General features: G+C 63.1%; 64 protein-coding genes, 2 tRNA genes and 1 pseudogene (1 of these 67 only partly in view). 16 read left to right on the forward strand and 51 right to left on the reverse strand.

The genetic code is table 11. The features are described 5' to 3' along the window. The 18 genes and pseudogenes from QM569_RS04045 to QM569_RS04130 form a co-directional block, all read right to left on the reverse strand. A partial coding sequence (locus QM569_RS04045; RefSeq protein WP_414985945.1) for a hypothetical protein occupies nt 1–300 on the reverse strand: 300 nt, incomplete at its 3' end. Between the two features lie 847 nt (nt 301–1,147). Continuing rightward, the gene (locus QM569_RS04050; RefSeq protein WP_414985946.1) at nt 1,148–1,525 is read right to left on the reverse strand and encodes a hypothetical protein; all 378 of its coding nucleotides are present in this window, start codon (nt 1,523–1,525) and stop codon (nt 1,148–1,150) included. 108 nt (nt 1,526–1,633) lie between these two features. Continuing rightward, a pseudogene (locus QM569_RS04055) lies at nt 1,634–1,954 on the reverse strand (ATP-binding cassette domain-containing protein); the annotation flags it as partial. Nucleotides 1,955–2,147: 193 nt separating this feature from the next. Next, nucleotides 2,148–2,444 (reverse strand): type II toxin-antitoxin system RelE/ParE family toxin, encoded by a 297-nt coding sequence (locus QM569_RS04060; protein ID WP_414985947.1) that lies wholly within the window; start codon nt 2,442–2,444, stop codon nt 2,148–2,150. After that, nucleotides 2,445–2,633, reverse strand: a complete 189-nt coding sequence (locus tag QM569_RS04065; RefSeq protein ID WP_414985948.1) for a stability determinant — start codon at nt 2,631–2,633, stop codon at nt 2,445–2,447. 180 nt (nt 2,634–2,813) lie between these two features. Then, nucleotides 2,814–3,404 carry a recombinase family protein gene (locus tag QM569_RS04070; RefSeq protein WP_414986005.1) on the reverse strand — a complete coding sequence of 197 codons (591 nt, stop codon included), beginning with the start codon at nt 3,402–3,404 and terminating at the stop codon, nt 2,814–2,816. 400 nt (nt 3,405–3,804) lie between these two features. Then, nucleotides 3,805–4,860, reverse strand: a complete 1,056-nt coding sequence (locus QM569_RS04075; RefSeq protein ID WP_414985949.1) for a zonular occludens toxin domain-containing protein — start codon at nt 4,858–4,860, stop codon at nt 3,805–3,807. Then, nucleotides 4,857–5,177, reverse strand: a complete 321-nt coding sequence (locus QM569_RS04080; RefSeq protein WP_414985950.1) for a DUF2523 family protein — start codon at nt 5,175–5,177, stop codon at nt 4,857–4,859. Before QM569_RS04080 ends, QM569_RS04075 begins: the two co-directional genes overlap by 4 nt. A gap of 57 nt (nt 5,178–5,234) precedes the next feature. Then, on the reverse strand, nt 5,235–6,599 hold the full coding sequence (locus tag QM569_RS04085) for a hypothetical protein (protein ID WP_414985951.1): 1,365 nt from the start codon (nt 6,597–6,599) through the stop codon (nt 5,235–5,237). A 5-nt stretch (nt 6,600–6,604) separates the two neighbouring features. Beyond that, nucleotides 6,605–6,805: a hypothetical protein gene (locus QM569_RS04090; RefSeq protein WP_414985952.1), complete on the reverse strand. Its 201-nt coding sequence runs from the start codon at nt 6,803–6,805 to the stop codon at nt 6,605–6,607. Nucleotides 6,806–6,807: 2 nt separating this feature from the next. Then, on the reverse strand, nt 6,808–7,014 hold the full coding sequence (locus QM569_RS04095) for a major capsid protein (protein ID WP_414985953.1): 207 nt from the start codon (nt 7,012–7,014) through the stop codon (nt 6,808–6,810). 81 nt (nt 7,015–7,095) lie between these two features. Then, entirely contained in the window at nt 7,096–7,635 is a 540-nt protein-coding gene (locus QM569_RS04100; protein WP_414985954.1) for a hypothetical protein, read from the reverse strand. Further along, a complete protein-coding gene (locus QM569_RS04105; RefSeq protein WP_414985955.1) occupies nt 7,632–7,844 on the reverse strand; it encodes a hypothetical protein in 213 nt (70 codons plus the stop codon). Before QM569_RS04105 ends, QM569_RS04100 begins: the two co-directional genes overlap by 4 nt. Nucleotides 7,845–7,846: 2 nt before the next feature. Further along, nucleotides 7,847–8,176 (reverse strand): hypothetical protein, encoded by a 330-nt coding sequence (locus QM569_RS04110; protein WP_414985956.1) that lies wholly within the window; start codon nt 8,174–8,176, stop codon nt 7,847–7,849. 21 nt (nt 8,177–8,197) lie between these two features. Beyond that, nucleotides 8,198–9,472 carry a replication initiation factor domain-containing protein gene (locus QM569_RS04115; RefSeq protein ID WP_414985957.1) on the reverse strand — a complete coding sequence of 425 codons (1,275 nt, stop codon included), beginning with the start codon at nt 9,470–9,472 and terminating at the stop codon, nt 8,198–8,200. Between the two features lie 526 nt (nt 9,473–9,998). Further along, nucleotides 9,999–10,214, reverse strand: a complete 216-nt coding sequence (locus QM569_RS04120) for a hypothetical protein (RefSeq protein ID WP_414985958.1) — start codon at nt 10,212–10,214, stop codon at nt 9,999–10,001. Continuing rightward, nucleotides 10,211–10,537: a hypothetical protein gene (locus QM569_RS04125; protein WP_414985959.1), complete on the reverse strand. Its 327-nt coding sequence runs from the start codon at nt 10,535–10,537 to the stop codon at nt 10,211–10,213. The genes QM569_RS04120 and QM569_RS04125 overlap by 4 nt, the downstream gene beginning before the upstream one ends. Nucleotides 10,538–10,539: 2 nt before the next feature. Further along, on the reverse strand, nt 10,540–10,830 hold the full coding sequence (locus QM569_RS04130) for a hypothetical protein (RefSeq protein ID WP_414985960.1): 291 nt from the start codon (nt 10,828–10,830) through the stop codon (nt 10,540–10,542). 483 nt (nt 10,831–11,313) lie between these two features. On the opposite strand from QM569_RS04130, the gene QM569_RS04135 reads away from it, so the two are divergent. Next, the gene (locus tag QM569_RS04135; protein WP_414985961.1) at nt 11,314–11,640 is read left to right on the forward strand and encodes a hypothetical protein; all 327 of its coding nucleotides are present in this window, start codon (nt 11,314–11,316) and stop codon (nt 11,638–11,640) included. On the opposite strand, the gene QM569_RS04140 is transcribed toward QM569_RS04135, so the two are convergent. The 6 genes from QM569_RS04140 to cysS all read right to left on the reverse strand — a co-directional run bounded on the left by QM569_RS04140 (nt 11,611) and on the right by cysS (nt 17,094). Then, nucleotides 11,611–11,703: transfer RNA gene (locus tag QM569_RS04140), tRNA-Ser, on the reverse strand. The two genes, QM569_RS04135 and QM569_RS04140, sit on opposite strands and share 30 nt — an antisense overlap. A gap of 40 nt (nt 11,704–11,743) precedes the next feature. Beyond that, nucleotides 11,744–13,012, reverse strand: coding sequence for an aspartate kinase (locus tag QM569_RS04145; RefSeq protein ID WP_414985962.1), 1,269 nt, complete (start codon nt 13,010–13,012; stop codon nt 11,744–11,746). Nucleotides 13,013–13,040: 28 nt separating this feature from the next. After that, nucleotides 13,041–13,994, reverse strand: a complete 954-nt coding sequence (gene tilS / locus QM569_RS04150) for a tRNA lysidine(34) synthetase TilS (RefSeq protein WP_414985963.1) — start codon at nt 13,992–13,994, stop codon at nt 13,041–13,043. Nucleotides 13,995–14,029: 35 nt separating this feature from the next. Continuing rightward, a complete protein-coding gene (locus tag QM569_RS04155; protein WP_414985964.1) occupies nt 14,030–15,007 on the reverse strand; it encodes an acetyl-CoA carboxylase carboxyltransferase subunit alpha in 978 nt (325 codons plus the stop codon). Between the two features lie 14 nt (nt 15,008–15,021). Continuing rightward, entirely contained in the window at nt 15,022–15,684 is a 663-nt protein-coding gene (locus QM569_RS04160; RefSeq protein ID WP_414985965.1) for a DNA-3-methyladenine glycosylase family protein, read from the reverse strand. A 33-nt stretch (nt 15,685–15,717) separates the two neighbouring features. After that, entirely contained in the window at nt 15,718–17,094 is a 1,377-nt protein-coding gene (gene cysS, locus QM569_RS04165; protein ID WP_414985966.1) for a cysteine--tRNA ligase, read from the reverse strand. Nucleotides 17,095–17,263: 169 nt separating this feature from the next. On the opposite strand from cysS, the gene QM569_RS04170 reads away from it, so the two are divergent. Genes QM569_RS04170 through QM569_RS04205 form a run of 8 tightly spaced genes read left to right on the forward strand, consistent with a single transcriptional unit; the run spans nt 17,264 to nt 23,742 of the window. Further along, nucleotides 17,264–18,322, forward strand: a complete 1,059-nt coding sequence (locus QM569_RS04170) for a tetratricopeptide repeat protein (RefSeq protein ID WP_414985967.1) — start codon at nt 17,264–17,266, stop codon at nt 18,320–18,322. Then, nucleotides 18,319–19,581, forward strand: coding sequence for a L,D-transpeptidase family protein (locus QM569_RS04175; RefSeq protein ID WP_414985968.1), 1,263 nt, complete (start codon nt 18,319–18,321; stop codon nt 19,579–19,581). Before QM569_RS04170 ends, QM569_RS04175 begins: the two co-directional genes overlap by 4 nt. Beyond that, a complete protein-coding gene (locus QM569_RS04180) occupies nt 19,578–20,156 on the forward strand; it encodes a peptidylprolyl isomerase (protein WP_414985969.1) in 579 nt (192 codons plus the stop codon). Before QM569_RS04175 ends, QM569_RS04180 begins: the two co-directional genes overlap by 4 nt. A 12-nt stretch (nt 20,157–20,168) precedes the next feature. After that, nucleotides 20,169–20,675 (forward strand): peptidylprolyl isomerase, encoded by a 507-nt coding sequence (locus tag QM569_RS04185; protein ID WP_414985970.1) that lies wholly within the window; start codon nt 20,169–20,171, stop codon nt 20,673–20,675. A 12-nt stretch (nt 20,676–20,687) separates the two neighbouring features. Then, nucleotides 20,688–21,467: a UDP-2,3-diacylglucosamine diphosphatase gene (locus tag QM569_RS04190; protein WP_414985971.1), complete on the forward strand. Its 780-nt coding sequence runs from the start codon at nt 20,688–20,690 to the stop codon at nt 21,465–21,467. A gap of 5 nt (nt 21,468–21,472) precedes the next feature. Then, nucleotides 21,473–22,291 (forward strand): zinc-dependent peptidase, encoded by an 819-nt coding sequence (locus QM569_RS04195; protein WP_414985972.1) that lies wholly within the window; start codon nt 21,473–21,475, stop codon nt 22,289–22,291. A 57-nt stretch (nt 22,292–22,348) separates the two neighbouring features. After that, complete coding sequence (locus tag QM569_RS04200; RefSeq protein WP_414985973.1) at nt 22,349–23,536, forward strand: PepSY-associated TM helix domain-containing protein; 1,188 nt, start codon at nt 22,349–22,351, stop codon at nt 23,534–23,536. Further along, complete coding sequence (locus QM569_RS04205; protein ID WP_414985974.1) at nt 23,533–23,742, forward strand: hypothetical protein; 210 nt, start codon at nt 23,533–23,535, stop codon at nt 23,740–23,742. The genes QM569_RS04200 and QM569_RS04205 overlap by 4 nt, the downstream gene beginning before the upstream one ends. An 89-nt stretch (nt 23,743–23,831) precedes the next feature. On the opposite strand, the gene QM569_RS04210 is transcribed toward QM569_RS04205, so the two are convergent. The 26 genes from QM569_RS04210 to rpsO all read right to left on the reverse strand — a co-directional run bounded on the left by QM569_RS04210 (nt 23,832) and on the right by rpsO (nt 48,252). Continuing rightward, nucleotides 23,832–24,827: a branched-chain amino acid ABC transporter permease gene (locus QM569_RS04210; RefSeq protein WP_414985975.1), complete on the reverse strand. Its 996-nt coding sequence runs from the start codon at nt 24,825–24,827 to the stop codon at nt 23,832–23,834. Between the two features lie 12 nt (nt 24,828–24,839). Further along, nucleotides 24,840–25,724 (reverse strand): branched-chain amino acid ABC transporter permease, encoded by an 885-nt coding sequence (locus QM569_RS04215; protein ID WP_414985976.1) that lies wholly within the window; start codon nt 25,722–25,724, stop codon nt 24,840–24,842. Nucleotides 25,725–25,829: 105 nt separating this feature from the next. Then, nucleotides 25,830–27,131 (reverse strand): ABC transporter substrate-binding protein, encoded by a 1,302-nt coding sequence (locus QM569_RS04220; RefSeq protein WP_414985977.1) that lies wholly within the window; start codon nt 27,129–27,131, stop codon nt 25,830–25,832. 63 nt (nt 27,132–27,194) lie between these two features. Then, entirely contained in the window at nt 27,195–27,905 is a 711-nt protein-coding gene (locus tag QM569_RS04225) for an ABC transporter ATP-binding protein (RefSeq protein ID WP_414985978.1), read from the reverse strand. Nucleotide 27,906: 1 nt separating this feature from the next. Then, the gene (locus QM569_RS04230; protein ID WP_414985979.1) at nt 27,907–28,677 is read right to left on the reverse strand and encodes an ABC transporter ATP-binding protein; all 771 of its coding nucleotides are present in this window, start codon (nt 28,675–28,677) and stop codon (nt 27,907–27,909) included. 240 nt (nt 28,678–28,917) lie between these two features. Continuing rightward, complete coding sequence (locus tag QM569_RS04235) at nt 28,918–29,376, reverse strand: DUF1178 family protein (protein ID WP_414985980.1); 459 nt, start codon at nt 29,374–29,376, stop codon at nt 28,918–28,920. Nucleotide 29,377: 1 nt separating this feature from the next. Further along, nucleotides 29,378–29,683, reverse strand: a complete 306-nt coding sequence (locus QM569_RS04240; protein ID WP_414985981.1) for a DUF2818 family protein — start codon at nt 29,681–29,683, stop codon at nt 29,378–29,380. 19 nt (nt 29,684–29,702) lie between these two features. Further along, nucleotides 29,703–31,196: an NADH-quinone oxidoreductase subunit NuoN gene (gene nuoN, locus QM569_RS04245; RefSeq protein ID WP_414985982.1), complete on the reverse strand. Its 1,494-nt coding sequence runs from the start codon at nt 31,194–31,196 to the stop codon at nt 29,703–29,705. Between the two features lie 13 nt (nt 31,197–31,209). Next, a complete protein-coding gene (locus QM569_RS04250) occupies nt 31,210–32,685 on the reverse strand; it encodes an NADH-quinone oxidoreductase subunit M (RefSeq protein ID WP_414985983.1) in 1,476 nt (491 codons plus the stop codon). 13 nt (nt 32,686–32,698) lie between these two features. Continuing rightward, complete coding sequence (nuoL, locus tag QM569_RS04255; RefSeq protein WP_414985984.1) at nt 32,699–34,735, reverse strand: NADH-quinone oxidoreductase subunit L; 2,037 nt, start codon at nt 34,733–34,735, stop codon at nt 32,699–32,701. Between the two features lie 31 nt (nt 34,736–34,766). Beyond that, nucleotides 34,767–35,075, reverse strand: coding sequence for an NADH-quinone oxidoreductase subunit NuoK (gene nuoK / locus QM569_RS04260; protein ID WP_005793248.1), 309 nt, complete (start codon nt 35,073–35,075; stop codon nt 34,767–34,769). After that, nucleotides 35,072–35,743, reverse strand: coding sequence for an NADH-quinone oxidoreductase subunit J (locus tag QM569_RS04265; protein ID WP_414985985.1), 672 nt, complete (start codon nt 35,741–35,743; stop codon nt 35,072–35,074). The genes nuoK and QM569_RS04265 overlap by 4 nt, the downstream gene beginning before the upstream one ends. Nucleotides 35,744–35,755: 12 nt before the next feature. Further along, nucleotides 35,756–36,268, reverse strand: coding sequence for an NADH-quinone oxidoreductase subunit NuoI (gene nuoI / locus QM569_RS04270; protein WP_414985986.1), 513 nt, complete (start codon nt 36,266–36,268; stop codon nt 35,756–35,758). Nucleotides 36,269–36,280: 12 nt separating this feature from the next. Then, nucleotides 36,281–37,357 (reverse strand): NADH-quinone oxidoreductase subunit NuoH, encoded by a 1,077-nt coding sequence (gene nuoH, locus QM569_RS04275; protein WP_414985987.1) that lies wholly within the window; start codon nt 37,355–37,357, stop codon nt 36,281–36,283. Further along, nucleotides 37,354–39,489: an NADH-quinone oxidoreductase subunit NuoG gene (gene nuoG / locus QM569_RS04280; RefSeq protein ID WP_414985988.1), complete on the reverse strand. Its 2,136-nt coding sequence runs from the start codon at nt 39,487–39,489 to the stop codon at nt 37,354–37,356. Before nuoG ends, nuoH begins: the two co-directional genes overlap by 4 nt. A 14-nt stretch (nt 39,490–39,503) precedes the next feature. Next, complete coding sequence (nuoF, locus tag QM569_RS04285; RefSeq protein WP_414985989.1) at nt 39,504–40,850, reverse strand: NADH-quinone oxidoreductase subunit NuoF; 1,347 nt, start codon at nt 40,848–40,850, stop codon at nt 39,504–39,506. Beyond that, nucleotides 40,850–41,344: an NADH-quinone oxidoreductase subunit NuoE gene (gene nuoE, locus QM569_RS04290; protein WP_414985990.1), complete on the reverse strand. Its 495-nt coding sequence runs from the start codon at nt 41,342–41,344 to the stop codon at nt 40,850–40,852. The genes nuoF and nuoE overlap by 1 nt, the downstream gene beginning before the upstream one ends. Then, nucleotides 41,341–42,594 (reverse strand): NADH-quinone oxidoreductase subunit D, encoded by a 1,254-nt coding sequence (locus tag QM569_RS04295; RefSeq protein ID WP_414985991.1) that lies wholly within the window; start codon nt 42,592–42,594, stop codon nt 41,341–41,343. The genes nuoE and QM569_RS04295 overlap by 4 nt, the downstream gene beginning before the upstream one ends. After that, entirely contained in the window at nt 42,594–43,202 is a 609-nt protein-coding gene (locus QM569_RS04300; protein WP_414986006.1) for an NADH-quinone oxidoreductase subunit C, read from the reverse strand. The genes QM569_RS04295 and QM569_RS04300 overlap by 1 nt, the downstream gene beginning before the upstream one ends. 13 nt (nt 43,203–43,215) lie before the next feature. After that, nucleotides 43,216–43,695: a NuoB/complex I 20 kDa subunit family protein gene (locus QM569_RS04305; RefSeq protein ID WP_414985992.1), complete on the reverse strand. Its 480-nt coding sequence runs from the start codon at nt 43,693–43,695 to the stop codon at nt 43,216–43,218. Nucleotides 43,696–43,729: 34 nt separating this feature from the next. Continuing rightward, on the reverse strand, nt 43,730–44,089 hold the full coding sequence (locus QM569_RS04310) for an NADH-quinone oxidoreductase subunit A (protein ID WP_414985993.1): 360 nt from the start codon (nt 44,087–44,089) through the stop codon (nt 43,730–43,732). 68 nt (nt 44,090–44,157) lie between these two features. Beyond that, nucleotides 44,158–44,242, reverse strand: a tRNA-Leu gene (locus tag QM569_RS04315). Between the two features lie 113 nt (nt 44,243–44,355). After that, nucleotides 44,356–44,718, reverse strand: a complete 363-nt coding sequence (secG, locus tag QM569_RS04320; RefSeq protein ID WP_414985994.1) for a preprotein translocase subunit SecG — start codon at nt 44,716–44,718, stop codon at nt 44,356–44,358. Nucleotides 44,719–44,769: 51 nt separating this feature from the next. Next, nucleotides 44,770–45,519 (reverse strand): triose-phosphate isomerase, encoded by a 750-nt coding sequence (gene tpiA / locus QM569_RS04325; protein WP_414985995.1) that lies wholly within the window; start codon nt 45,517–45,519, stop codon nt 44,770–44,772. 80 nt (nt 45,520–45,599) lie between these two features. Beyond that, nucleotides 45,600–47,789: a polyribonucleotide nucleotidyltransferase gene (gene pnp, locus QM569_RS04330; RefSeq protein WP_414985996.1), complete on the reverse strand. Its 2,190-nt coding sequence runs from the start codon at nt 47,787–47,789 to the stop codon at nt 45,600–45,602. A gap of 196 nt (nt 47,790–47,985) precedes the next feature. Beyond that, complete coding sequence (rpsO, locus tag QM569_RS04335) at nt 47,986–48,252, reverse strand: 30S ribosomal protein S15 (protein WP_291486243.1); 267 nt, start codon at nt 48,250–48,252, stop codon at nt 47,986–47,988. Between the two features lie 164 nt (nt 48,253–48,416). Between rpsO and QM569_RS04340 the strand changes: the two genes are divergently transcribed. Then, nucleotides 48,417–48,689: a hypothetical protein gene (locus tag QM569_RS04340; protein ID WP_414985997.1), complete on the forward strand. Its 273-nt coding sequence runs from the start codon at nt 48,417–48,419 to the stop codon at nt 48,687–48,689. A gap of 186 nt (nt 48,690–48,875) precedes the next feature. Here QM569_RS04340 and QM569_RS04345 read toward each other — a convergent pair whose 3' ends face one another. Then, the gene (locus QM569_RS04345) at nt 48,876–49,820 is read right to left on the reverse strand and encodes a helix-turn-helix domain-containing protein (protein WP_414985998.1); all 945 of its coding nucleotides are present in this window, start codon (nt 49,818–49,820) and stop codon (nt 48,876–48,878) included. 178 nt (nt 49,821–49,998) lie between these two features. Between QM569_RS04345 and QM569_RS04350 the strand changes: the two genes are divergently transcribed. The 6 genes in view from QM569_RS04350 to QM569_RS04375 are tightly spaced (at most 23 nt apart) and all read left to right on the forward strand, a layout consistent with a single transcriptional unit that may run on beyond the window. Continuing rightward, the gene (locus QM569_RS04350) at nt 49,999–51,195 is read left to right on the forward strand and encodes an amino acid ABC transporter substrate-binding protein (RefSeq protein WP_414985999.1); all 1,197 of its coding nucleotides are present in this window, start codon (nt 49,999–50,001) and stop codon (nt 51,193–51,195) included. A 4-nt stretch (nt 51,196–51,199) separates the two neighbouring features. Further along, entirely contained in the window at nt 51,200–52,078 is an 879-nt protein-coding gene (locus QM569_RS04355) for a branched-chain amino acid ABC transporter permease (protein ID WP_414986000.1), read from the forward strand. Then, nucleotides 52,075–52,995, forward strand: a complete 921-nt coding sequence (locus QM569_RS04360) for a branched-chain amino acid ABC transporter permease (RefSeq protein ID WP_414986001.1) — start codon at nt 52,075–52,077, stop codon at nt 52,993–52,995. Before QM569_RS04355 ends, QM569_RS04360 begins: the two co-directional genes overlap by 4 nt. Continuing rightward, complete coding sequence (locus QM569_RS04365; protein WP_414986002.1) at nt 52,988–53,731, forward strand: ABC transporter ATP-binding protein; 744 nt, start codon at nt 52,988–52,990, stop codon at nt 53,729–53,731. The genes QM569_RS04360 and QM569_RS04365 overlap by 8 nt, the downstream gene beginning before the upstream one ends. Beyond that, nucleotides 53,728–54,441: an ABC transporter ATP-binding protein gene (locus tag QM569_RS04370; RefSeq protein WP_414986003.1), complete on the forward strand. Its 714-nt coding sequence runs from the start codon at nt 53,728–53,730 to the stop codon at nt 54,439–54,441. Before QM569_RS04365 ends, QM569_RS04370 begins: the two co-directional genes overlap by 4 nt. A 23-nt stretch (nt 54,442–54,464) precedes the next feature. After that, nucleotides 54,465–54,600, forward strand: partial view of an aldehyde dehydrogenase gene (locus QM569_RS04375; protein WP_414986004.1) — the start only. It continues 1,316 nt past the right edge of the window; only the first 136 of its 1,452 coding nucleotides appear in the window; the start codon lies at nt 54,465–54,467; the stop codon falls past the right edge of the window.

The raw sequence follows: 54,600 nt of genomic DNA on the forward strand, positions 1-54,600 counted from the left end.
GAGAACGCCATCGCCGTCGTGGTCGAAATAGACGTTGCTGGCCAGGCCCACCGTCTCCAGGCCGTCGCCGTCCAGGTCCAGGATGAGGGGGTCGCGCGGCCAGGTCCAGGTTTTGGCGGAGAGGAAGGCAGTGTTGGACTCTGCGCTGATTTCTGCTCTTTTTTTATATAAATCATTGAGTGTGTAGGCAAATCCCCCTCCAGTTAAAACTACCGCCGCAACAGTCAGCGTTGGAATCGATATTCCAGCAATTGCAAATGCGCCAGCAACCAACGCAACAACATTGCCCGTCGCACTCATGATTTGACCTAGGTTCGCACCCGCCGGATCTGCGGCAACCGCAGTAAGGGTTAAAGCTACAGCATTTGCAACTATACCCACCCCGGGAATAAAACCAGTTGCGGCAGCTGTAACCTGAAATATGCCTGCGACTGTTTCTATTGCGCTCGATGCATTTATTGCTTGAATAGCATTATCAATTGAACCAACTGCAGCCCCCCTGTATATCGATAAAAATTACCAACCCATCGACTTTACTCATAGCTGAATCCTTTTGAATATCAATCCAACAATCAAAAGAAATGTAGACACCAAGAATACCCCATAATTACAAATTGCGCAAAGCCGCTACCGCCTCTTGCATCATGAAATATTTCATTTATAGAGAAACTCTTCTTTCTCACCAGCATGTATACAGACGGGACAATCATTCCAATGGATAGAATTAACCAATAAATCATTGGCATGACCGGATGTATATCATACAAAAAATCAAAAATAACTTTCATATTTATATACTACCATCCCCATTGCCAAAAACCTTGGGCATCGACCACAAAACCAACGATGACATCGATTTTGTCGATCATCTCAGCCTCCGAAAATAGTGCAAATATGAAGGCGCGCGGGTTGATATTTCAGGATCGCAGACCCACGTCTACCAGCTTTTGAACTAGAATTGCTCGCAATTACTATTCGTGTAGAGGATGTACTTGTGATAGATGCCTGCGCCGCCCACAAATGCCGCAGATTTATATCCAGCTTCAATACGCTCAGTCATTCTTATCTCCCTTGCGCTCAAATCGATTCCGCAGAAAGCGCCGCTTCTACAGCGCTAATAACACCTGTTTCATCTGCAATCTTAAAGTTAATGGTGACGGATTTTTTGATGATTACCCGCTCTCTCCCATACATTTTGCCGATCGAAAAAAAGACTCGCGCCTTTCAGCTTTGAGTGGTATCGCTGTACGTTTCGTATCGTTGCTTCATCGGCACGGGGGTTAGTGGATGGAGTCCAGGGGGATTTAAATTCTCCATCAGGCCAGAATTTTGTTCCCTCATACCGAGATTCGCTGATTTCATAGCCGCTGTTTCTTAACTCGCGCAATAGTTTGAAGGCTTCTTCTTTCGGCATGCCTGGCTGAAAATATTTTTTTGCTACAGCAGTGACCGCTGTGTCACGTCCGTTCTGCCCACCACCAGCTTTGTCGGCTTCAATCCAAGCCGTCTCCATTTCAGACAGCATTTTTCCGATCCACGTTTTGTCTTCCACTTTGCACCCCGCAAAAAAATACGGTTAATGCCATCAGTAACGATGACCAGAAATTGCTGCTTAACTTTACCGGCCAGAAATTCATACATCCTCCTTCACCAAGCTCATGTGCATGGCATGCTGCCCCATATTCACCACCTCATCCACCTGCAAGCCCTTCGGTACCTGGTGCGTGATGAAGATCATCGTCACCTTGCCCTGGAGCCGGTTGATGGTTTGCGCGAAATGCTCGGCTGTCTGCTGATCCAGATTGGAAATCGCCTCGTCGAAGATCAGCACCTTGGGGCGCTTGAGCAGAGCGCGGGCAATGGCTATGCGCTGCCGCTGCCCTCCGGATAGACCCGTTCCGCGCTCGCCGATCTCGGTCTGGTAGCCCTGCGGCAGTTTTTCGATGACTTCGTGGGATCGGTGAGCGAGCGATCAAGCGCAGTGCGCACACCAGCGTCTATGAGTTGGAGCAGGCTACCCGGCAATGCATTGACCGCCACAACGAGAACCCCAAGCCTTTCGTTTGGCACAAAAGCACCGCCTCCATCCTGACTTCTGTTGCTCGGGCTGCTGGGCAATTATTTGATGGAATTTTTGAGACACCACACTAGCGAATACCTTGGTTTTTTGGGAATTGCTGGCGCGCATGAACTACGTTCACGACTTCAATGCGGTCAGATGCCACCCTGTATAGAACGATGTAGTTGGGGTGTGCAACAACCTCTCGCAAACCGGGAATTCGTTCGCTGGCTCGAAAAAGGTAAGGGTGCTCTGCAACCGGCATGATTGCTTCTGCCAGCAAGTTCCTCATGCGACGGGCGGCGATGGGGTTTTCGCGTGCGACGTAGGCGACGATCTCGCGTAGATCATCGCGAGCCGAAGCCCGCCAAACAATGGGGAGCACTCAAACGCTCCGTTGCTCGGCTATTGCATCAATGAGCGCGTCCATCTCGGCCATCACTTCATCGTGAGGTATGGTGGGCCGAGGATCAGCCAAGCTGGTCGCGGCCTTGGCTTTCAGCCACGCCGTGTAGTTGGCTTCCTGCTCTGCGGTCTCGAATTCCGAGGCCAAGGGGGAGAAAACGGCGTTCATGTTCGCAGTTTAGTCCAGTGCAGAAGTTTTCACCATCCTCCGCGTAGGAGTGTCCAACGACGTTCTAGCCCGTCCAGTTCAACCGCAAACCGGATGGTAGAAATGATAAAAAAAGCCGCCGAGAGCTTTAAGCAGCTCTTGGCGGCAGTTCCAGATAACTGGCGGAAACGAATGATGGCGCTAGCAGCGCTGACGCCTCAGGTACTCAGCAGGTTTCGTAGCACGGTACACGGCACGCTTCGCGACGTGCGGCGAAACCCCGTATTTCAGGCCGAGACCCTGATACGTAATCCCACCGCGCAGGTACTCAGCCACAAGCGCCGCCTCATCCTCCCTTGACAAAGCACGCTCCCGACCGGGCACCCTGCCCCGCGCCCTAGCCGCCACCTGCCCGGCTATAGACCTTTCCCGAATCATCGACCGCTCAAGCTGCGCCACTGCGCCCAGTATCTGCACCACGAACACACCCATGCTATTCGTGGTGTCGAGAGGTTCCGTCACGCTTTTGATGGTGGCCCCGACGGCCTCAAGCTGGCGCAGGATTTCCAGCAGATCGAACAGACTCCGCGCGATGCGGTCAATCTTATAGACCACAAGCACATCGCCCCTTTGCAGGGATGCCAAACAGCGGGCCAGTTCGACCCGGCCACGCCGAGACGCGCCGCTGGCCTTTTCCTGAAACACCGCGCTACAACCAGCCTTGGCAAGCGCATCAAGCTGCAAAGCCGTGTCCTGATCCTGCGTAGAGACACGCGCATAACCGACCATCATCAACAACCCCGACCCCTGAACAAATAAACATGTATGGATGGATATACAGTCTTTTATCAAGATTTCAAGGCTGAAGTACCGTTCCCGGGAACGAAACTTGGAAATCAGAAGGCCCCGGCCCAAGTGCGGCCACGTAAAAAACGCCCTTAAAACCACCGTCAGCGCACAAAAAGCCCCACACGCTTAAGAACAACAAAGAGAACAACAAGCAAGGCCAACACCCCGACACGAATCCACACCGTCCGCCACTCCGCCGCCCGCTTTGCGCGCTGACGATCAGCCTCAGAAACACGGAAGGATGCACGCTCTACATAGCCCGTCTTCTTGCGCCACCAATCACGATACCAATCCCGATTCTCAACACCCATAAACACCCCGTCAAAGGGACAAATTCTAGCCATCACCAAGTGCGCCATGCTTGCCTGACATACACAAGACCCGGCCCGCTCTCAAGAGGAACAAGATTCAACGAAGACGGCTCCACCAGGGCAGGCGCAGGCGGTTCAGGAAAGGTGCCACCAGCAAGAACAGCAGCAGGCCGCGAAGTCATCGCACGGCACGCATTCACATCACGATCAAGAGCATTACCAGCACTGTCAAAACAAGAACAACGGTTCTTTGAAGCAACGCAACCAGCAAACACAGGTGCGGAACCAACCGAAGAACTCGCAGCCGACAAAGGAGCCGAAGCAACAGCCGCCGGAGCACGCGGCGCAGAATCCATGACAGGCTTCGCCTTTGTGTCGGCCTTCACCCGAGCCTCAGCAGCGGGTTTACCGCCCGCAGCACGCTCAGACAACCGAGCGTATACAGAAGGGCCGAGGTAGGACAGAGCCAAAAAACCCGCCAACAAGAACCAAAGAACCGCAGGCATGGAGCGCGGCTGCTTTGTATGCACTTCGGCACTTTTGTACAGCTTGAATACCTTGCGGTCATAACGCCATGGAACTTTCCTCATGGCATTTGAATAAAGCAGGTTTCGGCTTACGTGATCCCACTCATAAACCATCGCCATCTTGAAATTGCCTACGCGCCGCACATGAAGATGGCGACCAGCAAGAGAATGAATGTTTCTTTCAACGAGCGCCACATTCTGTGTGACCAGAATGAAATCAACGCCCATATGCCGATGCGTTTCCAACGCCTCAATATCTGGTGGAACCCTAGAACCATTCGCACGCGGCTTCCAAAAACGCTGCACTTCATCAAATACTATGAGAGCACCAGGTTTTGCCCACTTGTACCAATCCTGCAACCCCTGATTATCACCGCCATTAATCAGTTCATGGTCAACACACAGGCCAGGAATGTTTGTATAGACGGTTCGCGGCGCAACGATTTTCTCGCCAACATCATTCTCATATTCAATTGTAGTACCAATAACCGGCAGCAGTAACTTTTCAACGGTATAAAGGGTTTTGCCCGCTCCAGGCGTTCCCGTGATTATAGTAATCATCCCGGGTTCTTTCCCAGAATCTGAGTAGCGCTTTGAATTTGCCAGAGCATGATTTTAGTGGTTATTGCACCTAATATGATACCCAAGCCAACGCCACCACCCCCCAACAGAAACAGATTCAAAACATCAACCGGCAAAGAACCCACGTTCGATTGAATCATGGTTTTGACTTGCCCAACGGCAACCTCAAAACCCGTAATCGTGACGACAGAAAAGCCGAGGGATGTCAAAATTCTAGCCAAAAGCGGCTGCATCATCCCTAAAAGCCATGTTCCTATTTTCATTTTCTCAATCCCATCAATATTAATAATGCTCACTGACGTGTCGGGCGCGACTTGCTGCCCATGTTTGCCCCTCGCGCCCGCCCGCCAGTGTCAGACCTTGCCAGGAGCAATAATAAATAACGCCGCCATGGACGCCAATATCAAAATCACTGGCCGGACATACGAAACGACATATGAACACGTCGCTTGATAATCCCACACCTTCATGCTTTGACCGTGAACCGTTGAATAAAGATCAGCAGGGCATGAGCCACTGCCAAAAGTATCCTCAATCGAATAACTCACGTCGAATGTTGATTTTGGAATCTCACCGTCCGGCTCATCAAGATCAGCACAAGCCAAGCTATCAGGGTATTTTTCGCACTCGCTTTCCTCAGTCTTGGCATCATCCTCAGTTTCCGATTCCTCAACCGTGGTTTCAGTGTCGCCAGTCACATTATTCGTTATAACGGTATTTGTTATATTGGTGGTGTTGTAATTTACTTCATTATTGTTATATGTCACGTTATACGCAGCTTCGCTAGTAACTGTTTTAGTAGCTGGTTGCGTCGCCGAAGTAGTACCAGGAGCAACTTCAGTAGTAGTACCCGGATGGACTTTAACTTGCGTACTTGTCTGGATTTTTTGACCAGGAACAGCCGCCGGGCCAGTAACCGATGGAGTAGGCACCGAACCGCCGAAAGGGTCAACACCAGTCTTTTGGACGGCCTGCACAACCAGCTCAGGATAAATCGCCGGGGCCTCAGGCTTGTCCATGTATTCGGCGATGTCGTCCAGACTCGCGGGCAGTGTCTGGTTAACGACGACGCTTGCACTGTAGTTAACAAGATAGCCCGTGCCACCGCACAGCCAGGAGCCACCACCCCAGTAACTCACATTGCCGTTGAAATTGCCACCGCTAAGACTCACGCGATACTGACACGCCTGAACGGCAGTGCAAAAATTCTTACCATTCGTGTAATAGCCACCAGTGCAACTGGCATCGCGCGTGATATTGCCATCATCGTCAACGAAGAGGCCACCGTCAGTAAGCCAATCCTTGATCAATGGGGCAGCAAGCATCAAGCCTGCGATAAAAGGTGAACCAGCTGCAGCGCCGAGCACGGTTCCAAGACCCCTGATAAACGAAGTACGAGTAATCGGGACAGAAGCCACGGCGGCAACCGACTTGCCGGTATTTCCGAGAGGAACAGAGACATTACCCGCCGCCGTCAAACCCGTTCCCGATTGCGTCAATCCGAAATTACCGAGCGCCGGAGTCCCAAGACCACTGCTCGAAGTAACAAGCGCCTGTCCGCCTGAACCAAATGTCACAGTGGTCGAATTGCCGACCACTTTGCCCATGAAGGAATCAAAACGTTTGTCCACCGCCCCGGCTACTTGAACGCCACCCACAAGAGCAAGCAGGAGAGCAGCGCGAATTGCAGTTCTATTGATGAAGGCATAGCTTTTCATTTTGTTTAGTCGTTATGGGGGATGCTGAACAAATCGCCCAGCTTGCGCATACAGAATATGACGATAGCTACAACAAGAAAAAGGCCCCACAAGGAGGCCATATCCTGAATCCGTTCGTCATCAGGCGGGGCAGGTTCCACCAGCACCGTTATCACAGTGCCGTTTTCAGTGGTTACCGTGGTTCCGGTGCTGGTGGATTCAGCCATGATTAAATCCAGCCGAAGCGCTGGCCCAGCTTGCGCAAGCCCCAGATAGCGATACCGGCGGCGATGATCAGGCCAAGTGCCTCAAGGGAATCATCCTTGTATTCGGAGATCGTGGTAGCAACCGAAGCCGGCAGTTCCGCATGAGCGTTCATAACCGAGGCCAGGGCCAGCGCGGGTACTGCGGCGATTTTGCTGATTTTCGTCATCATATTGATTTCCTTTGGTTAGATGCTTCGCGAAATTGCGAGTTTGCATCCAAAAGCCCGGTAGCTCAGGCTTTTAGGGCACACTCATAATACCTGCTTTCTCGCTTTCAATCTCCGCTCCCAATAATTTACACGGTTCCAACTTTGCCATTTATCCAGGCCTTTAGAAAGGCTATCGTGAGTATGATTTTCGTACCAGTTCGGCAGACCAGCCGCACGAGAACGACTACGACCCAAAGCCCTTGCGCGGGATTGATGAATATTGATATGACGATTATATTTCCAATCGCCATAGCCCTTTTTTGCGCCACCATATGCACGCTGCGAAACCATCACTACAAAATTCCAACGACGATCAGCCGCAGTCATTCGATAGCCATTCTTGCGCATACTCCGACGGGTTTCATTGTTTTTCTTGCGCAGATCATCGCCAAAGCGCCGCATCGCAGCACCGAAGCCCGAGTTTGCCCGAACCCGAAGCTTCTCATACTCCGAATGGGGCATGATGAAACGATCACCCCAACGGACACCATTATGGTCTTTATTGCCGCCGTGATTCGCAAACCACCAGCGCTTATGCGCTTCACTCTTAAATGCCATATCGTTCCCGGCAACGTTTTTCAATAATCGACAGGCTTATGCAGAGCCATCAGATCGACAACATACACCCGATGGAAGCCATCCAAATGGTCTTCAATCAATTGGGCGCATGTTTCGATATCCTCGACGGCCACCGCATCACGAAGCAACATCACCCATTCCGGCTGTCCGTCCGCAAGCCCCGGAGAAAGGAATGCGCCAGTAAAGGCAGATTGGATAACATAGCGGGACATTACTAAGCAGCCTTTTGAGCCTTGGCCTGCTCAATGGGTTTAATCTCAACCATCACCATTTTGGTGCCCTCGCCAGACGTAGCCATTTCAAAAACGGCCATGGCCTTAATCGGCAGGGAATTGCCCAGGTGCGCCCACTTGTCGAACTCGGTAGCATTTCCGCACTTAAAAGGACGGGTAGCCTTGCCGATGCTGGGGCCGCTGCTACTTTCGGCAATGTCCACTTCGCAATGGAAGGTGGTGCTGTCATAAGGACGAGAACCCTCAGCGGTCTCCATGACACCCTTGGACGCCTTGATGCCGTGGACGATGACTTCACTATTGAATCGCATGACTTTCCTCTTTCGGCCTAGTTAAAGGGCTTCGCAGGCACGGCCAGCGCTTGCACCCCTGATTACTCGCATATGGGCCTTCCCATATGCCGAGCGGATTTCACTCATCGAGAATTTTTGAAGACGGGCAGGAAGCTTTTGATTGGCTACCAGTTCGCAAAATTGCTCCTCATCGCAGAACTGGAATGCCAAGGCGAAGGATGCGGCTGCCGTGTTTTTGAGAAAACGCAGGTTCCGGGTTACTTCAGCTTCAATAGTCTGCTGCGCTAGCTTTTCCTCGACCTTGATTGGCCGAGGAATGGCCTGTTTTTCGGGCTCTGCTTCACGCAAAATCGAGGCATGCCAATCGCTGGCACCGGCGAAAAAATCAGCAGGGCGGCGGAGAATGTCGCTTTCAATCACCCGCAGCTTATTTCCGTAGCGCAACTCTGCACGAATCCAGCCAGTAGCGTCCTGCTCGCCAAATAGCTGATGGCCCTTTTCGTAAACATTGGTTTGCTTGCCTGCTGCGCGACTTCCGATATAGAAGCTACGGCCCTTGCCCTCTTTGTCGCCGTCATTCCAGTCGCCCACCATGTTGCACTTTGGGCGCATGCCACGGTTATCCATCAAACCGTTTTCGTAATCAGCCTTGATGCGACGCATGCCGCCGTTAATGCCGTCGAAGAAATCAAGGGCCAGATCGGCGCGGGTGATCGTGCCGTTCACGTCGTCAACAAGGTTCGCCATGTGATCGCGCCAGCCCTTTTGCGCGAAGGTGCAAGCCGTGCCGTAAAGATTGACGTGCATGGTTTCGTTCAAAGCAGATTCGCGGGGGCTTTCGCCGCTGGCCAGGAAGCCGACCCAACCTACTTCATACCCAGCGCGCTCGATGCTCCAGCGGTAGCGGTAAAAATCGTGCCCCTTGCGCATTTCAGGGGCTACCGTGAAGCCATCGCCGAGGACTTCGCAAACGCGCTCTGCCAGTTCCTGCGCTTGCGCGGCAGGGCTGAATTCGGCGTCAGGCAGTTTCTGAAGAACTCGGGCCATCGCCGCCAAGCGCCTTGCGCGCTGATCCGCCTCATGCTCGCTTATCAGGTCGAATTCGCTGGCCGTGGCAGGGCCGGGAAACAGCACGTCCACCGTGGGCATTGGAGCGCGGCGCAGAAGGCAGGAGAAGCGAAGCCAATCCACATGCACGGCAGCGCCGGTTTCCAGGCGTTCGGCCATCAAGCGGGCCTTGACTTCATCGCCGTCGAGCACCAGGGCGCAGGTTTTCTCAAGGCGTTTCAGGGCTGATCGGGCGGGGCGGGTCATCTTTTCTCCAGGCCGGACGGCAGGGCTTTTTTCGCTACGGGCAGCAGGCCTTTTTCACTCCTCTCCCCGTGATTACCAGGGGGGGGCATTTGTCTTGCCGCGCCGCCGCCCTCGCCCATGCCGCCCACTCGTTCCTCACGGGCGGCGGGCTTCAATCCGGCGGGCGCGGCCCTCTTTGGGCTTGCGCTCAAGGCGGCAGCGATTTCCAGCCATTCGGCCGCGCTCCTTGAGCGGGGGAGCGGGGCCAGTTCCAGCGCCGCTACGCCTACGGCGGGCCGTCTTTCAGGGCGCGAGGTGAGGACAGCAATGGCGCGGGGGGCGGGGGCCGCGTCAGGCACCTGCCGGGGCGCTGATGGCAGGATGCCGGGCGCGGACGCAGGGAGCGCCGGCATGGTGGCACCGGGCGCGCTGGTGGCGTCGGCTCGCCTTGCGCGGGGTACGTTGCGCGAGAACGCGTTTACATGGGCTTCGCCCATACCCAACAGCCGGGCAGCGGCAAGCGACGGGAGCCAAGACAGGATATGTCTCATGGCAGCAGCCCCTGCATGCTCTCCAGGCGCAGCACGTGCAGGCGGGCACGGTCGGCCTGATTGCCGCTGCGCAGGTATGCAGAAACGACTTGCGCGCAGCGCTTGTAGTCGTCAGCGGCGCGGGCGCTGCCGTTGCGGATGCGATCAGGGACGGGCGCTGCAATGGCGCGACGGGCGCGGTATTGCAGTTCACGTTTTTCTTCGGGGCTCATTGCAGCACCCCATCACGGCGTGCGCCGTATAGGCCGACCTGCTTCCAATTTCGGTTCGTCAGGGCGAACCGAACCAAGGACTGCATCAGCTCATTTTTGCTGCAATCCAGTTCAGCAGCGATTTCATTAAGCGTTGCCACGATGGCAGGCTTGTCGGTGAAGTCGATGCGGGACTTATTGGCGCGATAAGCGGCCTTGCGGGCGGCGGCTTTGGCATGAACTCGCTTTCGGCCAGAAGCCGCGCCCACCGCCCCCGAAACCTGCCGGTTTGATGACGCGCCATCAATGGCGGGGGCGCAGCAATCAAAATATTCGCAGGCCATGATTAGCACCCGCCCGCAACAATAATTTTGACCGCGCAGGCATCCAAGAAGCCCTTGCTATCACGAGGCACCGCCTCAGCACTAACCATCACCACGCCCATGCGTGCCGCGAGCTTGTGAAGACGCTCGGCACGCCAGATGCCCGGGCGATGGAACGCCACAATGCGATTCGCAAGCCGAGACAGCCGCAAATACTCAGCAACATCACCAGCGGTCAATGCAGCATCGGCCTGCCCAAAAGATAGGAACGGGCCGACAATCTCGGCCACGCAAAAGGTTGTATAGCGGGCCATATCAGCACCCCTCGCCAACGGGGAGCCAGCCGAGATTGAAACCCTGAGCAGGGCGACAAAGCGCCTCGCGGATGACAACTTGACCCGAGATGAAGTCACGGGAGCAGGCCCGAGCATCCCTCAAAGAACGGAAGCTGTAGCTAAACCGAGCGCCGGTATTGGGAAAAAACACGTCGACAAACCAGCGCTTGACGAGCTCAGGCGGCGTAGGAAGCGGGATGCACCCCTCGCCGCCTACCACGTTAGCGACAACGGTTGAACCCGAGCGGGGTTCTATAGCGGGAGGAGTGCAAAGGGTTGCCGCTTGCTGCATACCTACCGTGCCCGGTACGGCCTGATGGCGCGTGTTGTCCGCTATAGCGGCGAGTGCGAAGGCGGCGAAGGAGATTTGAGTGGCTGACATGGGTCGCTCCATGGATAATGAGTTATCAAACTGACCACGTAATCAGATTGACAACAGCATCTTACAGGAACGTACTCAATATGACAACAAATGAAGGATTGATTTTTTTAATCAATGAAGCAGAGTCAGTAGCTGGCGGCGTTCGACCCCTAGCGAGACTGCTAGAGGTGAACCCATCGAACCTGTTAGCCATGAAAAAAGGAGAAAGGCCCGCGAATTGGCGTATTCGGGGCAAGCTGCGCGCCGTACTGGGTGAAGACCCCGCGCATGCGTTCATGGCCGCGATGGCCGAGGACCTGGAACAGTCCGAGAACGATGACGAAAAAAAAGCTGCGGATGGCTTTAAAACCATGCTCGCAGCTTTTGCCAACGATGATTGGCGGAAACGAAGGGATTCGAACCCTTGATGAGGCTCTACACCCCATACTCCCTTAGCAGGGGAGCACCTTCGGCCACTCGGTCACGTTTCCTGAAGACTTCCATTATGCCTCAATTCGGGGCGCATTCGGGTCAAGCGGCTTCCTGGTCCAGCTCGAAAGCCTTGTGCAGGGCGCGCACGGCCAGTTCCACGTACTTCTCGTCGATGACGACCGAGGTCTTGATCTCGGACGTGGAGATCATCTGGATGTTGATGCCTTCCTCGCTCAAGGTGCGGAACATCTTGCTGGCCACGCCCACGTGGCTGCGCATGCCGATGCCGACGATGCTGACCTTGGCGATCTTGGTGTCGCCCACCACTTCCTGCGCGCCCAGCGCGGGGACGACCTTTTCCTTGAGCAGGTCCACGGTGCGCGCGTAGTCGTTGCGGTGAACGGTGAAGCTGAAGTCGGTCTTGCCGTCCTTGCTCAGGTTCTGGATGATCACGTCCACCTCGATGTTGGCGTCGGCCACGGCGCCCAGGATCTGGTAGGCGATGCCGGGCTTGTCGGGCACGCCCAGCACGGAGATCTTGGCTTCGTCGCGGTTGAAAGCGATGCCGGATACGACGGCTTGTTCCATTTTTTCGTCTTCCTCAAAAGTGATCAGCGTGCCGGATTTGGCCTCTTCGTTGATGTCGATGTCCCAGGGCGTGAAGCTCGACAGCACCCGCATGGGCACGCGGTACTTGCCTGCGAACTCCACCGAGCGGATCTGCAGCACCTTGCTGCCCAGGCTGGCCATTTCCAGCATTTCTTCGAAGCTCACGGTCTGCAGGCGGCGCGCCTCGGGCACCACGCGGGGGTCGGTGGTATAGACGCCGTCCACGTCGGTGTAGATCAGGCATTCGTCGGCCTTCATGGCCGCCGCCACGGCGACGGCCGAGGTGTCGGAGCCGCCGCGGCCCAGCGTGGTGATGTGGCCGTGCTCGTCGATGCCCTGGAAACCCGTCACGATGACCACCTTGCCCTGCGCCAGGTCGGCGCGCACGCGCTGGTCGTCGATGGATTCGATGCGGGCCTTGGTGTAGCTGCTGTCGGTGCGGATGGGCACCTGCCAGCCCGCGTAGCTGACGGATTCCATGCCTTCGGATTGCAGCGCGATCGCCAGCAGCGCGGACGACGCCTGCTCGCCCGTGGCGGCCAGCATGTCCAGTTCGCGGTGGTAGGCCGCCGTGGCGCGGGGGGGGGCCAGGTCCTTGGCGAGCGCGAGCAGGCGGTTGGTTTCGCCGCTCATGGCGCTGGGGACGACCACCATCTGGTGCCCGGCCCGCGCCCATTTGGCCACGCGCTTGGCGACGTTGCGGATGCGCTCCGTGGAGCCCATGGAAGTGCCGCCGTATTTGTGAACGATCAGTGCCATTGAAGTTTCAGGTAATGATGGGCAAAACCTATGGATTGTACCAATCGAGGGTTTGCCCGGATCGCACCACGAAGCCCCGCCCCACCTTGATGTGGATGCGGTGGCCGCGCGTGGTGCAGGCCGCTATCTGGTCCAGCAGCTCGGCCAGTTGCGCGGTCGTGGGCGTGGTCTGGTGCCGCGTGCGCAGCCAGTGGCGCAGCAGGTTGGCCTGCCGGGGGCGGCCCAGGCGTTGCAGCGGTGCGATCTGCAGCGGGATGCCGGTGGCCTGGGCGTCGGCCTGCGCCAGTTCGTCCAGCAGCTCGGCAGCCTGCGCCGCATGCGCTGCCGACCGGGCGAAGGTGTCCCGAAAGGCGGGGAAGGCCGCTTCCAGCGCGGGCAGCAGCCGGGCGCGGATGCGGTTGCGGGTGTAGCGCTCGTCGGCGTTGGTCGGGTCTTCGACCCAGCCCTGTCCCTGGGCGCGCAGCCAGGCACGCACCTCGGCGCCCGGCACGCGCAGCAGGGGGCGGTGCCAGACGATGCCCGCGCGCTCCCAGCGCAGGGGCATGGCGGCGAGCCCGGCCACACCCGCGCCGCGTGACAAGGCCAGCAGCAGCGTTTCGACCTGGTCGTCCGCGTGCTGCGCCAATGCTATGGATTGGATAGCTGTCGGCCCTTGACTGGCAAGCGCTACAGCCTCAAAAGCTTTGTATCTCGCCTGCCGTGCGGCGTCCTCGGGGCTCTGGCCCGGGGCATGGCGCGCATCCAGCCGTTGCACGGTCAGCGGCACGTTCAGGCCACGGCACAGGGCGATGCAGCGCTGCTCGAACCCATCCGCCGCCACCTGTAGGCCGTGGTGTACGTGGATGGCCTGCACCTGCCCGGGCCAGCGGCGCGCGCAGGCCAGCAGCAAGGCGGTGGAATCGGCCCCGCCGCTCAGGCCCACGGCCAGCGGCAACGCGGGCGCGAAGGCCCGCATCGCGGCGTCGAAGGACTGGGTCGTCATGGGCGGCGATTATCGCGGCGCCCGGCGCGGCAGGGTCAGCGGCTGTCGGCCTTGGTGTCGCTGAAACGGCCGTAGCTCTGCAGGCGCTCGTAGCGGCGCTCCAGCAGGTCCCTGGGCTTCAGGTCGGCCACCTGGCGGAAGGCGTCGCCCAGGGCGCGCTTCAAGAACGCAGCCATCTGCCTGGGGTCGCGGTGCGCGCCGCCCACGGGCTCGCTCACGATCTTGTCCACCAGACCCAGGGCCTTCAGGCGGTGGGCCGTGATGCCCAGGGCATCTGCCGCTTCTTGCGCCTTGTCGCCGGTCTTCCAGAGGATGGATGCGCAGCCCTCGGGGCTGATGACGGAGTAGATGGCGTACTGCAGCATGACCACCTGGTCGGCCACGCTGATGGCCAGCGCGCCGCCGGAGCCGCCCTCGCCGATGATGGTGGTGATGATGGGCACTTCGAGCTGCGCCATCTCGAAGATGTTGCGGCCAATGGCCTCGGACTGGCCGCGCTCCTCGGCGTCGATGCCGGGGTAGGCGCCGGGTGTATCGACAAAGGTGAACACGGGCAGCTTGAACTTCTCGGCCGTCTTCATCAGGCGCAGGGCCTTGCGGTAGCCCTCGGGCTTGCTCATGCCGAAGTTGCGCAGGGCGCGCTCCTTGGTGTCGCGGCCCTTCTGGTGGCCGATGACCATGCAGGCATGGCCGTTGAAGCGGGCCAGGCCGCCGACGATGGACTGGTCGTCCGCGTAGTGGCGGTCGCCGTGCAGTTCGACGAAGTCGGTGAAGATGTCGCGCACGTAGTCGAGCGTGTAGGGGCGCTCGGGGTGGCGGGCGATCTTGGTGATCTGCCAGGGCGTCAGCTCGCTGTAGATGTCCTTGGTGAGCTGCTGGCTTTTTTTACTGAGCTGGTCGATCTCTTCCGAGATGTCCACCGCGCTCTCGGTCTGCACGTAGCGCAGTTCTTCGATTTTGGATTCCAGCTCCGCAATGGGCTGCTCGAAGTCCAGGAAGGTCTTTTTCGCCATTTCTTGTATTCCTCTCAATACGCCACTGGGAGCGGGTCGAGTGACCGCCAAATATACCAAGTCGCCACGCTGCACCAGGGTTTCCACGCCTCGGCCACCTCGCGGGCGTCGCTGCGGCTCACGGGGTCGCCCGAGAAGTAGTTGCGGCTGATGCCGTTGAGCAGCCCCACGTCATCGAGCGGCAGCACGTTGGGCCGCATCAGGTGGAAGATGAGGAACATCTCCGCCGTCCAGCGCCCGATGCCGCGTATCGCCACCAGTTCGGTGATGATGGCCTCGTCGTCCATGGCCGCCCAGTCCTTGACGTGCAGCTTGCCGCTCTCAAAGTGCATGGCCAGGTCCACCAGATAGTCCACCTTGCGGGCCGACAACCCGGCGGCGCGCATGTCGTCCACCTTGAGCTTGAGCACGCTGGCGGGCTTCATGCTGCGCGGCAGTTGCTCGAAGCGCCCCCACACCGCCTGCGCGGCCTTGACCGAAATCTGCTGGCCGACGATGGAGCGCGCCAGTGTGACGAAGGCATCGCCGCGCGTCTGCAGGGCCGCGCCCTCGAACTGCGGGATCAGGCGCTTCATCACCCGGTCCTTCTTCATGAGGTGCTTGCAGGCTTCGGGCCAGTAGTCGGGCGCGGCAAGCTCGTTTACTATGTTTTTAGTAGCTGCCACTGCCCATCCCATAAGCACTAGAGGCCAATTTGACCATTATTCTTTTCATTGCGCGGCTTCCCAGGTGGTGCCCGTGGGCGAGTCCTTGAGGACGATGCCCTGCTCCAGCAGCGCCTGGCGGATGCGGTCGGCTTCGGCGAAGTTCTTCGCGGCCTTGGCGGCGGCGCGGGCGGCGATCTGCGCCTCGATCTGCGCGGCATCGACGCCGGCGCCTGCTTGCAGGAAGGCCGCCGGGTCGCCTTGCAGCACGCCCAGGCAGCCGCCCAGCGCGACCAGCAGCCCGGCCAGTTCAGCCGAGCGGGTCTTGTTAACCTCGCCCGCCAGGTCGAACAGCACGGCCACGGCCTCGGGCGTGCCGAAGTCCTCGTCCATGGCGGCCTTGAAGCGGGCGGCGTAGGGATTGCTCCAGTCGATGGCGACCTGCGCCGGTGCGACGAGGCTCAGCGCGGTGTACAGGCGCTTGAGGGCCTGGCGCGCATCATCCAGATGCGCATCGCTGTAGTTGAGCGCGCTGCGGTAGTGGGCGCGCACGATGAAGAAACGCACCGTCTCCGCGTCGTACCTGGCCAGCACGTCGCGGATGGTGAAGAAGTTGCCCAGGCTCTTGGACATCTTCTCGTTGTCCACGCGCACGAAGCCGTTGTGCATCCAGAACTTCGCCAGGGGCTTGCCGGTGGCGCCTTCGCTCTGGGCGATCTCGTTCTCGTGGTGGGGGAACTGCAGGTCGGCGCCGCCGCCGTGGATGTCGAAGGTCTCGCCCAGCGTGGCGCAGCTCATGGCCGAGCATTCGATGTGCCAGCCGGGGCGGCCGGGGCCGAAGGGGCTGTCCCACTTGGCGTCCTGCGGCTCCTCGGGCTTGGCGGATTTCCAGAGCACGAAATCGAGCGGGTCGTCCTTGCCTTCCAGCACGGCCACGCGCTCGCCCGCGCGCAGTTCGTCCAGCGACTTGCCCGAGAGCTTGCCGTAGCCCGCAAACTTGCGCACCGCGTAGTTCATGTCGCCGCTGCTGCCCTGGTAGGCCAGGCCCTTGTCTTGCAAAGTGCCGATGAGCGACAGCATCTGCGGCACGTATTCGGTGGCGCGCGGCTCGACGGTGGGCGGCTCGATGCCCAGCAGGGCGATGTCGTGGTGCATGGCCGCCGTCATCTCGTCGGTGAGCTGGCGGATGGTGATGCCGCGCTGCACGGCGCGCTGGATGATCTTGTCGTCGATGTCGGTGATGTTGCGCACGTAGGTGACGCGGTACCCGCTGCTTTTGAGCCAGCGCTGCACCACGTCGAAGGCCATCATCATGCGGGCGTGGCCGATGTGGCACAGGTCGTAGATGGTCATGCCGCACACGTACATGCGCACGTGGCCGGGTTCGAGCGGGGAAAAGTCTTCCAATGCACGCGAAAGCGTGTTGTAGATGCGCAGGCTCATGGGATCTTGGTAACGGGGACTCGAAGGGGGCAAAAAAGAGGCCCCTGTGCGGGGCGCCCGGCGACATCATCACCCGCGGCAACAGCGTACCGTCATGACAACCCCCTCAGCTACAATCCGCCGCAGTATAAGCCCCCTCCGGCGCACTCCCGCCACCGCTGCAATGCCCATGAAACCTGATCGCCGCACGCTCCCACGACTTCTGCGCCTGGCGGCGCTGGCCGCGCTCCTGGGCGCGGGCGCGGTGCAGGCCGACGACTACGCCGAGATCACCCAGCTGCTGCGCAGCGGCAAGCCCGCCGAAGCGCTGACCAAGGCGGAGCAGCGCCTGGCCGCCGCGCCGCGCGACCCGCAACTGCGCTTTCTGCGCGGCGTGGCGCAGGCCGATTCAGGCAAAACCGCCGAGGCCATCGCCACCTTTACCAAGCTGACCGAGGAATACCCCGAGCTGCCCGAGCCCTACAACAACCTGGCCGTGCTGTACGCGGGCCAGAACCAGCTCGACAAGGCCCGTACCGCGCTGGAGATGGCCATCCGCACCAACCCCAGCTATGCCACGGCGCACGAGAACCTGGGCGACATCTACGCCAAGCTGGCCAGCCAGGCCTACAGCAAGGCGCTGCAGCTCGACGCGGCCAGCGCCAATTCGGTCAAGCCCAAGCTGGCACTGATCCGCGAGCTGTTCTCGGCCGATGCCACGGGCAAGGCGGGCCGCCAGGCGGCCAAGGCGCCTGCAGCCGCCCCGGTCGCGCCTGCCACGCCTGCCGTGGCATCCCCCGCTCCGGCACCCGTTGCGGCCCCTGCCCCGGCTGCGGCCCCCGCCCCTGGTGTGGCCGCGGCGCCTGCACCCGCCCCGGCGCCTGCCCCGGCAGCAGCCGACGACGCCGCCATCCAGGCCGTCACCTCCGCCGTGCAGGCCTGGGCCGCCGCGTGGGCCGCCAAGGATATGACTGCCTACCTGGGCGCCTACGACAAGTCCTTCGTCCCGCCGGGCCGCCAGAGCCGCGCCGCATGGGAGAAGGAGCGCGAAGCGCGCATCGTCGGCAAGTCGAAGATCAGCGTGCAGCTGTCCGACCTCAGCGTCTCCGTCAGCGGCGGCAAGGCCACGGTGCGCTTTCGCCAGGCGTACAGCGCCGACAGCCTGAACGTCGCCAGCCGCAAGACGCTGGAGCTGGTCCACAACAGCAACGGCCGCTGGGCCATCGTGCGCGAATCCACGGGCGGTTGAGCGTGAGATTTGGTGCGGCGCCCGCGCCCGCCGCGCGGGCGTTTGTCATTGGCCTGCTGGTGGGCTCCCTGTTAGCCCCTGCCCAGGCCCGAAACCCCCAGCCGCGCCGCGCGGCGCCACCCGCCGAACTGCGCGACGGCCAGGCCGAAAAGCGCCTGCTGGCCATCTACCAGTTGATCGCCGAAGCCCGCCACCGCGAGGCGCTGGCGCAGGCCGAGGCCCTGGCGCGCGACTACCCCCACTTCCAGCTCGCGCAGTTGGCCGTGGGCGACCTGCTGATGGCGCGCACGCGACCCATCCGCCGCCTGGGCGACGTACCCCAACCCGATTCGGCGCACAGCCTGCAGGTCGCCGCCACGCTGGACGAGTTGCGCAACGAGTCGCGCCAGCGCGTGGACGCCCAGCGCGCCCGCCCGCCCGCGCAGAGCATTCCCGCGCAGTTCCTGGAGCTGTCGCCGCGCTCGCGCCATGCCATCGCGGTGGACGCCTCGCGCTCGCGCCTGTACCTGTTCGAGAACGCGGACGGCAAGGGCCTGCAGCTCGTTGCCGACTACTACGCCTCGGTGGGCAAGCTGGGCATCGAAAAGAGCACGGAAGGCGACCAGCGCACCCCCCTGGGCGTGTACTTCATCACCAGCCGGCTGGCGGCGTCCACGCTCAAGGACTTCTACGGCGCAGGCGCCCTGCCCATCAACTACCCCAACCCGCTGGACCAGCGCCGGGGCAAGACGGGCGGCGGCATCTGGCTGCACGGCTCGCCGCCCGGCCAGTACGCCCGCGCGCCGCTGGCCACCGACGGCTGCCTGGTGCTGGCCAACCCCGACCTGGAGCGCATCCTGCGCACGGTGGAGCCCCGCTCCACCCCCGTGGTCATCGCGCGCCAGCTCCAGTGGGTGGCGCCCCACAGCGTGAGCGCCGAGCGCAAGTCGTTCGACGCGGTGCTCAACGCCTGGCGCAGCGCCAAGTCGCAGGGCGACATGCAGCGGCTGCTGGGCTTTTACGCGAGCGACTTCCAGGGCCAGCGCCAAAAGCCGCTGGACGAGTGGGCCAAGGTGCTGCAGGCCGAGGCCCAAGCGCTCCAGGGCCGGGAACTCCAGCTCAAGGACAAGTCCTACCTGCGCTGGACGGACTCCGCCGACACCATGGTGGTAACGTTCGGCGAAGTCGCCAAAGGCGCCCGCACCGGCCCTGTCAAGCGCCAGTACTGGTCGCGGCGGGGCCAGCAATGGCAGATATTTTTCGAAGGAGTGATTGGATGATTTCAAGAAGAAATACGGCTCTAGCGCTTACTGGTATTGCACTTGCAGCTATGTTTTCAGTAGCAAACGCACAAGATGCAGCGCCCAGGGTCAAGCTGGCCACCAGCCTGGGCGACATCGTGGTGCAGCTCGATGCGGCCAAGGCGCCCAAGACGGTCGAGAACTTCCTGGCCTACGTGAAGGACAAGCACTACGACGGCACCATCTTCCACCGCGTGATCGACGGCTTCATGATCCAGGGCGGCGGCTTTACCGCCGACATGGTGCAAAAACCCACCCGGTCGCCCATCCCGCTGGAGGCGAACAACGGCCTCAAGAACGACACCTACACCATCGCCATGGCGCGCACGGGCAACCCCCACTCGGCCACGTCGCAGTTCTTCATCAACGTGAAGGACAACGCCATGCTCAACGCCCCCAACCCCGACGGCTATGGCTACGCCGTGTTCGGCAAGGTGGTGCAGGGCACCGAGGTGGTGGACAAGATCAAGGCCGTGGCCACCGGCAACAAGGGCCCCCACCAGAACGTGCCCACCACCCCCGTCACCATCAATTCCGCCACCCTGGTCAAGTAAAAGGACATATCCATGAGCAACCCCCAAGTCGAACTGCACATTGCCGACTACGGCGTCATCACGCTGGAGCTGGACGCCGAGAAAGCGCCCAAGTCCACCGCCAACTTCCTCGCCTACGTACACAAGGGCCACTACGACGGCACCATCTTCCACCGCGTGATCCCCGGCTTCATGATCCAGGGCGGCGGTTTCGAGCCGGGCATGCAGCAAAAGGGCACCGACGCGCCCATCGAGAACGAGGCCAACAACGGCCTGAAGAACGCCAACTACACCGTCGCCATGGCGCGCACCAGCGACCCGCATTCGGCCACCGCGCAGTTCTTCATCAACGTGGCGGACAATGGCTTTCTGAACCACACCGCGCCGTCGGCCCAGGGCTGGGGCTATGCCGTGTTCGGCAAGGTCGTCTCGGGCACCGACGTGGTGGACAAGATCAAGGGCGTGAAGACGGGCCGCAAGGGCTTCCACGACGACGTGCCCAAGGACGACGTGGTCATCACCAAGGCGGTCGCCCTTTAAACCGCCCGCACCGTGACCGCGACCGTGCCCCGCATCGAGGAGCTTGCCGCTCCCTCGCACTGGCGCACGGTCGATTTCATTTCGGACCTGCACCTGCAGGCCAGCGAGCCCGCCACCGTGGCCGCATGGCGGCGCTATCTGCAGACGACGGATGCCGACGCGCTGTTCATCCTGGGCGACCTGTTCGAGGTGTGGGTGGGCGACGATGCGATCCACTCCCCCGGCAGCTTCGAGGCGCAAGCCTGCGCCGACCTGCGCGCTGCGGCGCAGCGCCTGCCCGTGTACTTCATGCACGGCAACCGCGACTTCCTCGCGGGCGCGGCCTTCCTCGCGCACTGCGGCATCACGGGTCTGGCCGACCCCACGGTGCTCGCCTTCCACGGCCAGCGCTACCTGCTCTCCCACGGCGACCTGCTGTGCCTGGATGATGTGGACTACCAGCGCTTTCGCGTTCAGGCGCGCAGCGCCGAGTGGCAGCAGCGCTTTCTGTCCCAGCCCCTCTCCACCCGCCGCACGCAGGCGCGCGGCATCCGGCAGGAGAGCGAAGCGAAGAAACAGTCCGGCGCACCCTATGCCGACGTGGACGGCCCCGCCGCCGTGCAGTGGCTGCGCGCCGCGCAGGCCGCCACCCTGATCCACGGCCACACGCACCGCCCAGCGGAGCACGTACTGGCCCCCGGCCTGCGCCGCGTGGTCCTCAGCGATTGGGAGCCGGACGCATCCCCCCCGCGCGGCGACGTGCTGCGCCTGTCACCCCAGGGCTTGGAACGGCTCCCCGTCGCCACCATGTAGGCCCGATGGCCTTGCTGCACAAACTCTGGAACCGCGCCCGCGCCGCCGTGGCGCCGGTGCCCGACATCTCGGCCCCGCTGTGGCTCCAAACGCTGCAACGCCACCCCTTCCTCGCGGCGCTGCCGCTGCACGACCAGTCCAAGCTGCGGGCACTCGCCGCCCTCTTTCTGCACAGCAAGCAGTTCCACGGCGTACACGGCCTGGTGGTGACAGATGCCATGGCGATCGACATCGCGGCGCAAGCCTGCCTGCCGCTGCTGCACCTGGACGGCGCAGCCCGCAAGGCGCTGGCGTGGTACGACGACTTCGTGACCATCGTGCTGCACCCCGCCGAGGCCGTGGCGCGCCGCCAGACGGTGGACCACGCGGGCGTGGTCCACGAGTACGACGAGGTGCTGCTGGGCGAGGCGATGGATCGCGGCCCGGTCATGCTGAGTTGGCGCCACGTGGCCAACGCGGCAGAGAACACCGCGCGCGGCCACAACGTGGTGATCCACGAGTTCGTACACAAGATGGACATGAAAAGCGGCGAGCCCAACGGCTGCCCGCCCCTGCCTGCGGGCTTCATGGGCGCGCGCACGGGCCGCGCCGCCCACGCGGCCTGGTGGGCAGCCTGGGAGCCTGCGTACGCCGACTTCCGCGAGGCGGTCATCAAGGCCGAGCGCTTCGGCGCCGAGCCGCCGTGGCTCGATGCCTACGGCGCCACCTCGCCGTCCGAATTCTTCGCCGTGGCGTGCGAGGCGTACTTCGTGAACCGCGCGCGCTTCGCGCAGGAATTTTCGGGGTTGGTGCCGGTGCTGGATGCGTTCTTCTTCAGAGCATGAAGAAGAATAATTCCTATTTGCACCGTAAAATGGTGTATCCATTTCATCCGCCCCGTCATGACCCCCACCGCCCTGCGCCGCTGGTCGTGGACCCACAAGTGGTCCAGTCTGGTGTGTACCGTCTTCATGCTGTTGCTGTGCCTGACCGGCCTGCCCCTGATCTTCCACCACGAAATCGGCCACCTGCTGGGCACCGAGGTCGAGGCCCCGGCCATGCCGGCAGACACGCCGCGCGCCAGCCTCGACAAGGTGCTGGCCACCGCGCAGGCCCTGCACCCGGACCGCGTGGTGCAGTACGCATCGCACGACGAGGACGACGACAACCTGTGGTTCGTCACGCTCACGCCCACACCCGCGCCCACCGACGACTTCAGGTCCGTCGCCGTGGACGCGCGCACGGCCGGGGTGCTGGCCCAGCCGCGCTTCGACGAAGGCTTCATGTACGTGATGTTCAAGCTGCACGTGGACCTGTTCGCGGGCCTGCCGGGCAAGCTGTTCCTGGGCCTCATGGGCCTGCTGCTGCTCGTGGCCATCGTCACGGGCGTGGTGCTGTACGCGCCCTTCATGCGCAAGCTGGCGTTCGGCGAGGTGCGGCACGGTCGCTCCACGCGCGTGAAGTGGCTCGACCTGCACAACCTGCTGGGCATCGTCACCCTGGTATGGGCCTTCGTTGTGGGCGGCACCGGCATGATCAATACCTGGGCCGATCTGCTCATCAAATACTGGCAGTATGACCAGCTCTCGACCCTGCTCAAGCCCTACGAAGGCCAGCCCATCGTGCCGGTGGCCGAGCGCGCACCGGTGCAGCAGTCGCTGGAGGCCGCGCAGGCGCAAGCGCCGGGCATGAAGCTGTCGTTCATCGCCTTCCCGGGCACGGCCTTCTCCAGCCCGCACCACCACACTTTCTTCCTGCGCGGCGACGAGCCGCTGACATCGCGCCTGCTGCAGCCGGTGCTGGTGGATGCGCGCACGGCCAAGGTGACCGCTTCGCCCCAACTGCCGTGGTACCTGACGGCACTGCTCGTGTCGCAGCCCCTGCACTTTGGCGACTACGGCGGCATGCCCATGAAGATCCTGTGGGCGCTGCTCGACATCGCCACCATCGTGGTGTTGGGCAGCGGCCTGTACCTGTGGCTGCGCCGAGGCGCCTCGGTCGGCGCGTCCGTGCCGACACCGGCGACCGACAGGCTACCCGACGGCTTGCCGGTAGCAGGCGTAGCCGCCCGCACCGAAGGCGCAGCATGAGAACGTCGCAAAGCCCTTTTTGGGCCCTGTGGGGCTGGCCGATTGCCATGGGCGTGCTGACGGCCACCGGCCTGGTCACGGCGCTGGTCTCCGACGACTGGGGCGACTGGTGGTCCTGGGTGGGCCTGGGGCTGCCGGTGGCCGTGATGACCTGGTACGCATGGCCACGCAGCACACCGGGCGCGGGGCCGGATACGCGGACCTGATTTTTTAAGTCAAATTGGCCTCCAGCGCTTATGCAGCAAGCGCTTTCAGCTATCAAAAAGAGAGTGGCACCGCTGTACCCCTGAAGGCTTCAGCGGGCCTTTGCACCCCTGCGCCGGGCCAGCCACGCAATGATCTCGCCCATGATGCCGCGCCGGAAGGCCAGCACGCAGATCACGAAGATCAGGCCCGTGACCATGGTGACTGACTCGCCCAGCGTGTTGAACCAGTCGATGGTCGTGACCTTGGCCAGGAAAGTGCCCAGCTCGCCCAGCTTGTTCTCCATCAGCACGACCACGGCGGAGCCCACGAGGGGGCCGGAGAGCGTGCCCAGCCCGCCCACCAGCGTCATCAACACCACGTGGCCCGAGGCTGTCCAATGCACGTCGCTCAGCGTGGCAAAGCCCAGCACCAGCGTCTTGAGCGAGCCCGCCAGGCCCGCCAGCGCAGCGGACAGCACGAAGGCCAGCAGCTTGAACTTGTTGGTGTCGTAGCCCAGCGAGATCGCGCGCGGCTCGTTCTCCTTGATGCCCTTGAGCACCTGGCCGAACGGCGAGTGGATGGTGCGCACGATGAGCAGGAAGGCCCCCACGCAGATGGCGAGCACCACGTAGTACATCACCAGGTCGTCCCTCAGGTCGATCAGGCCGAACAGCTTGCCGCGCGGCACGCCTTGCAGGCCGTCCTCGCCGCCCGTGAACGGGGCCTGCAGGCACACGAAGTACAGCATCTGCGCCAGCGCCAGGGTGATCATGGTGGAGTAGATGCCCTGGCGGCGGATGGCGAAGAAGCCCACGATCAGCCCCAGCAGCGCGCCGCCCGCAGTGCCCAGCAGCAGGCCGACCTCGGGCGTGACCGCCCAGACCTTGAGCGCATGGCCCGTGAAGTAGGCCGCGCCGCCCAGGAAGGCCGCATGCCCGAACGAGAGCATGCCCGTGTAGCCCAGCAGCAGGTTGAAGGCCGAGGCGAACAGCGCGAAGCACATCAGCTTCATCACGAAGACGGGGTAGGCGCCCAGGACCGGCGCGACGACCAGGGCCAGCAGCAGCAGGCCGTATCCCACGGTGGCAGTGTTCTTGAAGTTCATGCGGGCGGCCCCTTATTTTTCTTTGCCGAACAGGCCGGCGGGGCGGATGAGGAGAACGATGACCATGATGACGAACACCACGGTGGACGATGCCTCGGGGTAGAACACCTTGGTGAAGCCTTCGATGACGCCCAGGCCCAGCCCCGTGAGGATGGAGCCCATGATGGAGCCCATGCCCCCGATCACCACCACGGCGAACACGACGATGATGAGGTTCTGCCCCATGAGCGGCGTGACCTGATAGACGGGCGCGGCCAGCACCCCGGCGAAGGCGGCCAGCGCCGCGCCGAAGGCATAGGTCAGCGTGATCATCACCGGCACGTTGACGCCAAAGGCTTCCACCAGGCGCGGGTTCTCGGTGCCTGCGCGCAGGTAGGCGCCGATCTTGGTCTTCTCGATCACGTACCAGGTGCCGATGCACACCACGACGGAGGCCGCCACCACCCAGGCGCGGTAATTGGGCAGGATCATGAAGCCCAGGTTGGTGGCGCCTTCGAGCAGTTCGGGCGTGTCGTAGCCCAGGCCCGAGACACCGTAGATGGAGCGGAACACGCCCTCGATGAGCAGCGTGAGCCCCAGCGTGAGCAGCAGGCCGTACAGGTGGTCGAGTTTGTAGATCCAGCGCAGCAGCAGCCGCTCGATCAGCACGCCGAACAGCCCCACGACCAGCGGCGCCAGCACCAGCATCAGCCAGTAGTTGATACCCAGGTAGGTCATGGCCATCCAGGTGATCAGGGCCCCCAGCATGAACAGCGCGCCGTGCGCGAAGTTGATGACGTTGAGCAGGCCGAAGATCACGGCCAGCCCCAGGCTGAGGATGGCGTAGAACGAACCGTTGACAAGCCCCAGGAGGAGCTGGCTCATCAGGCCCGGCAATGAGATACCGAAGAAGTCCATGGGAGACGATGGCGGCAGATGGAAAGGGATGCTGCAGGGCGCAACGCGCGGGAACCTGGCGTGCCCGCGCGGGCATGCCAGGTTCGTCCGCCTCTGCTCAGGGGCTTACTTCCAGAGCGCGCACTTGCTCTCGGCCTTGGTGGTGAACACCTGGTCGCCGGGCAGCTTCTTGATGAGCTTGTAGTAGTCCCAGGTGCCCTTGGACTCGGACGGGGACTTCACCTGCATCAGGTACATATCGTGCTGGTAGCGGCCATCGGGGCGGATCTGGCCCGAGGCGAAGAAGTCGTCCATCTTCATGCCGCGCCAGGCTGCCATGACCTTGTCGGCATCGGTGGTGCCTGCGGCCTCCACGGCCTTGAGGTAGTTCCAGGTGGCGGAGTAGTCGGCAGCGTGGATCTCGGTGGGGCGGCGCTGGGTCTTGGCCATGAACTTGTCGGCAAACTTGCGCGTCTGGTCATTCAGGTCCCAGTACCAGCTGGTGGTGAACTGCAGGCCCTCGGTGTTGCGCAGGCCCAGGCTGTGGATGTCGCTGAAGAAGATCAGCAGGCCTGCCAGTTTCATGCTCTTGCCGATGCCGAACTCCTTGGCCGCCTTGATGGAGTTGATGGTGTCGCCGCCCGCGTTGGCCAGGCCCAGGATCTGCGCCTTGGAGTTCTGCGCCTGCAGCAGGAACGACGAAAAGTCGGACGCGTTCAGCGGGTGGCGCACACCGCCCACCACCGTGCCACCCTTGGCCTTGACCACGGTGCTGGTGTCGGCTTCGAGCGCATGGCCGAAGGCGTAGTCCGCCGTCAGGAAGTACCAGCTCTTGCCGCCGCCATCCACGATCGCGCCGCCCGTGCCCTTGGCCAGGGCCACGGTGTCGTAGGCGTAGTGGACGGTGTAGGGGCTGCACTGCTCGTTGGTCAGTGCCGAGCTGGCCGCGCCGTTGGTGACGAAGACGCGCTTTTTCTCCTCGGCCACCTTGGCCATGGCCAGGTTTGCGCCAGAGTTGGTGCCGCCGAAAACCAGGGCCAGGCCCTGGGTGTCGATCCACTCGCGCGCCTTGCTGGCGGCGATGTCGGCCTTGTTCTGGTGGTCCACCGTGAGCAGTTCGATGGGCTTGCCCAGCACCTTGCCGCCGAAGTCGTCGATGGCCATCTGGATGGCCGTGGCGCCGCCCTTGCCTTCCAGATCGGCGTACAGGCTGGACATGTCGGTGATGAAGCCGATCTTGACGGTGTTTGCGTCTGGAGCGGTGGCCGCGCCGGTCGCGGCCTGGCTGGCGGGCGCACTGGCCGCAGGGGCGGACGCGGGCGCAGGCGCTGATGCGGGGGCCGCAGGGGCCGCCGGTTCTTCCTTCTTGCCGCATGCGGCAAGAACCGCCAGGGCAACGATGGTGGGAACGAGGTACCGTTTTTGCATGCTTGTCTCCTGTTGAAATGAAGTGTCGAGTGGTTGCAAGGGGAAAGGCACGATGGAATCCGTTCAAACGCCCAGCAGTTCGGTCAGCACGGGCATCTTGGCTTCGAGCTCGGCGGCGCTGAACTTCAGCTCGATGCGGCCATGCTCCATCACGTAGAAGCGGTCGGCCAGCGGCGCCGCGAAGCGAAAGTTCTGCTCCACCATGACGATGGTGTAGCCTTTCTGGCGCAGCGTGGTGATCATGCGGGCCAGGGCCTGCACGATGACGGGAGCCAGGCCCTCGGAGATTTCATCGAGCAGCAGCAGCTTGGCGCCCGTGCGCAGGATGCGCGCCACGGCCAGCATCTGCTGCTCGCCGCCGGACAGGCGGGTGCCCTGGCTGCTCTTGCGCTCGGCCAGGTTGGGGAACATGGCGTAGATCTCATCGACCGGCATGCCCGGCGTGCCGGTCTTGAGCACCGGCGGCAGCAGCAGGTTTTCCTCGCACGACAGGCTGGAGAAGATGCCCCGCTCTTCCGGGCAGTAGCCCACGCCCAGGTGGGCGATGCGGTGCGTGGGCAGGTCGATGGTTTCCGTGCCGTTGATCTTGATGGAGCCCTTGCGCGCTCCGGTGAGCCCCATGATGGCGCGCATGGTCGAGGTGCGCCCTGCCCCGTTGCGGCCCAGCAGCGTGACCACCTCGCCGGGCTGCACGGTGATGTCCACGCCGTGCAGCACGTGCGATTCTCCGTACCAGGCCTGGAGGTTCTTGATTTCGAGTGCGGGAGCGACCATGTCAGTGTGCTCCCTGCAGTTGGCCGTCCGTGGTGCCCATGTAGGCTTCCATCACTTGCGGGTTGTTCGATACGTCTTCGTAGGGGCCTTCGGCCAGCACGGCGCCGCGCTGCAGCACGGTGATGCGGTCGGCGATCGTGGATACCACCTTCATGTTGTGCTCCACCATCAGGATGGTGCGGCCCGCCGAAACCTTCTTGATGAGCTGGGTGACGCGGTCCACGTCCTCATGGCCCATGCCCTGCGTGGGCTCGTCGAGCAGCATCAGTTCTGGCTCCATCGAGAGCGTGGTGGCGATCTCCAGCGCGCGCTTGCGGCCATAGGACAGATTCACTGTCAGCTCGTCGGCCAGGTCTGCGAGGCCCACTTCGGCCAGCAGCTGCATGGCGCGCTCGTCGAGCTGGCGCAGGCTGCGCTCGCTCTTCCAGAAGTGGAACGACGTGCCCAGCTTGCGCTGCAGGCCCAGGCGCACGTTTTCCAGCAACGTCAGGTGGGGGAAGACAGCGGAGATCTGGAACGAACGGATCACGCCGCGCCGCGCAATCTGCGCGGGCTGCTCGCGCGTGATGTCGTGCCCGTTGAAGCGAATGGTGCCCGAGGTGGGCGTGAGGAACTTGGTCAGCAGGTTGAAGCAGGTGGTCTTGCCCGCGCCGTTGGGGCCGATCAGCGCATGGATGGAGCCGCGACGCACAGCCAGATTCACGTTGCTGACGGCGGTGAAGCCCTTGAATTCCTTGGTCAGGCTTTTGGTTTCGAGGATGACATCGGTCATTGTTCCAGGGGCGCTCCGTAGGGGGCTGGGGGAAGGAAGCCTTGGCGGGCAAGGCACTCCACACATGGGTGCGAATGCCGTGCATCGTATGCGCCCGCGCCTCGCAGCAGCTACTGGAACTAACACCTATGCGTAACTACCTACGCCGTACCTACGCTGCCGCCATGGCGTGTTTTTTCTATCAAATTGATAGCTTCTCGCGCTTTCTGGATAAGCGCTAGAGGCCGATTTGACTCTGAATTACTGCAGGGTTTCCTTGGCGGCTGCGGGCAGCGGCAAGGGCAGTACGGCAATGCCCTCCTCCAGCAGTTCCAGCGTCTCGTCGGGCGTAGCCTGGCCGCGAATGGCGCGCTCTTCGGTTTCGCCGTGGTGCATGCGCCGGGCTTCTTCGGCAAAGCGCGTTCCCACGTCTTCGGTCTGGGCCACGATCTTGCGGGCCAGTTCCAGCCAGGCTGCCTGCAATGGCGCTGGCAGCACGGCGGCACCAGCGGGTGCGGGAACGGATACCGGCGCGGTCGCTTCGGGTTCGGCAGCGCCCAGGTTCAGGCGCGGGGCGCTCAGGCGCTTTTCGATGTGGCTGTCGGCGCACAGGGGGCACTGCACCAGCCCGCGCTGCCGCTGGCCCTGGAAGTCGTCCTCGGACGCAAACCAGCCCTCGAAGACGTGGCCCTGGCGGCATTGCAGGTCGAGCACCTTCATGTCAGTCCCGACGGCGCAGCAGGTAACGATAGACGAAGCCCGGGAAAGCCAGCGTGAGGAACAGCGCCCCGGTGACCGCGTAGAACTCCCAGCCCTGCGGCGCGATCTGCCCCGCGCGCCGCTCCAGCAACAGCGCCAGGCCGCCAACCAGGAAGTACCACAGCACCAGCTCCGCCAGCCGCGCCGCCAGGGGCTTGCGCGGCGCAGCGGCGGGGCCGAGCACCAGCCAGCGGTGGTTCACGAACGGCAGGTTGGCGGCTACGAGCGCCGCCACGATGACCAGCCAGACGGAACCGGTGAGCGACACGGCAGATACAGGAACAGGCTCAGGTGCCGAGGGCGCGCACCACGGCGTCGGCGCACAGCGCCATCAAACCGCCAGGCAGCAGACCCAGCACCAGCAGCAGCGCGCCGTTGAGCGTGAGCACCACGCGCACGTCCGCCGGGGCGGAGACGTTCGAGGCCGTGAGCGGCGCATCGAAGTACATGACCTTGACCACGCGCAGGTAGTAGAACGCGCCAATCAGCGACATGACCACCGCAAACACCGCCAGCCCGATGTACAGCGCCTGGCCCGACGCCACCAGCGCCTGCAGCACCGCCAGCTTGGCGTAGAAGCCCACCAGCGGCGGGATACCGGCCATGGAGAACAGGCAGACGGCCATCACGCCTGCGTACAGCGGGCTGCGCTGGTTGAGGCCGGCGAAGTCCGAGATTTCTTCGCTCTCGAAGCCTTCGCGGGCCAGCAGCAGGATCACGCCGAACGCGGCCAGCGTGGTCAGCACGTAGGTCACCACGTAGAACATGGACGCGCTGTAGGCGTTCTCGACCGCCGTGGCATCCACATTGCCGTTGACCACACCCGACATCAGGCCCAGCAACACGAAGCCCATTTGCGAGATCGTGGAATAGGCCAGCATGCGCTTCAGGTTGGTCTGCATGATGGCGGCTAGGTTGCCCACCAGCAGCGAGCCGATGGCGAGCACCGCCAGCATCTGCTGCCAGTCGATCGCCAGGGGCAGCAGGCCATCCACCAGCAGGCGGATGGTGATGGCAAACGCGGCCAGCTTGGGCGCGCCGCCGATCATCAGCGTAATGGCCGTGGGCGCGCCCTGGTACACGTCGGGGATCCACATGTGGAACGGCACCACGCCCAGCTTGAAAGCCAGCCCGGCGACCACGAAGACGAGGCCGAACACCAACACCTGGTGCTTGATCTGCCCGGCATTGATGGCCTTGAACACCTGGCCGATGTCCAGCGAGCCCGTGGCGCCGTAGATCATGGACAGGCCGTAGAGCAAAAAGCCGCTGGCCATGGCGCCGAGCACGAAGTACTTCATGGCGGCCTCGGTGGCGGTGGCGTTGTCGCGGCGCAGGGCCACGAGGGCATAGCTCGACAGCGTGAGCAGTTCCAGGCCCAGGTAGATCACCAGGAAGTTGTTGCCCGAGATCATGACGGACATGCCCAGCAGCGCGAACATCGCCAGCGTGAACATCTCGCCGCCGCGCAGCATGCCGCGGTCGGCCGCATAGGGTCGCGCATAGACCAGCGTGACCATCATCGCGACGGTGGCGAAGCATTTGAGCCAGTTGCCCATGGCGTCGCTCACCACCATGTTGCCCCAGCCGTAAAAGGTGTTGCCGCTGCTGGCGTACAGGCCCTGCAGGGCGGCCACGACGGCCAGGGTGAGCAAAGTCAGCACGTAGGTGCCGGTGCGGCGCACGCCGTGTACGCCCAGATCGACCAGCGCGATCACGCAGGCCATGGTCAACAGCACGATCTCGGGGTAGATCGCCAGCCAGCTGATGTTGTCAATCATGTTCTGGAATCTCTCAGTTCAGCTTGGACAATGCGACATGCTTGAGCAGCTCTGCCACGGATGCGTCCATCACGTCGGTGAACGGGCGCGGGTACAGGCCCATCACCAGCACCGCGATGGCAAGCACGGCCAGCACCAGGAATTCGCGGCAGCTGATGTCGGCGAGGCCGCGCACGTTGTCGTTGCCCACGGGGCCAAGATAGACGCGCTTGAACATCCACAGCGTGTAGGCGGCACCGAAGATCAGCGCGGTGGCGGCAGCCAGGCCGATCCAGAAGTTGGCCTTCACGGCGCCCAGAATCACCATCCACTCGCCCACAAAGCCCGCTGTGCCCGGCAGGCCGCAGTTCGCCATGGCAAACAGCAGCGCGAACGCGGCGAAGTTGGGCATGGTGTTGACCACGCCGCCATAGGCCGCGATCTCGCGGGAATGCACCCGGTCATACAGCACGCCGATGGACAGGAACATGGCGCCCGACACGAAGCCGTGCGCGATCATCTGCACCAGGCCGCCGGAAACGCCCAGGTCATTGAAGATGAAGAAGCCCAGCGTGACGAAGCCCATGTGCGCCACGGACGAATACGCCACCAGCTTCTTCATGTCCTTCTGCACCATGGCGACCAGGCCCACATAGATCACGGCGATGAGCGACAGCGCGATCATCAGCCAGGCCCACTCGCGCGCGGCGTCCGGCGCAATGGGCAAAGAGAAGCGCAGAAAGCCGTAGGCGCCCAGCTTCAGCATGATGGCCGCCAGCACGGCGGAGCCACCGGTAGGCGCTTCGACGTGAACGTCTGGCAGCCAGGTATGCACCGGCCACATGGGCACCTTCACGGCAAAGGCGGCAAAGAAGGCGAAGAACAGCAGGGTTTGCGCGCCAGAACTCAGGGGCAACTGGTGCCATGCCGCAATGTCGAAGCTGCCGCCCGACTGGTTGTACAGGTAGATCAGCGCGATCAGCATCAGCAGCGAACCGAGCAGCGTGTACAGGAAGAACTTGAACGCGGCGTAGATCTTGTTGGGGCCACCCCAGATGCCGATGATGAGGTACATCGGGATCAGCGTGGCCTCGAAGAACACGTAGAACAGCATGCCGTCCAGCGCGGCGAACACGCCGATCATCAGGCCCGACAGGATCAGGAACGCGCCCATGTACTGGTTCACGCGCTCGGTGATGGACTCCCACGAGGCGATCACCACAATGACGGTGATGAAGGCCGTGAGCGGCACGAACCAGAACGAGATGCCGTCCACGCCGAGGTGGTAATGCACATTGAAACGCTCGATCCACGCTGCCTTCTCGACGAACTGCATGGCGGCGCTGCCGACCTCGAAACCACTGTACAGCGGCAGCGTGACGAGGAAGCCGATCAGCGCACCCACCAGCGCCAGCCAGCGCACGGCATTCGCATGCTCATCCCGACCGATGGCGAGCAGCAGCACGCCAAAGGCAATCGGCACCCAGATCGCAAGACTCAACAGACCCATTTTTGTTCTTCTCCTACTTGTTGAGCCAGACGAAGTACGTCATGAGGGCGAAGACCCCCAGGATCATCGCCAGCGCATAGTGGTAGATGTAGCCAGACTGCACCCAGCGCACCACGCCAGCCACCCAGCGCACGACCTTCCACGAGCCGTTGACCACGGCGCCGTCGATGACGGCCTGGTCGCCGCCCTTCCACAGCCCCACGCCCAGCGCGCGCGCGCCGCGCGCAATGATGTTCTCGTTGATCCAGTCCAGGCCGTACTTGTTTTCAAGCAACTGATAGACCTTGATGGATTCGAAGAAGCGCTTGAGCGCGGCGGGCAGCGCCGGGTTGACCATGTACATGTAGTACGAGGCCGCTACTCCTGCCAACACCAGCCAGAACGGCGCCGTTTGCAGGGCGTGCAGGGCCATTGCCACAGGCCCATGGAACATTTCCGCCAGTTCGGCCATGGCATGGTGCTTGGCGCCATCGACGTGGATCACGTCCTTGAAGAAGTCGCCGAACAGCATGGGCTGAATGGTGAAGAAGCCCACCACCACCGAAGGGATCGCCAGCAGCACCAGCGGCACCGTTACCACCCAGGGCGACTCGTGCGGCTTCGCGTCATGGCCATGTCCATGATCATCGTGGTGGTGATGGTCATCATGGTGCGCGTCCGGGTTCTGGTCGTAGCGCTCCTTGCCGTGGAACACCAGGAAGTACATGCGGAACGAATAGAAGGCCGTGATGAACACGCCCGCGAGCACAGCGAAGTGCGCGAAACCCGCGCCGGGCAGGTGGCTTTCGGCCACGGCCTCGATGATGCTGTCCTTGGAATAGAAGCCCGAGAACAGCGGCGTGCCGATCAGCGCCAGCGAGCCCAGCAGCGAGGTGATCCAGGTTATGGGCATGTACTTGCGCACGCCGCCCATCCAGCGGATGTCCTGGTTGTGGTGCATGCCCATGATGACCGAGCCCGCGCCCAGGAACAGCAGCGCCTTGAAGAAGGCGTGCGTCATCAGGTGGAACACGGCGACCGAGTAGGCCGATGCGCCCAGCGCCACCGTCATGTAGCCGAGCTGCGACAGTGTGGAGTACGCCACCACGCGCTTGATGTCGTTCTGGATGATGCCCAGGAAGCCCATGAACAGGGCCGTGATGGCGCCGATCACCAGGATGAAGCTCAGGGCCGTGTCAGACAGCTCGAACAGCGGCGACATGCGCGACACCATGAAGATGCCCGCCGTCACCATGGTGGCGGCGTGGATCAGCGCGGAGATGGGCGTGGGGCCTTCCATCGAGTCCGGCAGCCACACGTGCAACGGGAACTGGGCCGACTTGCCCATGGCACCGATGAACAGGCAGATGCAGATCACGGTGATGAGCATCCAGTCCGTGCCGGGGAACGGCAGGCTGCCCAGTTCGCCCGACTTGGCGAAGATCTCGCCGTAGTTGAGCGTGCCCGCATACGCGGCGATCAGGCCGATGCCCAGGATGAAGCCAAAGTCGCCCACGCGGTTGACCAGGAATGCCTTCATGTTGGCGAAGATGGCCGATGGCTTGTTGAACCAGAAGCCGATGAGCAGGTACGACACCAGGCCCACGGCTTCCCAGCCAAAGAACAGTTGCAGCAGGTTGTTGCTCATGACCAGCATGAGCATGGAGAACGTGAACAGCGAGATGTAGGCGAAGAAACGGTTGTAGCCGTCGTCCTCTTGCATGTAGCCGATGGTGTAGATATGGACCATCAGTGATACGAAGGTGACGACCACCATCATCATGGCCGTGAGGCTGTCCACCAAGAAGCCCACCTCCATCTTCAAGCCTCCCACCACCATCCAGGTGTAGAGCGTTTCGTTGAAGCGGGCGCCATCGACGGCCACGCTCCACAGCGTCTGGGCTGACAGGATGAAGGCCACCAGCACACCCAAAATCGTCAGGGTGTGGCTCGCGCGGCGGCCAATCCAGTTGCCGCCGAAGGTCGTGCCAAAGATACCGGCCAGCACGGCGCCCGCCAGCGGCGCCAGCGGCACGGCCAGGAGCGTTGAAGCAGAGAGGGTTTGACTCATTCTTGAGAACCTTGCGAATACCGGCGATCCCTCAACCCTTGAGGGTGTTGAGGTCTTCCGCGTTGATGCTGGACTTGTTGCGGAACAGCAGCACCAGGATGGCCAGGCCAATGGCCGATTCGGCTGCCGCCACGGTCAGGATGAAGAACACGAACACCTGCCCGTGCATGTCGCCCAGGTAGTGCGAGAACGCCACGAAGTTCATGTTGACCGCCAGCAGCATCAGTTCGATCGCCATCAGCAGCACGATCAGGTTTTTGCGGTTCAAGAAGATGCCGATCACGGCCAGCGCGAACAGCATCGCGCCCAGCGAGAGGAAGTGGCCCAAAGTCAGCGTCATGCTTTTTTCTCCTCGGCGGCGGGCTCGGCGGGCGCTTCTTCGGGCGCGGCCTTTTGCGTGGCGGCGAGTTTCACTACGTGCAGGCGGTCGCTGGCGCGCACGCGGATCTGCGTGGACGGGTTGATGGCCTTGCTGTCCTTGCGCTGGCGCAGGGTCAGCGCGATGGCGGCGATCATTGCCACGAGCAGGATCACAGCCGCGATCTCGACGGGGTACAGGTACTCGGTATAGAGCAGTTTGCCCAGCGCCTTGGCGTTGGAGTGTTGCACCACCTGCCCGGCCGCATCCACCACGGCGGCGGGGGCCTTGGCCTCTTCCATGCCACGGAAGCCGCCCATGAGCACGGCGGCCATTTCGAGGGCGATCAGCGCGCCCACGGTGGCGGCCAGCGGGAAGTGCTTCCAGAAACCCTTGCGCACGGTGTCGATGTGGATGTCCAGCATCATCACCACGAACAGAAACAGCACCATCACCGCGCCCAGGTACACCAGCACCAGCGCGATGGCCAGGAACTCCGCCTTGAGCAGCAGCCACACGGCAGCCGCCTGCGAGAAGGCCAGGATGAGGTAGAGCACCGCATGCACAGGGTTGCGCGCAGTGATGACCCGGAAGGCCGCGAACAGCAGCACGACCGAGAAGAGGTAGAAGAAACCAGTCTTGGCGTCCATGGATCAATACCCTCAGCGGTACTTGGCGTCCGCTGCCTTGTTGGCGGCGATCTCGGCTTCGTAGCGATCCCCCACCGCCAGGAGCATGTCCTTGGTGAAGTACAGGTCGCCACGCTTTTCGCCGTGGTATTCGAAGATGTGCGTCTCGACGATGGAATCCACCGGGCAGCTTTCCTCGCAGAAGCCGCAGAAGATGCACTTCGTCAGGTCGATGTCGTAGCGCGTGGTGCGGCGCGAACCATCGTCGCGCACGTCCGATTCGATGGTAATGGCCATCGCGGGGCACACGGCCTCGCACAGCTTGCAGGCGATGCAGCGCTCCTCGCCGTTCTCATAACGGCGCAGCGCGTGCAGGCCGCGGAAACGGGGCGACAGGGGCGTCTTTTCCTCGGGGAACTGGACGGTCACCTTGCGGCGGAAGGCGTAGCGGCCCGTCAGGGCCATGCCCTTGAATAACTCCACGAGCATGAAGCTCTTGAGGAAGTCTTTGACGGAGAAAGGTGCAGCAGCAACAACGGCGGTCATGGGGATCCCCGCTTATTTCCAGATATTCCAGGGCGAGAGCAGCCACCCGCCCACGATGAGCAGGTACACCAGCGTCACCGGGATGAAGATCTTCCAGCCCAGGCGCATGATCTGGTCATAGCGGAAGCGCGGGAAGGTGGCGCGGATCCAGATGAACATGGACACCACGAGGAAGGTCTTGGCGGCCAGCCAGATCCAGCCGGGAATGAACGACAAAGCCTCGATAGGCGGCAGCCAGCCGCCCAGGAACATCAGCACCGCGAGGATGGACACCAGCCACATGCTGGCGTACTCGGCCAGGAAGAAGATGGCGAAGCCCATGCCCGAGTATTCGACCATGTGGCCGGCCACGATTTCGGCCTCGCCCTCCACCACGTCGAACGGGTGGCGGTTGGTCTCGGCCACGCCCGAAATCAGATAGACCAGGAAAATCGGCAGCAGCGGCAGCCAGTTCCAGGACAGGAAGGTCAGGCCCATGGTGGCCATGGTGCCCTGGCCCTGCCCCATCACGATCTGGGTCAGGTTCATGCTGCCGGACACCATGATGACCACCAGGAAGCAAAAACCCATGGCAATCTCGTAGCTGACCATCTGCGCCGATGCGCGCAGTGCGCCCAGGAAGGCGTACTTGGAGTTGGACGCCCAGCCGGCGATGATCACCCCGTACACCTCGATGGACGTGATGGCCATGATGAGCAGCAGGCCCGCATTCACGTTCGCCAGCGCCACGTCGGGCCCGAACGGAATCGCCACCCAGGCCGCCAGCGCGGGCATGATGGCCATCACCGGGCCGAGCACGAACAGGCCCTTGCTCGCCGCGGCAGGCTGGATGATTTCCTTGGTCAGCAGCTTCAGCGCATCGGCGATGGGTTGCAGCAAGCCCATAGGCCCCACGCGGTTGGGGCCATGGCGCACCTGCATGAAGCCCAGCAGTTTGCGCTCCCACAGCGTCAGGTAGGCCACCGCACCCATCAGCGGCGCCAGGATGCAGACGATCTTGATGAGTATCCAGAGCACGGGCCAGGCGATGCCCATCCACCAGCCAAAGGGCAGCAGGTTCAGGCCCGCGTTGTAGATCGCGTCGATCATGCGGCCACTCCTTCACGTGCCATGCGCGCATCGGCGGTCAGTTGCAGCGACGTGGCGCGGCGCACCAAGCCGTCCAGTTGATAGATGGAAGCCACCACGGGCTCTCCAGCCGCCGCTGCCGAAGCCACCGGAACGGTCTTCACGGCGTTCGACAACTGCTCTGCCGGGATCTGCGTGACGGAGCCCGCTGGCGCATTCGTGGCGCGGGCCAGCACATCCTGCGAGGTTTCGAAATCGAAACCGGGCACGCCGAGCAGATTGGCGAGCACGCGCAGGACTTTCCACGCAGGTCGCGTATCGCCCAAGGGGCGGACGACGGCATGGAAGCTCTGCAGACGGCCTTCGGCGTTGATGAAACTGCCCGAGGTTTCCGTGAACGGGGCAATCGGCAGCAGCACGTCGCTGAATTCGAGATTGGCCTTGAACGGGCTCAAGGTAACCACCATGTCCGCGCCCGCAAGCGCCGTGGCGGCCTGCGCACCGGCAGCCGAGTCGTACACCGGCTCGGTGTTCAGCAGCAGGGCGGCCTTCAAGCCGCCCGCCAGCATCTGGCCCGCATTCAGGCCGCCCTGGACCGGGTGGGCGCCCACGAACTGCGCACCCACCGTGTTGGCGGCTTCCGTCAAGTAGCCGACGGTCGCGCCAGTGTTCTCGCCAATCCAGTTCGCCAAAGCCAGCAGTTGCGTTGCCTGTGCATGGTGCGCGGCGGCATTGCCCAGCAGAACGGCCTTGCGCTCACCGCCCAGCAGGGAGCGGGCAATGGCCTGGGCGGCTTCATCCGCGGATGCCGCGCCTGCGGGTGCGGCAATGCCCTTTTCCTGTGCCACGGCCGAAGCAATGCCGCCCAGGGTCTGCACCCATTGGCTGGTGCTCTGCACGACATACTGCTGCACGGGCAGCGCCCAATCCCGGGCGACGGAATCCACGGCGCTGACCTGGCAGCCATGGCGCGCGGCCTGGCGGATGCGCTGCGCGAACAGCGGATGGTCCTTGCGCAGATTGGAGCCCACGACCAGCACACTCTGCAGCGTGGACAGCGAGGCGATGGACGTGCCCAGCCAACGAATGCCTTCAGGCGCCGCGAACTCGGCGTTGCGCAGGCGGTAGTCGATGTTGTCGCTGCCCAGGCCGCGCAGCAGCGCGGAAGCCAGGTACAGCTCTTCGACGGTGCTGTGGGGGCTGACCAAAGCGCCGATGCTCTTGGCGCCATGGTCGCTCTGGATGTTCTTGAGACCGTTGGCCACGTATTCCAGCGCAGTCTGCCAATCCACCTGTTTCCAGATGCCGCCCTGCTTGAGCATGGGCTGGGTCAGGCGCTCGTCGCTGTTCAACGCCTCGTAGGAGAAGCGGTCCCGGTCGGCGATCCAGCATTCGTTGACGGCCTCGTTCTCCAGCGGCACCACGCGCATGACCTTGTGGTTCTTGACCTGCACGATGAGGTTGGCGCCGGTCGAATCGTGCGGGCTGATGGATTTGCGGCGCGACAGCTCCCAGGTGCGGGCGCTGTAGCGGAAGGGCTTGCTCGTGAGCGCGCCCACGGGGCAGATGTCGATCATGTTGCCCGAGAGCTCGGAGTCCACCGTGTCGCCAGCCACCGTGGTGATCTCGGAGTGTTCGCCACGGTTGACCATGCCCAGTTCCATGATCCCGGCCACTTCCTGGCCGAAGCGCACGCAGCGGGTGCAGTGGATGCAGCGGCTCATCTCTTCCATCGAGATCAGCGGGCCCACGTCCTTGTGCAACACCACGCGCTTTTCTTCTTCGTAGCGCGACGAGGAGCCGCCATAGCCCACGGCCAAGTCCTGCAGTTGGCACTCACCGCCCTGGTCGCAGATCGGGCAGTCCAGCGGGTGGTTGATGAGCAAAAACTCCATCACCGACTGCTGGGCCTTGATGGCCTTGTCGCTCTTGGTGCGCACGACCATGCCCTGCGTGACAGGTGTGGCGCAGGCGGGCATGGGCTTGGGCGCTTTTTCCACATCCACCAGACACATGCGGCAGTTGGCGGCAATGGACAGCTTCTTGTGATAACAGAAATGCGGAATGTAGGTGCCGGCCTTCTCGGCTGCATGCATCACCATGCAGCCTTCGGCGACTTCCACCTTCTGTCCATCGAGTTCAATTTCAACCATATGTCTTCTCTCGATCAGGCAGAGGCTTTACGGGCCGCTTGGATCTTGGCCTCGAATTCAGGCCGGAAGTGCTTGATCATGGCGCGCACGGGCATCGCAGCGGCGTCGCCCAGGGCGCAGATGGTGCGCCCCATGATGTTGAGCGACACGTCGTCGAGCTTGTCGATGTCCTCAGGTCGGCCTTCGCCGTGCTGGATGCGGTTGACCATGCGCCAGAGCCAGCCCGTGCCCTCGCGGCAAGGCGTGCATTGGCCGCAGGATTCGTGTTGGTAGAAGTACGACAGGCGCAGCAGCGACTCCACCATGTCGCGCGAGTCGTCCATCACGATGACCGCGCCCGAACCCAGCATGGAGCCTGCCTTGGCGATGGAGTCGTAGTCCATCGTGCATTCCATCATGATGTGGGCTGGCAGCACGGGCGACGACGAACCACCAGGGATCACGGCCTTCAACTGGCGGCCCTTGCGCACGCCGCCCGCGAGTTCGAGCAGCTTGGCGAACGGCGTGCCCAGCGGAATCTCGTAGTTGCCGGGCTTTTCCACGTCGCCGGACACCGAGAAAATCTTGGTGCCGCCGTTGTTGGGCTTGCCGCATTCCAGATAGGCTTGCCCGCCATGGCGGATGATCCACGGCACCGCCGCGAAGGTCTCGGTGTTGTTGATCGTCGTGGGCTTGCCGTACAGGCCGAAGCTGGCCGGGAACGGGGGCTTGAAGCGCGGCTGGCCCTTCTTGCCTTCCAGCGATTCGAGCAGTGCCGTTTCCTCGCCGCAGATGTAGGCCCCAAAGCCATGGTGCGCATGCAGTTGGAAGCTGAAACTGCTGCCCAGGATGTTGTCGCCCAGGTAGCCAGCAGCGCGCGCTTCTTCCAGCGCGGCCTCGAAGCGTTCATAGACCTGGAAGATTTCGCCGTGGATGTAGTTGTAGCCCACCGAGATGCCCATCGCGTAGGCGCCAATGATCATGCCCTCGATGACGCTGTGGGGGTTGTACATGAGGATGTCGCGGTCCTTGCACGTACCCGGCTCGCCCTCGTCCGAATTGCAGACGAGATACTTCTGGCCCGGGAACGAGCGGGGCATGAAGCTCCACTTCAAACCCGTGGGAAAGCCCGCGCCACCCCGACCACGCAGGCCGGACTCCTTGACGGTGGCGATCACCTGATCTTGCGACAAGCCTTCGCCGCCATCCTTGCCAAGAATCTTGCGCAAGGCCGCATAGCCGCCGCGCGCCTCGTAGTCCTTGATGCTCCAGTTCGTACCGTTCAGCCCGGCATAGATTTGCGGGTTGATGTGACGATCGTGGAAACAGGTCTGGACCCCCGTCGCCTGGAACTGGGAAAGAATCTGTGCAGCCGTGGTCATCACTTGCCCTCCGCCGCGCGCAGGCCATCGACGAGCTGGTCGAGTTTGTCGTTGTCCATGAAACTGCACATGGTGCGGTCGTTGACCAGCATCACAGGCGCATCGGCGCAGGCGCCCAGGCACTCGCACTGCTGCAAGGTGAACAGGCCGTCCGGCGTGGTTTCGCCCATGGACACGCCCAACTTGCGCTCCAGATGGTGCAGCGCCTTCTGGCCGTCGCGCAGTTGACAAGGCAGATTCGTGCAGACGTTGAGCTTGTATTTGCCCACCGGCTGTTGGTTGTACATGTTGTAGAAGGTCGTGACCTCATGCACGGCGATCTGGGGCATGCCCAGGTACTCGGCGATCACGGCCTCGCTCTCGGGGCTGACCCAGCCCTGCTCTTGCTGGACGATGGACAGGCAGGCCATCACGGCCGACTGGCGGCCTGGGCCGTTGTCCGGGTACTTCGCCACTTCGCGGGCGAAGCGTTGCCTGGTGGCTTCGGTAATCATCGGTCAATCTCCCCGAACACGATGTCCATGGTGCCAATGATGGCCACGGCATCGGCGATCATGTGGCCACGCGCCATTTCATCGAGCGTGGCGAGGTGCGCGAAGCCGGGCGCACGGATCTTCAGGCGATACGGCTTGTTGGCACCATCGCTCACGAGGTAAATGCCGAACTCGCCCTTGGGGTGCTCCACCGCAGCATACGCCTCGCCCTCGGGCACGCGAAAGCCCTCGGTGAACAGCTTGAAGTGGTGGATCAGTTCTTCCATGTTGGACTTCATGGATTCGCGCGCGGGCGGTGCCACCTTGTGGTTGTCGGTGATGACCGGGCCGGGGTTGGCGCGCAGCCAGTCCACGCACTGCTTGATGATGCGGTTGGACTCGCGCATTTCCTGCACGCGCACCAGGTAGCGGTCGTAGCAGTCGCCCGTCTTGCCCACTGGTATGTCGAAGTCCACGCGGTCGTAGGCGTCGTAGGGCTGGGTCTTGCGCAAGTCCCATGCGAAGCCGGAGCCGCGCAGCATGGGTCCGGTCATGCCCAGGTTCAGCGCGCGCTCGGGCGGCACCACGCCGATGCCAACGGTGCGCTGCTTCCAGATGCGGTTATCGGTGAGCAAAGTTTCGTACTCGTCCACGCAGCCTGGGAAGCGCTTGGTGAAGTCGTCTATGAAGTCCAGCAGCGAACCCTGGCGGTTGCTGTTGAGCGCCTCGATGGCCTTGGCATTCTTGATCTTGCTGACCTTGTACTGCGGCATGCTCTCCGGCAGGTCACGATAGACGCCGCCCGGGCGGAAGTACGCCGCATGCATGCGCGCGCCGGACACGGCCTCGTACATGTCGAACAGGTCTTCGCGCTCGCGGAAGGTGTAGATCAGGATGGTGGAACTGCCGCAGTCGTTGCCGTGCGAACCCAGCCACATCAGGTGATTCAGCAGGCGTGTGATCTCGCCGAACATCGTGCGGATGTATTTGGCGCGCAGCGGCACTTCAAGGCCCAGCAGCTTCTCGATGGCAAGGCAGTACGCCTGCTCGTTGCACATCATCGAAACGTAGTCCAGCCGATCCATGTAGGGCAGCGACTGGATGTAGGTCTTGTGCTCGGCCAGCTTCTCTGTGGCGCGGTGCAGCAGACCGATGTGCGGGTCGGCGCGCTGCACGACCTCGCCATCGAGTTCGAGCACCAGACGCAGCACGCCGTGCGCGGCAGGGTGCTGCGGACCAAAGTTCAGGGAGTAGTTCTTGATTTCAGCCATCAGTGAAGCCCGCCGTACTTGTCTTCGCGGATGATGCGCGGCGTGATCTCGCGCGGCTCGATGGACACAGGCTCATAGACCACGCGGCGCTGCTCGCTGTCGTAGCGCATTTCCACATGGCCGGACAGCGGGAAGTCCTTGCGGAATGGGTGACCGATGAAGCCGTAGTCGGTCAGGATGCGGCGCAGGTCGTTGTGGCCATCGAACACGATGCCGAACAGGTCGAATGCCTCGCGCTCGAACCAGTTGGCCGAGTTCCAGAGGTCGGACACCGAGGGCACGAGCGGGAAGTCGTCGTCCGGGCAGAACACCTTCACGCGCACGCGCTGGTTCAGGCTGACGGACAGCAGGTGCGACACCACGCAGTAGCGCGGGCCTTCATAAATGCCGTCGGCATACGAAGAAAAATCGACGCCGCAGAGGTCGATCAACTGCTCGAAACGGCAGCTTTCCGCGTCGCGCAGCGTGCGCATCGCCTCCAGGTAATCGGCAGCGGCCACCACCACGGTGACCTCATCCAGGGCTACCGTGATCTGCCGCGCTTTGCCGCCCAGGGCTGCGGCGATACTGTCTTTGAGTTTTTCAGGCCGAATGGCTACGGGAGTCATCGTCATCCACCCTTCAGACACGAGCAATGGTGTTGGTGCGGCGAATCTTCTGCTGCAACTGGATGATCCCGTAGATCAACGCTTCCGCAGTCGGCGGGCAGCCGGGCACGTACACATCCACCGGCACGATGCGGTCGCAGCCACGCACCACGGAATAACTGTAGTGGTAGTAGCCGCCGCCATTGGCACAGGAGCCCATGGACAGCACCCAGCGCGGCTCGGACATCTGGTCATAGACCTTGCGCAAGGCAGGCGCCATCTTGTTGCACAGCGTGCCCGCCACGATCATCAGGTCGGACTGGCGGGGGCTGGCGCGAAATACTTCCGCGCCGAAACGACCGATGTCATAGCGCGCGGCCGCCGCGTGCATCATCTCGACGGCACAGCAGGCCAGGCCGAACGTCATGGGCCACAGGGAGCCAGTCTTGGCCCAGTTCACCACGGAGTCGTAGCTCGTGGTGACGAAGCCTTCCTTCATCACGCCTTCAATCATTGCACCATCCTTGCTTGGCGAAGAAGCCTGTTCGTCATTCCCAATCCAGGGCACCCTTTTTCCATTCGTAGGCAAAGCCCACGACCAGGATGGCCAGGAAGATCACGACCGCCACGAAACCGGCGGCGCCCACCTCGTGCAGCGTCACCGCCCAGGGGAAAAGGAACGCGATCTCAAGATCGAAAAGAATGAACAGAATCGCCACGAGGTAGTAACGCACGTCGAACTTCATGCGCGCATCTTCGAAGGCTTCGAAGCCGCATTCGTAGGGGGAGTTTTTCGCGGCATCCGGGCGATTGGGACCCAGTATGTAGCCAAGTGCAAGGGGGACAACGCCGACGGCGATGCCGACCAAGATGAACAAAAGGACGGGGAGGTACTGATCGAGGTTCATCTTGAGGACGTTCTCACCGCTGTGGCTGCCCGTCAGCCCCTATGGGGGTCTGCGGACAAGCCTTTGTATGGTGCCGTCGGCGAGACTCGAACTCGCACAGCTTTCGCCACTACCCCCTCAAGATAGCGTGTCTACCAATTTCACCACGACGGCTGGTTTTTCATCTGGATGGCATGAGGAACCTTGCGGTTTTTGGCTTTCCAGACAATCCGGAATTTTATCCCGGAAAACCCCTGCTTCGGCCTTGGTGGCCGAATTTAGTGGGTTTATTTGGTCGGGATCTGCGCTGCGCCTGATGCGGGCTCTGCCGGGGCCACGGCGGCAGCCGGTGCGGATGCGGCAGGCGCGGCAGCGGCGGGCGCCTCCAGCACGCTGCCCGTGCTGACCGGGCGCGAATTGCCGAAATAGGCCAGCGCCAGCGTCGCCACGAAGAACACCACCGCCAGCACCGCCGTGCTGCGCGACAGGAAGTTGGCGCTGCCGCTGGCCCCGAACAGGCTGCCGGAGCTGCCGCTGCCAAAGGCCGCGCCCATGTCGGCACCCTTGCCGTGCTGGACCAGGATCAGGCCGATCATCCCCAGCGCCGCCAGCATCTGCAACGCCAAAACCACGTTCACGATCACGTTCATTCTTTGTGTACTCCTGATTGAATAGCTGTCCACGCAAGCCTGTTAAGCATTTCAACGGGCTGCGGCAATGATTTGCAAGAAGTCGGGCGCCTTGAGCGACGCACCGCCCACCAGGCCGCCGTCGATGTCTGGCTGCGCCAGCAACTGCGCCGCGTTGGCGGCATTCATGCTGCCGCCGTACAGCAATCGAATGCGGTCGGCGTGCTCGCTGGCCGCAGCCAACTGCGCGCGCAGCACGGCATGCACCGCCTGCGCCTGCTCGGGCGACGCAGTGCGCCCCGTGCCGATGGCCCAGACGGGCTCGTACGCCACCACCACTTCGCTGATGCAGTGGCCGTTGAGGTGGATGACCGCCGCCAGCTGGCGCTTGACCACGGCCTCGGTCTGCCCCGCCTCGCGCTCCTGCAGCGTCTCGCCCACGCAGACGATGGGCGTGATGCCCGCCGCCAGTGCGCGTTGTGCCTTGTGCGCCACGGCGGCATCCGTTTCGCCGTGGTACTGGCGGCGCTCCGAATGCCCGACCAGCACATAGCGCACGCCAAAATCCTTCAACATGGCCGCAGACACCTCGCCGGTGTAGGCACCCGCCTCGTGCTGCGACACGTCCTGCGCGGCCAGCGCCACCACGGAGCCGGACGTAAGCGCCTGCACCTGCGCCAGATAAGGCGCGGGCACCGCCACGGCCACATCGCACGCCGCATCCGCCAGCCCCGCGCTCAAGGCACCCAGCAAGGCATCGTTGGCAGCCAGGCTGCCATTCATTTTCCAGTTGCCCGCGATGAGTTTCTTGCGGCTGTTCATGGTCACAGAAGTTTGAATGATTTTGGCCTCCAGCGCTTGATAGGCAAGCGCTGGCAGCTATGAAAATCGCAGCAATCGGCTTACTGCTGCTGTTCCTGCGGCTCCACCGGCTGGCGCTCGCGGCGCGGCTCGCGGTCACCGCGCTCGGCACGCGGGGGGCGGTCGCCCTGGCCTTCCGGGCGCTCGGACAGCGCCTTCATCGACAGCTTGATGCGGCCCTTTTCATCGGTCTCCAGCACCTTGACCTTCACAACCTGGCCTTCAGCCAGATAGTCGGACACCTTCTCCACACGCTCGTGCGCGATCTGGCTGATGTGCAGCAGGCCGTCCTTGCCAGGCAGCAGGTTGATGAGCGCGCCGAAGTCCAGGATCTTGGTGACGGGGCCTTCATAAACCTTGCCGATCTCCACCTCGGCGGTGATCTGCTCGATGCGGCGCTTGGCCTCGTCGGCCTTGGCGGAGTCGTTGGAGGCGATGGTGATGGTGCCGTCTTCCTCGATGTTGATCTGCGTGCCGGTCTCCTCGGTCAGCGCGCGGATGGTGGCGCCGCCCTTGCCGATCACGTCGCGGATCTTCTCGGGGTTGATCTTCATCGTGTAGAGCTTGGGCGCAAAGGACGAAATCTCGGCCTTGGCCTCGCCCATGGCCTCTTGCATCTTGCCCAGGATGTGCATGCGCGCCTCCTTGGCCTGGCCCAGCGCCACCTGCATGATTTCCTTGGTGATGCCCTGGATCTTGATGTCCATCTGCAAGGCCGTGATGCCGTTGGTCGTGCCCGCCACCTTGAAGTCCATGTCGCCCAGGTGATCCTCATCGCCCAGGATGTCGGTCAGCACGGCAAAGCGGTTGTCTTCCTTGATCAGGCCCATGGCGATACCGGCCACGTGCGCCTTCATGGGCACGCCCGCATCCATCATCGACAGGCAGCCGCCGCAGACGGACGCCATGGACGAGGAACCGTTGGACTCGGTGATCTCGGACACCACGCGGATGGTGTAGGGGAACTCTTCCTTGGTCGGCAGCACCGCGACCAGCGCGCGCTTGGCCAAGCGGCCATGGCCGACCTCGCGGCGCTTGGTGGAGCCCATGCGGCCCACTTCGCCCGTGGCGAAGGGAGGCATGTTGTAGTGGAACAGGAAGCGGTCTTCGAACTCACCCGCCAGCGCGTCGATGCGCTGCGCGTCACGCTCGGTGCCCAAGGTGGCAATGACCAGCGCCTGCGTCTCGCCGCGCGTGAACAGCGCCGAGCCGTGCGTGCGGGGCAGCACGGAGTTGCGGATCTCGATGGGGCGCACGGTGCGGGTGTCACGGCCGTCGATGCGGGGCTCACCCGCCAGGATCTGGCTGCGCACGATCTTGGCTTCGATGTCGAACAGCAGCGCCTCGACCTTCACCGCGTCGAACTCGGCGCCCTCGGCCTTCAGCGATTCCAGCACCGAGGCCGATGCCTCACGCAACGCCTGCGTGCGGGCCTGCTTGCTGCGGATCTGGTAGGCGGCGCGCAGCTTGCCTTCGGCCAGCGCGGTCACCTTGGCGATGAACGGCTCGTCCTTGGCGGGCGGCTGCCAGTCCCACACGGGCTTGCCCGCGTCGCGCACCAGTTCGTGGATGGCGTTGATGGCCACCTTGCCCTGTTCGTGGCCGAACACCACGGCCCCGAGCATGATTTCTTCGGACAGTTGCTGGGCTTCGGATTCGACCATCAGCACCGCAGCCTCGGTACCCGCGACCACCAGGTCCATCTGCGAGCTCTTGCGCGCCGTCTGGCCGGGGTTCAGCACGTATTCGCCGTTGACGTAGCCCACGCGCGCCGCGCCGATCGGGCCGTTGAACGGGATGCCGGAGATGGACAGCGCCGCGCTCACCGCGATCATCGCGGCGATGTCAGCGTCCACTTCGGGGTTCAGCGAGATGGTGTGAATGACCACATGCACCTCGTTGTAGAACCCCTCGGGGAACAGCGGGCGGATGGGGCGGTCGATCAGGCGGCTGGTCAGCGTCTCCAGTTCGCTGGGCTTGGCTTCGCGCTTGAAGAAGCTGCCGGGGATCTTGCCGGCGGCGTAGGTCTTCTCAATGTAGTCCACCGTCAGCGGGAAGAAATCCTGGCCGGGCTTGGCCGTCTTGGAAGCCACCACCGTGGCCAGCACCACGGTGTCGTCGATGTTCACCAGCACGGCGCCGGAAGCCTGGCGGGCGATCTCGCCCGTTTCCATGACGACGGTCTTGTCGCCCCATTGGAACGTCTTGGTGACTTTATTGAAAATGCTCATGTTCAGCTCCTGTTTTGATAGCTGGCAGCGCGCTGCCAGATTGGCTTGGAGAGCAATTCAGAACACGATGCCATTCCAGTGGTGCTGCCCATGGCAACACCATTGGAATGACACAGCTTCGCTCTGTTTTGCGGCTCCGAAGTAAAAAACGCCTGAGCTAGCGGACTAACCCAGGCGTTGTTGCATGCGAATGCGCTTACTTGCGCAGGCCCAGCTTGGCGATCAGCGCCGTGTAGCGGTCGGCGTCCTTGGCCTTGAGGTAGTCCAGCAGCTTGCGGCGGCGGCTCACCATGCGCAGCAGACCACGGCGACCGTGGTGGTCCTTGGCGTGGGTCTTGAAATGAGGGGTCAGTTCGTTGATGCGAGCGGTCAGCAGGGCCACTTGCACTTCGGGGCTGCCAGTGTCGTTGGCAGAACGGGCGTTGGCCTTGACGACTTCGGCCTTGATGGAGGATGCGATCATTTGGGTGTTTCCTTGGATTTTTTAACTTGCGCCAGCGGCTGGAATCACCACTGGCGTGCGCCTTGCACCGTGCAAAGCCTGTCGATTATAGCCGGATGCACTGAGACACCTGCCCATTCCGGCCTCGCTACCATCCATTCGCCATCAACGGACCGCAAAACACCATGTCACAGCCCTCGACGCTCCTGCAAGCCCTCCTATCCATCGGCATGGCCCTGCACCTCCTCATCAATCCCATTGCCGCACACGCCAAGGCGAAGTCGTCCCAGGCGCAAACAGCAGAAGCATCCCTCGTCAAGAAAAAGAGCACGAGCAAGGTCACCTATAAGCATAAGCGCAGCGATTCCGAGGAAACCTCCGCCGAGCGCGACCGGCGCCTGTACCGGGAATGCAAGGGCATGCACAACGCCGGAGCATGCAAAGGGTACACGCGGTAACCCCGGCCGAGGCCACCGCAAAGTGACGCCGGCCATGGACACACCCGATGTTGCTGTTCAGGTTCCAGTAGCGGCATAGCGCATGCAACGGCGGCTTCGGTACTGGCGGCTATGGCTGCGCTTTGCGCCTAGCAGTCCATCCCGAACCAGGGCATGCGCCATCGCGGCGACTTATTCAGCGTCGCCCTAATGCGACCGCTGGCGGTATTCGCTCGGGCTGCAGCCAACGTGCGCACGGAACACGCGGCTGAAGTGGGCGCTGTTGCAAAAGCCCCAGGACAGGGCGATGTCGGTGACCGAGCGCGTGCTGCCGCGCAGCTCGCGCAGGCAGGCGTCCAGGCGGCGGCGCTGGATCATGGCCGCCAGCGTGTCTTCGTCGTCGGCCACCGCGTTGTACAGGTGGCGTTTGCTGCAGTTCAGCGCCTGGGCGATGCGGTCGATGGTGAGGCCCGGGTCGCCCAGGTGGCGGTCGATGTACTGCAGGATGCGGTCGCGCAGCGCCTCGCGCTGCGACAGGGCGCTGTGCTGGCCGTTGCGCTCCAGCAGTGACAGCTGCACCAGGTGCGTGATCACGTCGGCCACGCCGTCGGCCGCCGCGTCGGACATGGTGGGCAGCTCGGAGAACGCGGCGCGCATGGTGTCCCAGGCCAGGCGCGATACGCCCGTGGTGCCCGAAAAGCGCTGCACCATCAGGTCGTCGAGCTTGAGCTTGCGCTCGGGCAGTTGCTCCTTGGGGATCATCAGCACCATCTGGCGCACGCTCACGGGGTTGCTGACGGCGTAGGCGCGCGTGGTGTCATAGACGCTCCACTCGCCCGGCGATAGCCACACGTGCCGTCCGTTCTGCTCGAAGCAGGCGCGCCCTTCGAGCTGCGCCACCACCTTGATGTAGGCCCGGTCGCTGCCCCGGATCAGGCTGGGGGTGCGCACCACGCGGTGGCGGCTCACGTCGAGCTGGCACAGGTTGACGTAGCCCGCCCGGCCTGAGGTGATGTGGCCCGCGAAGGCCTCGTCGCCGAAGGCGTCCGACTCCAGCCCGCCGATGAGCCGCCACACGGCGTCGCCCCACAGGTGCAGGCGGTCGCGCGGGGGCACGGCGTCGGTCGATACCTCGGTCAGGGAATGGGCCATGGGTGTCGTCTCCAGTGCCGGGGATTATCGGACGCGGGCTATTCCGTTGTCTCCCGAGGAAATCCGGGTAAACCCGCTGCCCCATGCACGCAGAGGCAAGCGTTTTGTTCACGCTGGGCGCAGCGGGCCGTGCCGCGTCTTTCTACGATAGTCCACCGCCATCCAAGGAGACAACGACATGACAACGCACCAGCATTCCAAGCGCCAACTCATCAAAGGGGCCGCCGCCCTGGGCGCGCTGGCCGCCGCGCCGCGCCTGTGGGCGCAGGGCAGCCCCGTGCGCATCGGCTACGCCATCGCCCGCACGGGCCCCTGGGCGGCGGGCGCCCAGGTGAGCCAGGAGCCCAACTACCTGCTCTGGGCCGAGCAGGTGAACGCGGCGGGCGGCCTGAGCGTGAAGGGCACCAAGCGCCCCATCGAACTCATAGGCTACGACGACCGCAGCGAGACCGAGACCTGCGTGCGCACCTACGAAAAGCTCATGGGCAGCGACAAGGTGGACCTGATCCTGCCGCCCTGGGGCTCGGGCGCCAACTTCGCCATCGCGCCGCTGGCCAACCGCCACGGCTACCCGCTGCTGGCGCCCACCGCCCTGTCGCGCAAGCTCATCGACATGAACCTGCCCTACTTCTTCTCGCTGCTGCAGCAGCCCGACAAGATGATGGGCGCGCTGGTGGACATGCTGGTGGCGAACAACGTCAAGACCGTCGCCATCGTCTATATGGACGACCTGTTCGGCTTGGAGAACTTCGCGGCGCTGAACAACGCGCTGAAAAAAACCAGCATCCAGGTGGTGGAGCGCAAGAGCTACCCGCTGGGCGTGAAGGACCTGGCGCCCGTGCTGCGCGGCATCAAGGACCAGAACCCCGACGCCTTCATCGGCATCACCTACCCGCCCGACACCATCCTGGCCAGCCGCCAGGCGCGCGAGGTGGGGCTGAACCCCCGGTTCTTCTACGCCTCGGTGGGCACGGCGTTCCAGCTCTACAAGAACGTGATGGCCGCCAACACCGAGGGCGTGATCGGCATGGGGTCGTGGAACGTGAAGACCAGCCCCCAAGCCAAGGCGTACTTCGACGCACACGTGAAGAAGTTCAACAAGGAACCCGACCGCTGGGCCAGCGGCCACGCCTGGGCGGGGCTGGAGATATTGCAGCAGGCCGTGGACAAGGTGGGGCTGGACCGCAAGGCGCTGCGCGAGCACATCGCCAAGAACGAGTTCAAGACCATCCTGGGCGGCATCCGCTTTGCGGGCAGCGAGAACGCGTCCATCCCCGGCACGGTGAGCCAGTGGCAGGGCAGCGACTTCGAGGTGGTGTGGCCCAAGGACCGCGCCACCGCCCAACTGAACCCGAACAAGCCCGCCTGGAAATAACGACGTGTCTTTGACTTCCTGGGCCGAGCTGGTCGCCAGCGGCCTCATCACCGGCGGCATCTACGCGCTGGTCGCCATGGGCTTGAACCTGCAGTACGGGCTGATGCGCATCATGAACATCTCGCATGGCGAGTTTTTGATGCTCGGCGCCTTCCTCACCTGGTGGGCGCACACGGCCTGGGGCGTCTCGCCGTTGCTGCTCATGCCCGTGGCCTTCGCGGTGCTGTTCGCGCTGGGCGTGGCGGTGCATGCGCTGTGCTTCAAGCGGCTGGCGGCGCGCGCGCCGAATGTGGACGTGTTCGAGGCGCGCAGCCTGATGGTGGGTTTTGGCCTGATGTTCTTCGTGCAGAACACCGCCCTGCTGGTCTGGGGCGGCGACCTGCGCGGCTATGAATACCTGGCCGACCCGGTGCAGGTGGCGGGCATGCGCTTTACCGCGAACAAGCTGGTGCTGTTCGGCGTGGCGCTGGCGCTGTCGGCGGCGCTGATCGCTCTGCTCAAGCTCACGCTGCTGGGCAAGGCGGTGCGGGCGCTCATGCAGTCGCCCATCGGCGCGCAGCTCGTGGGCATCAACACGCGCAGGCTGCACCCCATGATGTTCGGCATTGGCCTGGGCCTCTCGGGCGTGGCGGGCGCGCTGCTGTCGATGACGTATGAGATTTCGCCCTCCATGGGCGAGCCCTACACCGTCACCGCGCTCATCGTCATCACGCTGGGCGGCTTCGGCAGCCTGGCGGGCAGCCTCGCGGGCGGGCTGCTGCTGGGCGTGGTCGAGGCGCTGGGCATGCACTTCAGCAGCCCGTCCCTGAAGATGCTGCTCAGTTATGCCGTGTTCATCGGCGTGCTCATCTGGCGGCCCAACGGTTTGTTCTCCAAAAAATGAAGACGCTCCCCTCCAACAAACCCTGGCTGGCGCTGGCCGCAGGCGTGGCGGTGGCCGCCACCCTGCCCTGGCTGGTGTCCGAGTTCGCGGCCTCGGTGCTGCTCAGTTGCCTGATGTACATCGCCCTCGCCACGAGCTGGTCGCTGTTCTGCGGCGCCACGCGCTACCTGTCGCTCGCCACCTCGGCCTTCTTCGGCATCGGGGCCTATGCCAGCGCCACGCTGCTCGGGGTGCTGCCCTGGCCGCTGGTCATCCTGGCGGGCGCGCTCATCGCCACCGTGGTGGCCGCAGTCATGGGCGCGGCGGTGCTGCACCTGCGCGGCACCTACTTTGCGGTGCTGACCTTCGGCATGACGGAGCTGATCCGCCACGCCGTGACCTTTGTCGAAAAGCAGGTCTCGGGCACCGTGGGCCGCGTGCTGATGGAAGTGCCGAGCAACGAGACGGTTTACCTCACGGTGCTGCTGATCGCCGCCGCCGCCGTCGCCACGGCCATTGGCGTGAAGCGCAGCCGCTTCGGCCTGGCGCTGGCGGGCATCGGCGCCGACGAGCAGCGCGCGCAGACCCTGGGCGTGGACACGCGCCTGGCCAAGATCGCGGGCTTCGGCCTCACCGCCGCCTTTGCGGGCGCTGTCGGCGCGGCCATGGCCGTGCGCTGGACGTACATCGAGCCCGCGGCGGTGTTCAGCCCCTTCATCGGCTTCCAGACGGTGCTGATCGCGCTGATCGGCGGCGCGGCCAGCCTGGGTGGGCCGATCCTGGCGGCCATCGTTTTCAGCCTGCTGGCCGAGACGCTGCGGCTGCAACTGCCCTACGGCTACATGATGGTGCTGGGCGTGCTGCTGATTTTGTGCGTGATGTACCTGCCCAACGGCCTCGCGACGCTGTGGCAGAGGAAGGGGGCCAGTCATGGCTGAACCGCTCCTTACCATCGAGGGCGTGACCGTGCGCTTTGGCGGCCTCACCGCCGTGGACGGCGTGAGCGCCACGCTGCACACGGGTGAGCTGGTCGGCATCATCGGCCCCAACGGCGCGGGCAAGACCACGTTCTTCAACGCCATCTCGGGCGTGCAGCCGCCCACGGCGGGCACGCTGCGCTGCGGCGCGGACGACCTGACCGGCCAAGGCCCGCACCGCTACGCGGCCCACGGCATCGCGCGCACCTTCCAGACGCCGCGCGTGTTCCCTGACATGACGGTGCGCGACAACGTGTACTTCGGCATGCAGTTCGCGGGCCGCCACCGCACGGGACCGCAAGGGCTGCGCAGCGTGGACGAAATCCTCGCCATGCTGGGCCTGGCCGCCCTGGCCGACCGCCCCGCCGCCGACGTGACGCCCTCGCAGCAGCGCCTGCTGGAGATCGGCATGGCCCTGGGCACGCGCCCGCGCCTGCTGCTGCTCGACGAAGTGGCTGCCGGGCTGACCGAGGCCGAGGTGGACGCGATGGCCCAGCGCATCCGCCGCCTGCGGGACGACTGGGGGCTGACTGTTGTGTGGATCGAGCACGCCGTGAAGACCCTGCTGCAGTACGTGGAGCGCGTGCTGGTGCTGCACCAGGGCCGCAAGATCGCCGACGGCACGCCCGCCGAGGTGGTGCGCGACCCGCAGGTGATCGAAGCCTACCTGGGCGATGAAATGGAGCCCACGGCATGAGCGGCGGCGCACACTTACACGTCAGCGGCCTGGCGGCGGGCTACCACGGCTTTCAGGTGCTGCAGGATTTGACGCTGCAGGCGGCGCCCGGCATCACCGTGATCGTCGGCCCCAACGGCGCGGGCAAGACCACGCTGCTCAAGGCCCTGGCCGGGCTGCTGCCGCGCACCGGCACCGTCACGCTGGACGGCCAGGACGTGCCCGCCATGAACGCCACGGCCTGTGTGCAGCGCGGCCTGGCCCTCGTCGCGGAAGGCCGCCAGTTGTTCCCCCAGATGACCGTCACCGAGAACCTGGAGCTGGGCGGCTGGCTGGTGCCCGCGCGCGTGCGTGCCGAGCGCATCGCCCAGGCTTTCGAGGACTTCCCGCGCCTGAAGGAGCGCGCCCAGCAACTGGCCGGCACCATGAGCGGCGGCGAGCAGCAGATGGTGGCCGTGGCCCGCGCGCTGATGAGCGGCCCGCGCCTCTTGATGCTGGACGAGCCCTCGCTGGGCCTCGCGCCGCGCATGGTGGACGAGCTGCTCGCCATCGTGCAGCGCATCGCCGCGCAGGGCGTGACCGTGCTCATGGTGGAGCAGAACGTGCGCAAGGCGCTGCAGATCGCGCAGCAGGGCTACGTGCTGGAGCGGGGCCGCATAGCGGCGTCGGGCCCTGCATCCACCCTTCTTCAATCCGACGTGGTGCGCCAGGCTTACCTGGGCGTCGCCTGACCTTCATCCAAGGAGACTTCTCAATGACCGCCATTTCCATGCTGATCGACGGCCAGCGCGTGCAGGCCACGGGCGGCGCCACCTTCATGCGCCGCAACCCGCTGGACGGCACCGTCGCCACCACAGCCCCCGCCGCCGCCGTGGCCGATGCCGTGGCCG

It is taken from the genome of Acidovorax sp. (assembly GCF_047607405.1).
Taxonomy (GTDB): Bacteria; Pseudomonadota; Gammaproteobacteria; order Burkholderiales; family Burkholderiaceae_C; genus Acidovorax.

Bases quoted from the DNA above. Each gene is read 5' to 3' on its own strand.
- QM569_RS04105 (WP_414985955.1), bottom strand. From the start codon at position 7,844: ATGTCCCGCTATGTTATCCAATCTGCCTTTACTGGCGCATTCCTTTCT.
- QM569_RS04350 (WP_414985999.1), top strand. From the start codon at position 49,999: ATGACAACGCACCAGCATTCCAAGCGCCAACTCATCAAAGGGGCCGCC.
- QM569_RS04160 (WP_414985965.1), bottom strand. From the start codon at position 15,684: ATGGGATGGGCAGTGGCAGCTACTAAAAACATAGTAAACGAGCTTGCC.
- nuoE (WP_414985990.1), bottom strand. From the start codon at position 41,344: ATGATTACCGAAGCCACCAGGCAACGCTTCGCCCGCGAAGTGGCGAAG.
- QM569_RS04225 (WP_414985978.1), bottom strand. From the start codon at position 27,905: ATGGTCGCTCCCGCACTCGAAATCAAGAACCTCCAGGCCTGGTACGGA.
- QM569_RS04050 (WP_414985946.1), bottom strand. From the start codon at position 1,525: ATGCTGTCTGAAATGGAGACGGCTTGGATTGAAGCCGACAAAGCTGGT.
- QM569_RS04295 (WP_414985991.1), bottom strand. From the start codon at position 42,594: ATGGCTGAAATCAAGAACTACTCCCTGAACTTTGGTCCGCAGCACCCT.
- QM569_RS04250 (WP_414985983.1), bottom strand. From the start codon at position 32,685: ATGGGTCTGTTGAGTCTTGCGATCTGGGTGCCGATTGCCTTTGGCGTG.
- QM569_RS04365 (WP_414986002.1), top strand. From the start codon at position 52,988: ATGGCTGAACCGCTCCTTACCATCGAGGGCGTGACCGTGCGCTTTGGC.
- QM569_RS04185 (WP_414985970.1), top strand. From the start codon at position 20,169: ATGAGCAACCCCCAAGTCGAACTGCACATTGCCGACTACGGCGTCATC.
- secG (WP_414985994.1), bottom strand. From the start codon at position 44,718: ATGAACGTGATCGTGAACGTGGTTTTGGCGTTGCAGATGCTGGCGGCG.
- QM569_RS04200 (WP_414985973.1), top strand. From the start codon at position 22,349: ATGACCCCCACCGCCCTGCGCCGCTGGTCGTGGACCCACAAGTGGTCC.
- QM569_RS04300 (WP_414986006.1), bottom strand. From the start codon at position 43,202: ATGACTCCCGTAGCCATTCGGCCTGAAAAACTCAAAGACAGTATCGCC.
- QM569_RS04070 (WP_414986005.1), bottom strand. From the start codon at position 3,404: ATGATGGTCGGTTATGCGCGTGTCTCTACGCAGGATCAGGACACGGCT.
- nuoF (WP_414985989.1), bottom strand. From the start codon at position 40,850: ATGACCACGGCTGCACAGATTCTTTCCCAGTTCCAGGCGACGGGGGTC.
- QM569_RS04145 (WP_414985962.1), bottom strand. From the start codon at position 13,012: ATGGCACTGATCGTTCACAAATACGGCGGCACTTCCATGGGCTCCACG.
- pnp (WP_414985996.1), bottom strand. From the start codon at position 47,789: ATGAGCATTTTCAATAAAGTCACCAAGACGTTCCAATGGGGCGACAAG.
- QM569_RS04110 (WP_414985956.1), bottom strand. From the start codon at position 8,176: ATGCGATTCAATAGTGAAGTCATCGTCCACGGCATCAAGGCGTCCAAG.
- QM569_RS04340 (WP_414985997.1), top strand. From the start codon at position 48,417: ATGTCACAGCCCTCGACGCTCCTGCAAGCCCTCCTATCCATCGGCATG.
- nuoL (WP_414985984.1), bottom strand. From the start codon at position 34,735: ATGAGTCAAACCCTCTCTGCTTCAACGCTCCTGGCCGTGCCGCTGGCG.
- QM569_RS04230 (WP_414985979.1), bottom strand. From the start codon at position 28,677: ATGACCGATGTCATCCTCGAAACCAAAAGCCTGACCAAGGAATTCAAG.
- QM569_RS04310 (WP_414985993.1), bottom strand. From the start codon at position 44,089: ATGAACCTCGATCAGTACCTCCCCGTCCTTTTGTTCATCTTGGTCGGC.
- QM569_RS04135 (WP_414985961.1), top strand. From the start codon at position 11,314: ATGACAACAAATGAAGGATTGATTTTTTTAATCAATGAAGCAGAGTCA.
- QM569_RS04090 (WP_414985952.1), bottom strand. From the start codon at position 6,805: ATGGCTGAATCCACCAGCACCGGAACCACGGTAACCACTGAAAACGGC.
- QM569_RS04265 (WP_414985985.1), bottom strand. From the start codon at position 35,743: ATGGACGCCAAGACTGGTTTCTTCTACCTCTTCTCGGTCGTGCTGCTG.
- QM569_RS04370 (WP_414986003.1), top strand. From the start codon at position 53,728: ATGAGCGGCGGCGCACACTTACACGTCAGCGGCCTGGCGGCGGGCTAC.
- cysS (WP_414985966.1), bottom strand. From the start codon at position 17,094: ATGAGCCTGCGCATCTACAACACGCTTTCGCGTGCATTGGAAGACTTT.
- QM569_RS04085 (WP_414985951.1), bottom strand. From the start codon at position 6,599: ATGAAAAGCTATGCCTTCATCAATAGAACTGCAATTCGCGCTGCTCTC.
- QM569_RS04305 (WP_414985992.1), bottom strand. From the start codon at position 43,695: ATGATTGAAGGCGTGATGAAGGAAGGCTTCGTCACCACGAGCTACGAC.
- QM569_RS04120 (WP_414985958.1), bottom strand. From the start codon at position 10,214: ATGAGCCCCGAAGAAAAACGTGAACTGCAATACCGCGCCCGTCGCGCC.
- tpiA (WP_414985995.1), bottom strand. From the start codon at position 45,519: ATGAACAGCCGCAAGAAACTCATCGCGGGCAACTGGAAAATGAATGGC.
- QM569_RS04210 (WP_414985975.1), bottom strand. From the start codon at position 24,827: ATGAACTTCAAGAACACTGCCACCGTGGGATACGGCCTGCTGCTGCTG.
- QM569_RS04075 (WP_414985949.1), bottom strand. From the start codon at position 4,860: ATGATTACTATAATCACGGGAACGCCTGGAGCGGGCAAAACCCTTTAT.
- nuoN (WP_414985982.1), bottom strand. From the start codon at position 31,196: ATGATTGACAACATCAGCTGGCTGGCGATCTACCCCGAGATCGTGCTG.
- rpsO (WP_291486243.1), bottom strand. From the start codon at position 48,252: ATGATCGCATCCTCCATCAAGGCCGAAGTCGTCAAGGCCAACGCCCGT.
- QM569_RS04130 (WP_414985960.1), bottom strand. From the start codon at position 10,830: ATGGCCCGCTATACAACCTTTTGCGTGGCCGAGATTGTCGGCCCGTTC.
- QM569_RS04235 (WP_414985980.1), bottom strand. From the start codon at position 29,376: ATGAAGGTGCTCGACCTGCAATGCCGCCAGGGCCACGTCTTCGAGGGC.
- QM569_RS04345 (WP_414985998.1), bottom strand. From the start codon at position 49,820: ATGGCCCATTCCCTGACCGAGGTATCGACCGACGCCGTGCCCCCGCGC.
- tilS (WP_414985963.1), bottom strand. From the start codon at position 13,994: ATGACGACCCAGTCCTTCGACGCCGCGATGCGGGCCTTCGCGCCCGCG.
- QM569_RS04215 (WP_414985976.1), bottom strand. From the start codon at position 25,724: ATGGACTTCTTCGGTATCTCATTGCCGGGCCTGATGAGCCAGCTCCTC.
- nuoG (WP_414985988.1), bottom strand. From the start codon at position 39,489: ATGGTTGAAATTGAACTCGATGGACAGAAGGTGGAAGTCGCCGAAGGC.
- QM569_RS04095 (WP_414985953.1), bottom strand. From the start codon at position 7,014: ATGATGACGAAAATCAGCAAAATCGCCGCAGTACCCGCGCTGGCCCTG.
- QM569_RS04220 (WP_414985977.1), bottom strand. From the start codon at position 27,131: ATGCAAAAACGGTACCTCGTTCCCACCATCGTTGCCCTGGCGGTTCTT.
- QM569_RS04170 (WP_414985967.1), top strand. From the start codon at position 17,264: ATGAAACCTGATCGCCGCACGCTCCCACGACTTCTGCGCCTGGCGGCG.
- QM569_RS04155 (WP_414985964.1), bottom strand. From the start codon at position 15,007: ATGGCGAAAAAGACCTTCCTGGACTTCGAGCAGCCCATTGCGGAGCTG.
- QM569_RS04205 (WP_414985974.1), top strand. From the start codon at position 23,533: ATGAGAACGTCGCAAAGCCCTTTTTGGGCCCTGTGGGGCTGGCCGATT.
- QM569_RS04115 (WP_414985957.1), bottom strand. From the start codon at position 9,472: ATGACCCGCCCCGCCCGATCAGCCCTGAAACGCCTTGAGAAAACCTGC.
- nuoK (WP_005793248.1), bottom strand. From the start codon at position 35,075: ATGACGCTGACTTTGGGCCACTTCCTCTCGCTGGGCGCGATGCTGTTC.
- QM569_RS04065 (WP_414985948.1), bottom strand. From the start codon at position 2,633: ATGAACGCCGTTTTCTCCCCCTTGGCCTCGGAATTCGAGACCGCAGAG.
- QM569_RS04125 (WP_414985959.1), bottom strand. From the start codon at position 10,537: ATGGCCTGCGAATATTTTGATTGCTGCGCCCCCGCCATTGATGGCGCG.
- QM569_RS04180 (WP_414985969.1), top strand. From the start codon at position 19,578: ATGATTTCAAGAAGAAATACGGCTCTAGCGCTTACTGGTATTGCACTT.
- QM569_RS04360 (WP_414986001.1), top strand. From the start codon at position 52,075: ATGAAGACGCTCCCCTCCAACAAACCCTGGCTGGCGCTGGCCGCAGGC.
- nuoI (WP_414985986.1), bottom strand. From the start codon at position 36,268: ATGACCGCCGTTGTTGCTGCTGCACCTTTCTCCGTCAAAGACTTCCTC.
- QM569_RS04195 (WP_414985972.1), top strand. From the start codon at position 21,473: ATGGCCTTGCTGCACAAACTCTGGAACCGCGCCCGCGCCGCCGTGGCG.
- nuoH (WP_414985987.1), bottom strand. From the start codon at position 37,357: ATGATCGACGCGATCTACAACGCGGGCCTGAACCTGCTGCCCTTTGGC.